Raw genomic sequence first — 57,671 nt, forward strand, 5'->3', positions numbered from 1 at the left:
CGCCGGGCCGGCGTGCCCGCCGTGCGCGGCCGGACCCGCCGCGCCGGGCGCCGCCGGCAGCAGGGCGAGCGTCGGGGCCCGGCGCGGACCGGTGGCGTCCGCCCACCGGACCACAGTGCCGTCGGCGTACGTCTGGACCACCTCGAAGGTGAGCCGCTCGGCCTGCGGCATCGGCCCCATGGAGAGCGCCAGCCGAGCCGGCCCGGGGTCACTCTCACCGACCCGGACCCAGGTCACAGCGGTCGTCACAGTGCTCACCCCGGAGGAGTGGATACCGGCCACCGGCTTGTCCAGGGTGCGGGAGCTGATCCGGGGCGCCCAGCCGTTCACCGACATGGGGTAGACCTCGGCGATCGGCGCGTCGGCCGGCAGCCGGACCTCGATCTGGTTGGTCTTCGTACCGGCCCGTTCCTCCGGAACGCTGAACTCCAGCCGTACCGCCTCGCCCTGCCGGGCCTCGGTCGGGGTGGTCGTCACGTCCGCCGCGTACGCCGTGCCCGGCCAGAGCAGCAGCCCAGCGGCGGTCACCGCGGTCGCCGCCACGATCCGCCGCCGACGGCCACCGCCGTACGTGCTCGCCATCTCGTGCCCCCATCCGTGTCGACGCGGCCGGCACCGGTTTCCGGCCACACCTTCTAGTTCGGCTGCGAGGCGCGAAAGGTTCAACGTCGGCGGTAAGGAGGTGCCCTTCCCGGTCGCGGGCGGGTCGACCGATAGCATCGGCAGGAGCCGAGGATCGGCACCGTTTCGTACCACTTGGAGGAGTCACCGTGTCCGCACCCCGTACCCCCGCCGTGGCCGACCCCGTCGTCGTCGCCGCCGGGACCACGGCGGCCGACGCGGTGGCCGCGGCCGGACTGCCCGCGAACGGCCCCAAGGCGATCGTCGTGGTCCGCGACCCCGAGGGTCAGCTGCGCGACCTGGACTGGGCGCCGGCCGAGGAGACCGTCGTCGAGCCGGTGACCCTGGAGTCGCCCGACGGGCTCAACGTGCTGCGCCACTCCACCGCGCACGTCCTCGCCCAGGCCGTGCAGGACATCTTCCCCGAGGCCAAGCTGGGCATCGGCCCGCCCATCGAGAACGGCTTCTACTACGACTTCGACGTCGAGAAGCCGTTCCAGCCAGATGACCTCAGCAAGCTCGAGAAGCGCATGCAGGAGATCATCAAGTCCGGGCAGCGGTTCCGTCGTCGCCGCTTCGGCAGCCTGGACGAGGCGCGCTCGGAGCTGGCCGACGAGCCGTTCAAGCTGGAGTTGATCGAGGCCAAGGGCGAGGGCCTGGACACCGACGAGGTGATGGAGGTGGGCGGCGGCGAGCTGACCATCTACGACAACCTCGACGCCAAGGAGGACAAGGTCTGCTGGTCGGACCTGTGCCGGGGTCCGCACCTGCCGACCACCCGACTGATCGGCGCGTTCAAGCTGATGCGCTCCGCCGCCGCGTACTGGCGGGGGTCGGAGAAGAACCCCCAACTACAGCGGGTGTACGGCACCGCGTGGCCGACCCGCGACGAGCTCAAGGCGTACCTGAAGCTGTTGGAGGAGGCCGCCCGGCGCGACCACCGCAAGCTCGGCGCGGACCTCGACCTGTTCAGTTTCCCCGACGAGATCGGCTCCGGCCTGGCGGTCTTCCACCCCAAGGGCGGCATCATCCGCCGGGAGATGGAGCACTACTCGCGGCGGCGGCACGAGGAGGCGGGGTACGAGTTCGTCAACACCCCGCACATCACCAAGGCGCAGCTGTTCCAGACCTCCGGTCACCTGCCGTACTACGCGGACACCATGTTCCCGCCCATGCAACTGGAGGGCGCGGACTACTACCTCAAGGCGATGAACTGCCCGATGCACAACCTGATCTTCAGGTCGCGCGGGCGGTCGTACCGGGAGCTGCCGCTGCGGATGTTCGAGTTCGGCACCGTCTACCGGTACGAGAAGTCCGGCGTCGTGCACGGTCTCACCCGGGTCCGTGGCCTGACCCAGGACGACTCGCACATCTACTGCACCCGTGAGCAGATGGCCGGCGAGCTGTCCACGCTGCTCAGCTTCGTGCTCGACCTGCTGCGCGACTACGGCCTGGACGACTTCTACCTGGAGCTGTCGACCCGGGACGACTCGCCCAAGTTCATCGGGGCCGACGAGGACTGGGCCGAGGCCACCGAGGCGCTGCGCACCGCCGCCGCGACCTCCGGCCTGGACCTGGTCCCCGACCCGGGCGGCGCGGCGTTCTACGGGCCGAAGATCTCCGTACAGGCCCGGGACGCCATCGGCCGGACCTGGCAGATGTCCACCATCCAGGTCGACTTCAACCAGCCGGAGCGGTTCGCGTTGGAGTACCAGGCCGCCGACGGTAGCCGGCAGCGGCCCGTGATGATCCACCGTGCGCTGTTCGGGTCGATCGAGCGGTTCTTCGGGGTGCTCACCGAGCACTACGCGGGTGCCTTTCCGGCCTGGCTCGCGCCGGTGCAGGTGGTGGGCATCCCGATCCGCGAGGACCACACCGACTACCTGCACGGCTTCGTCGCGGCGCTGCGCGCCGAGGGCATCCGGGCGCAGGTGGACGCGGGTGACGACCGGATGCAGAAGAAGATCCGGACGGCGCAGCAGCAGAAGATCCCGTTCATGGTGATCGCCGGTGACGACGACGTGGCCGCCGGTACGGTCTCCTTCCGCTACCGCGACGGCTCCCAGCGCAACGGGGTGCCGGTCGCCGAGGCGGTGACCCACGTGCTGGACGTGGTCAGCTCGCGGACCAACATCGGCCCGTCCGCCGCCGCGGAGTAACGAGACCACCGCACGGCCCGCTCGCACGGCCCCCGCGCCCATGACCGTGCTCGATCCAGGAAGTAGTGGCCTCCCCGGTGGGGAAGGCCACTACTTCCATGTTCGAGCGCGATCTTCGCCGGGAGGCGGCGGGGGTCAGATGCCGCAGTTGGGCGCTGACCAGCCTCCGACCGCTGCCACGTGGGTGTGGTCGTTGTGGTCGGGGTAGCCGGGGCCGAGGATCTGCCCGAAGCCGTGGTTGCGGGCCTGCTGCGCCAGCCGGCAGAACGACGGGGAGCCGACCAGGTCGACCCCGTCGCCGTACAGGTGTCGGCTGTTCGACGCTCCGCCGACCGCGCTGTTGCAGGCGTAGCTGCGGAAGCTGCTGCTGATCGCGATGGACACGTCGCCGAGGGCGTGGCGCATGGCCTGGAGCTTCCACATCGAGACGAGTGCGTTGAACCGGGCGGTGCTCGCCGAGACCGCGCCGCCGGACCAGTCACTGTTGCACTTGTTCAGCTCGGGGTAGCTGAAGTTGGCCGGGGTGCAGTCGTTGTCCTGGAGGGCGTAGAGCCGGTTGAACGTCTGTGGGCCGGCGATGCCGTCGGCCGGCAGCCCGTACGCCTGCTGGAAGCGGATCACCGCCGATCGGGTGGCCGGGCCGTACGCGCCGTCGAGGGTGAGCACCGCGCCGTAGCCGGGGTAGCCGGCGACCCGGATCTGGAGTTGCCGGACATCCTCGCCGGACGCCCCCTGGGCCAGGGTGCGCCCCCAGGTGTAGCAGCCGTCCGCCTGGGCCGCGCCGGCGGTGAGGGTGACGCCGGCCACTGTGGTGGCGGCGGTCAACGCCAGTGCCGCGAGGAACCTGCCGAGCCGTCGGAACATGTAACCCTCCATCGATTCATGGAAGTGCGTGGATGCATGGAAGTTTCAGGCTTCCGCCTTGATCCGTCAAGAACTTGCAGTCCCGGGTTTCCCGAAGGCAGGTGTCGCGGCGTGCCCGCGGGGCTCCGTAGGATCGGCTCGTGACAGGGGCGGAACGGCACACGGACAGTGACGGCATGGCGGACGGCCTGGAGCGGCTCTGGACGCCGCACCGGATGACCTACATCTCCGGCGAGGACCGCCCGGCCGAGGGCTACGAGAAGCCCACCGGCTGCCCCTTCTGTCGGGGGCCGAAGCTGCCCCCGCAGGAGAGCCTGGTGGTGGCCCGCGGCGAGCACGTCTTCGTGGTGCTCAACCTCTACCCGTACAACCCAGGGCACCTGCTGGTCTGCCCCTACCGGCACGTCGCCGACTACACCGACCTGGACGTGTCGGAGACCACCGAGCTGGCGTCGTACACCCAGACCGCCATGCGGGTGATCCGCAAGGTCAGCAACGCTCACGGCTTCAACCTGGGCATGAACCAGGGCGGGGTGGCCGGCGCCGGCATCGCCGCGCACCTGCACCAGCACGTGGTGCCGCGCTGGGGCGGCGACGCGAACTTCATGCCCGTGATCGGCCGTACCAAAGTCCTGCCGCAGCTGCTCGGCGACACCCGCGACCTGCTCGCCCGCGCCTGGCCGTCCTGACCGCCGCCGGTCGCGCAACGCCGGTCGCGCGACCTCCGCACCGGTCCGGCTAGTCGGCGCGCAGCAGCGAGGTCAGCTCCGACCAGCTCTCCACCCGGCGTACGTGGGGCAGCAGTGCGGCGTGTGCGGCGACCTCGGCCCTTCGGGGCCGGAACAGGAAGCGGTGCGGCACCGAGGCGAGATAGCCGAGCACCTCCAGCTTGTCGTCCACGAAGTGGGTCAGGTCGAGGCGTCTGGCGATCGGCGCCTTGTCCGGTCGGGTGCGGCAGAAGTGCACCCGCTCGACCGGGACGCCGGTGCGGGCCGGAAAGTCGTGGTGGGCCAGCCACTCCCGGGTGCGCCGTTCGGTGGCCTCCCCGCACTTGGACACCAGGTGCACCTCGTCGAACGCCGGGCCGAGCGCCGCGAGCGCGTCGAACGCCCCGACGACGGCCGGGGTACGCAGGTAGTGCGCGCCGAAGAACGAGGTGTCCGCGTCGTCGTCGGCCGGCTCGATGATCACACCGCCGATGTCCACCCCGAGCCGTCGCATGGCGCTGATCATGCCGCACCGTGACCGTCTCCGTGCACCCGCGTGTCCGCCAGCGGATCTGCTACGCCCCGGCCCGCCGAAGGTGGCACGATCGGCCGATGGCAGTCACGACACGGGTGTTGGGGCGCAGCGGCATCGAGGTCAGCGCCCTCGGCATGGGGTGCTGGGCGATCGGCGGGCCCTGGGCGGAGGGCACCCAGCCACTGGGCTGGGGCGCGGTGGACGACGACGAGTCGGTGCGCGCCGTACGCCGGGCACTCGATCTGGGCATCACCCTCTTCGACACTGCCGACACGTACGGTGCCGGGCACGGTGAGCGGGTGCTCGGTCGCGCGCTCGCCGGTCGCCGCGACGACGCCGTGATCGCCACCAAGTGGGGTTACACCTTCGACGAGGCCGCCCGGCAGGCCACCGGCGAGGACGCGTCGCCCGGGTACCTGCGCACTGCCGTGACCGCCTCGCTGCGCCGGCTGGACACCGACCGGATCGACCTCTATCAGCTGCACCTGGCCGACCTGTCGGTGCCGAGGGCGCAGGCGCTCATCGGGACCTGCGAGGACCTGGTGGCCGAGGGCCTGATCCGCGCGTACGGGTGGAGCACCGACCGCACCGACCGGGCCGCCGCGTTCGGGCACGCCGCCGCCGGTGCCACCGCCGTGCAACACGCCCTGTCAGTGCTGCGCGACGCCCCCGAGCTGCTCGCCGTCTGCGACAAGTACGACCTGGCCAGCGTCAACCGGGGCCCGCTCGGGATGGGGCTGCTCACCGGCAAGTACACGGCCGGGTCGACGCTTCCCCGCGACGACGTGCGCGGGCTGGCCCCGGGCTGGTTGGAGTGGTTCCGGGGTGGCCGGCCGGCACCGGAGTGGCTGCGCCGGGTCGGCGCGGTCCGTGCCGCGCTCACCGCCGACGGGCGCACCCTCGCCCAGGGCGCATTGGGCTGGATCTGGGCGCGCAGCGGTCGCACCATCCCGATCCCGGGCTGCCGTACGGTCGCCCAGGTCGAGGAGAACGCCGCCGCGCTGCACCGGGGCCCGCTGCCGGCGGACCAGTTCGTCGAGGTGGAGCGTCAGCTCGCCGCCGTCCGCACCGCGGCCCTGCGCGACGCCGACCGCCCACACTGGCCCCGTCCGACCCACCCCACCGTCCACCCCTGAGAGCTGTGCGGGCCGGCGAGCTCTGCGGGCGCCGCAAAGGCCGGACGGCAGCCGGGAACTGGCCGCGAACTCTGGCCGTCCCGGCCATCGGACACAAGCGCAGGAAATTAGACCCCATCGGTCATTCCCGATCGACCATCGGGCATCCATGACCTTGACGCAACCCTGCATCTACCAGGAATCGGCAAGGATGCATGTCACGTCTAGAGAACTGGAGCATGCGTGTCTTCGATGAACAGAAGGAAGCTGATCGCGCTCGGCGCCGGCGCGGTCGCCGCAGTGGCGACCGGCACCGCGGCACAGGCCGCACCGTCCACCGACGGAGCGCTGGCCGCCGCCCCGGCCGCCGCCGACCTCGCAGCCACCCTTCCGGGGGGGTTCACGAGCAGGTACGCGGAGGTCAACGGAGTCCGGCTGCACTACGTCGCCGGTGGGCGCGGGGCGCCCTTGATCCTGCTGCACGGCTGGCCGCAGACCTGGTGGGAGTACCACAAGGTGATGCCGGCGCTGGCCACCCGATACCGCGTGATCGCCGTGGACCTGCGCGGTGCCGGCGGCTCCAGCAAGCCGGCGTCCGGGTACGACAAGAAGACCTTGGCGGCGGACATCGCGGCGCTGGCCGGGGCGCTGGGCTACACCAAGGTGAACGTCGTGGGTCACGACATGGGGTCGATGGTCGCCTACAGCATGGCGGCGAACCACCCCGCGGTCGTCAACAAGATCGCCATGCTGGACGTGGAACACCCGAACAGCAACTACTACGAGTTCCGGATGCTGCCGGCGCCGGGTGCCCCGTTCCACCCCTGGTGGTTCGCCTTCAATCAGGTGTCACAGCTGCCGGAGCAGCTCATCACGGGCCGGTCCCGCTTCCTCGTCGACTGGATGTTCGACAACCTCCTGGTCAACAAGCAAGCCATAAGCGATTTCGACAGGGCCGTCTACGCCCAGGCATATTCAACTCCGGACGCCATCCGGGGCGGCAACGGCTGGTACAAGGCGCTGGGCCAGGACATCGTTGACAACGGGACGTACGCGCCGGTGACCGTCCCGGTCCTAGGTATCGCCCACGACATCTTCTACCCGAGCTTTGCCGCGACGCTCACCCAGCAGGCCACCAACGTGCAGCTGGTACAGATCGCCAACACCGGGCACTACTTCGTGGAGGAGCAGCCCCAGGTGCTCGTCCAGCACCTGAGGTCGTTCTTCGGCTGAGCGGGCCGAACTGAGGCACCGGGCGGGCCGGGTGGGCGATGGCCGATCGAGCCGTCGCCCACCCGGCCCGCACTCCGCCGAATGCTGTTCGGGCACGGCGTGGGGGTCAGGGGGTGTGTTCCTTGCGGGTCTGGTCGGCCACGTGGGCGGGCATGGGGTCGTGGCGGACGAAGTGGCGGCGGAAGGTGCCGGTGCCGGCCGTCATGGAACGCAGCTCGACGGCGTACCGGAGCAGCTCGGTGGCCGGCACTTCGGCGCGGACGAGGGTGCGGCCCTCGGTGTCCGGGTCCGGTTCGGTGCCGAGCACCCGGCCGCGTCGGCCGGACAGGTCGCCCATCACCGTGCCCACCGAGCCGTCCGGAACCCGGACAGTGACCTCGTCGATCGGCTCCAGCAGGGCCGGCTGGCCACGCTCGGCGGCGTCGCGCAGCGCCAGCGCGCCGGCGGTCTGGAAGGCCGCGTCGGAGGAGTCGACGCTGTGCGACTTGCCGTCGACCAGGGTCACCCGCAGGTCCACCACGGGGTGCCCGGCGACCAGGCCGCGCTCCAGTTGGGCGCGGACGCCCTTCTCCACGGACGGGATGTAGTTGTGCGGCACCGCGCCGCCGACCACCCGGTCGACGAACTCGAAGCCACTGCCGCGGGGCAGCGGCTCGACCTCGATGTCGCAGACCGCGTACTGGCCGTGGCCGCCGGACTGCTTGACGTGGCGGCCGTGTCCCTTCGCGGGCACGGTCAGCGTCTCGCGCAGTGACACCTTGACCGGTTCGGTGTCCAGTTCGACGCCGCCGGCGCGCAGCCGGTCGAGCACCACGTCCGCGTGTGCCTCGCCCATGCACCAGAGCACCAGTTGGTGGGTCTCCGGGTTGCGCTCCAGACGCAGCGTGGGGTCGCCGGCGACCAGGCGGGAGAGGTTGCGGGCCAGGGCGTCCTCGTCGGCGCGGCTCCGGGCGGCGATCGCCACCGGCAGCAGCGGCTCCGGCATCTCCCAGGGGGCGATCAGCAGCGGGTCGTCAGTGGTCGAGATGGTGTCGCCGGTCTCGGCGCTGCCCGACTTGGTGATCGCGCAGATGTCACCGGCCACGCAGAGCGACACCTCCCGCACCGTGGCGCCCAGCGGGGTGTAGATGTGCCCGACCCGCTCGTCGGCGTCGTGGTCGGGGTGCCCACGTTCGGCCATGCCGTGCCCGGAGACGTGCACCCTCTGGTCGGGGCGCAGCGTGCCGGAGAAGACCCGTACCAGCGAGACCCGACCGACGTGGCGGTCGATGGTGGTCTTGACGACCTCGGCGACCAGCGGCCCGGCCGGGTCGCAGCTCAGCGGCGGACGCGGTGAGCCGTCCACGCCGGTCACCGCCGGCAGCTCGTGCTCCAGCGGCGAGGGGAACGCGGCGGTCAGCACCTCCAGCAGCACGTCCAGCCCGACACCGGTCTCGGCGCAGACCGGCACCACCGGGTAGAAGTGGCCCCGGGCGACGGCCTTCTCCAGGTCGTCGATGAGCACCTCGTCGCCGATCTCCTCGCCGTCGAGGTAGCGGTCCATGAGGGTCTCGTCCTCGCTCTCGGCGATGATCCCCTCGATCAGCTCGTCGCGGGACTCGTCGATGGCCCGCTGGTGCTCCGGGTCCGGGTCGCGGACGTCGGCGGGCAGCCCGGCACTGTAGTCGAAGACCCGACGGGTGATCAGGCCGAGCAGCCCCTCGGTGGACACCCCGTCGTCGCCGAGCATCGGCAGGTAGAGGGGCATCACGTTGTCGCCGAAGAGACGCTGGCAGAGCGCCACCGTCTCGTCGACGTCGGCGCGGGGTTGGTCCAGTCGGGCCACCGCGACCGCGCGGGGCATGTCGACGGCGGCGCACTCCTCCCAGAGCGCGACGGTCGCCGCGTCCATGCCGCCCGCGGCGGAGACCACGAAGAGCGCGGCGTCGGCGGCCCGCAGCCCGGCGCGCAACTCGCCGACGAAGTCGGCGTACCCGGGGGTGTCCAGCAGATTGACCTTGATGCCGTTGTGCAGCAGTGGCGCGCAGGACAGGCTGACCGAGCGCTGCTGGCGTACGGCGGCGGGGTCGTGGTCGCCGACAGTGGTGCCGTCGGCGACGGTGCCGACCCTGCCGATCGTGCCGGTCGCGGCGAGCAGGGCCTCGACCAGTGTGGTCTTGCCCGCCCCGGAGTGCCCGACGAGCACCACGTTGCGAACCCGCTCGGGCTCGGTCACCACCGGCGTGCCGCCGGTGGAACCCTTCTCGTGACTCTTCTGCGCCATGGGGCGCACCTCCCTCAGCCGGTGGTGGTGGCGACCGCCGCGCGACGGGTAGCGGCCCGGGGCGAGTGCGCGGCGATATCCTCCGGTGGTCTGCTGCACAGCGGGAACGGGACGGGCGGACGGGTGAGCTGGCTCACCTCCCGGCTCGATCTCACACCCGTTGCCGGGTAGGCACAAGCCTCCCCCGGGCGGGTCGGCGGTACCGTCCGTATCGCCGGAGCTGGGCGGACCGTTATCGTGGGGACCGCCATGGCGAAGATCTTCCAAGTGTCGGCCCGCGCGGGGATGACCCGCGTCGTCGAGCCGATTGCCCGCGCCCTGCTGCGCGCGGGCGTCACCCCCAATGCCGTCACCGTCGCGGGCACCGTTGGTGTGCTCGTCGGCGCGCTCGGCTTCGGTGCCCGCGGCCACCTGGTCGCGGGCGCATTGATCGTCACCCTGTTCGCGCTCACCGACCTGCTCGACGGGACGATGGCCCGGATGAGCGGCGGCTCCACCAAATTCGGCGCGTTCCTCGACTCAAGCATGGACCGGGTAGCCGACAGCGCCGTCTTCGGTGCCGTCGCGTACTGGCTGGCCACAGAGAACGACTACTCCGGGGTGGCCGCCGCGTTGGTCTGCCTGGCCGCCGGCAGCCTGGTCTCCTATGTCAAGGCTCGCGCCGAAGGGCTCGGCATGACCTGCAACGTGGGCATCGCCGAACGCACCGAGCGGCTGCTGATCGTCGGGGTCGGCGGGATCCTCACCGGCGTCGGTGTCGATCCGGCCCTGGAGATCGCGCTCTGGCTGCTCGCCGCCGTGTCGATCTTCACGGTGGGGCAGCGGATGACGCACGTCTACCGCCAGGCCCAGCAGCTCCAGCCGAACGGCCAGGCATGAGTGGCGTGCCGGCGACTCGGACGACCGGCGGCCGAGTCGCGTGAACCTCACCGAGCTGGGCTACATCGCCGGGTGGCGGGTGGTCCGCGCGCTACCCCGGCCGTTGGTGGCGGCGGCGTTCCAGGCGGGCGCGGACCGCGCCCACCGCGCCGGCGGCGGGGGTACGGCCCGACTGCGCGCGAACCTGCGCCGGGTGGTCGGCCCGGAGCTGCCCGACGCCGAGTTGGACGATCTCGTCAAGCGCGGATTGCGCTCGTACGCCCGGTACTGGATGGAGGCGTTCCGGCTGCCCGCACTGAGCCGGTCGCAGATCCTGTCCGGTTTCCGGCTCGACGGCGCCGAGCTGCTCGCCGCCGACGTGGCCGCCGGTCGGGGCGCGGTGGTGGCCCTGCCGCACGCCGGCAACTGGGATGCCGCTGGCGCCTGGGTGGCGGCCACCGGTTGGCCGATCACCACCGTCATGGAGCGGCTCAAGCCGGAGGGCGTGTACAAGCGTTTCCTGGCCTTCCGGGCGAGTCTGGGGATGGAGATCCTGCCGACCCACGGAGGGCCGCGTCCGGCGTTCGACGTGCTGCTGGACCGGCTGCGGGCCGGTGCGGTGGTGCCGTTGCTGGCCGACCGGGACCTCTCCGCCCGGGGGGTGGAGGTGGACTTCTTCGGCGGGAAGACCCGGATGCCCGCCGGGCCGGCGCTGCTCGCGCTGCACACCGGCGCGCCGCTCTACGTGGCCTCGCTGTGGTACGAAGCGGATGCCGCCCGCGCGTCGCTGGCTGGTCCGCTGCCGGTGCCGGGCCCCGAGGCGGGGCCGCTGGACCAGCGGGTCCGGTCGCTGACCCAGCTGATCGCCGACGGTCTGGCGGCGGGTATCGCCCGCCATCCGGAAGACTGGCACATGTTGCAGCGGATGTGGCTGGACCAGGCGAGGTCGGGGGAGGGCGCGGCGCTGCCCTCGTCGGCCTCCGGCCCGGCCTGAGGAGGTGGGCTGACGGATGCGGATCGGCATCGTGTGCCCGTACTCCTTCGACGTGCCCGGTGGGGTGCAGAACCACGTCGTGGACCTCGCCGAGGCGCTGATCGCGCTGGGCCACGAGGTCAGTGTGCTCGCGCCGGCCGACGAGGATTCGCCGCTGCCGGAGTACGTGGTGTCCGCCGGGCGGGCCGTTCCGCTGCCGTACAACGGTTCGGTGGCCCGGATCGCGTTCGGCCCGGTGTCGACCGCCCGGGTGCGGCGATGGATCACCAACGGCGACTTCGACGTGCTGCACGTGCACGAGCCGCTCACGCTGAGTCTGTCGCTGCTGGCCGTGCTCTCCGCCCGTGGCCCGGTGGTGGCCACGTTCCACACCGCGATGACCCGTTCGCGGGTCCTCGCCGCCGCGCAGGGTGTGCTCCAGATCGTGTTGGAGCGGATCACGGCCCGGATCGCGGTGAGCGCGCTGGCCCGCAAGGTGCAGGTCGAACACATGGACGGCGGGGCGGTGGAGATCCCCAACGGGGTGGCGGTGGCCAAGTTCGCCGACGCCGAGCCGTTGCCGGGCTGGCCGGGGGAGTGCGCGACCGGCACCGGCGGCACGCTCGGCTTCCTGGGCCGGTTCACCGAGGCACGCAAGGGCTTCCCGGTGCTGCGGGACGCGTTCGTGGCGCTGGCCGAGACCCGGCCCGGTCTGCGGTTGCTCGTCGCCGGCCCGGGTGACCCCGACGACCTGTACGACCAGTTCCCCGCCGAACTGCACGAGCGGATCACGTTCCTCGGCCTGGTCAGCGAAGCGGACAAGGCGCGCATGCTGCGCAGTGTGCACCTCTACGTCGCACCGAACACCGGCGGTGAGTCGTTCGGCATGATCCTCACCGAGGCCCTCGCCGCGGGTACGACGGTCATCGCCAGCGATCTGGACGCGTTCCGGCGGGTCCTCGACGGTGGGCGGGCCGGTCGGCTCTTCCCCACGGGCGACCCGGTGGGGCTGCGTGACGTGCTGGCCGAGCTGCTTGACGACCCGGCCGCGCGGGCCGCGCTGAGTGCCTGCGGCGATCAGGTGGTCGCGAATTTCGACTGGCCGGTGGTTGCTCGCCGCGTTCTGGAGGTATACGCAGCGGCGATCGAGGCAACCGACGGGCGGGTCATCGACCAGGAATGGGTGGGGCTGAGCTGAGCCGGTGTGACGGGTGGTGCGGCGGTGACCGGCGGGACCGGTCCGGCCGCGCCCAATCGGACGAAACGGAGCAGCACTACGATGCCGCACATGTGGTGGGTGGTGGCCGCGAGCGTGGTCGTGGGGCTGGTCGCGGCGTACCTCATCTGGACCGCCGGCCGGGTGGAGCGGCTCCAGGGCCGCGCGGAGCTGGCGGCCCGGGCCCTCGACGCCCACCTGCTGCGCCGCGCGGCGGCAGCCGCGGTCCTGGCTGAGCGGCGTTTCGGCGTCGAGCTGTACGCGGCGGCCCGGATCGCCCTGGACGCCAGCCCGGACGAGCGGGAGGCGGCGGAGAACGACCTCACCCGGCAGTTGCGCGGCGTCCAGTTGGACCCGGGCGACCCGGACTGCGCGGCGGTCATCGCCGCGAGTCGTCGGCTCGCGTTGTCCCGGCAGGTGCACACCGACCTCGTGCGGGACGCCCGCTCGGCGCGCAGCCGGCCGCTGGTGCGCCTGTTGCGGATGGGGCGGGGCCGGGAGTGGCCGCGCTACTTCGACATCGACGACCCGACCCTCGTCGTGCCGGCGGACGTCCCCGCCGCCTGACCCGCTGCTCCAAGTGGGCGCGGGCGGGGACGGTGACCACTGCCACAGTGCAGGCCACCGGGGGTCTGATTGGCTGTCGGTACGGCGTTGGACCGCGCGTAGCATTTTCGCTGCCACCCCCAGAGCATGTCCAAGGAGCGATGACCCGTGCCCGAAAACACCGCCTCGAACACCGGTACCGCCCCCGTCGTCGGCACCGCCCGCGTGAAGCGTGGCATGGCCGAGATGCTCAAGGGCGGCGTGATCATGGACGTCGTCAACGCCGAGCAGGCCAAGATCGCTGAGGACGCCGGCGCCGTCGCGGTGATGGCCCTGGAGCGGGTGCCCGCCGACATCCGCGCGCAGGGTGGCGTGTCCCGGATGAGCGACCCCGACATGATCGACGGGATCATCGAGGCGGTCTCCATCCCGGTGATGGCCAAGGCCCGCATCGGCCACTTCGTGGAGGCGCGGATCCTCCAGTCGCTCGGCGTGGACTACGTCGACGAGTCCGAGGTGCTGACCCCGGCCGACTACGCGAACCACATCGACAAGTGGGCGTTCACAGTTCCGTTCGTCTGTGGCGCGACCAACCTGGGCGAGGCGCTGCGCCGCATCACCGAGGGCGCGGCGATGATCCGCTCCAAGGGCGAGGCGGGCACCGGTGACGTCTCCAACGCCACCACCCACATGCGGAAGATCCGCCAGGAGATCCGCCGGCTGGCCTCGCTGCCGACCGATGAGCTGTACGTCGCGGCCAAGGAGTTGCAGGCCCCGTACGAGCTGGTCAAGGAGGTCGCCGAGAGCGGCAAGCTGCCGGTGGTGCTGTTCACCGCGGGCGGGATCGCCACGCCGGCCGACGCGGCGATGATGATGCAGCTCGGCGCGGAGGGCGTCTTCGTGGGTTCCGGCATCTTCAAGGCGGGCAACCCGGCGCAGCGGGCCGCCGCGATCGTCAAGGCGACCACCTTCCACGACGACCCGGACGTGCTGGCCAAGGTTTCCCGGGGTCTCGGCGAGGCGATGGTCGGCATCAACGTCGACGAGATCCCGCAGCCGCACCGCCTGGCCGAGCGCGGTTGGTGAGCGTGAGGAGTGAGCCGCTCGTGCGAGCCCCGCAGTCGCGAGCGAAAGACGGGTTGGTGAGCGTTCTTTCCGGGCGGCGGACGCGGAGAGGACCGGTGCGACCATGACGGCACCCGTGATCGGTGTGCTGGCGCTCCAGGGCGACGTCCGCGAGCACGTGGCGGCGCTGGCCGCGGCGGGCGCGGACGCCCGCCCGGTCCGCCGTCCGGCGGAGCTGGACGCGGTCGACGGCCTGGTCATCCCCGGCGGCGAGTCCACCACCATGAGCAAGCTCGCCGACATCTTCGAGATGCGCGAGCCGATCGACAAGCGGATCGCCGACGGCATGCCGGTCTACGGCTCCTGCGCCGGGATGATCATGTTGGCGACCGAGGTGCTCGACGGTCGACCCGATCAGCGGGGTTTCGCCGGCATCGACATGACCGTCCGGCGCAACGCGTTCGGCCGGCAGGTCGACTCGTTCGAGGCGCCGGTGACCGTCGTCGGGGTGCCGGGCGAGCCGTTCCACGCGGTGTTCATTCGCGCGCCGTGGGTCGAGCGGGTCGGTGCCGGCGTCGAGGTCATCGGGGTGGTGTCCGACGGTCCGGCCGCCGACCGGATCGTGGCGGTGCGACAGGGCAACCTGGTGGCCACCTCGTTCCACCCGGAACTCACCGGTGACCTGCGGGTGCACGCGTACTTCGTGGACCTGGTCCGCGCCGTCCGCTGAACGGCGGGCGACCGCGCCGGGCTGTCCATGATGCTCGCCGCGGTCGTGGCCGGACCCGAGGGGTTTTTGTCCTGTCTGCCCTTGTCCGTCGAGGCCGGGCGGTACTGCCGTGCGCGGTGCATGACAGGGACCCGGGGGACGTCGGTAGGATTGCGGAGATTCGGCAGGGCCATCTGCCCGCCACGGCTTCCACCAGAGCTGACCGGCACCTCCGCGTGCGCCGGCGGGAGCGGGGCGTGAGCGGTGCGGTCGATGCAGACGGCGGGTAGCAACGGAGGTAGAAGATGTCCGGCCACTCAAAGTGGGCGACGACCAAGCACAAGAAGGCCGTCATCGACGCCAAGCGCGGCAAGATGTTCGCCAAGCTGATCAAGAACGTCGAGGTGGCCGCGCGGATCGGCGGCGGCGACCCCACCGGCAATCCGACGCTCTTCGACGCCATCCAGAAGGCGAAGAAGAGTTCGGTGCCGAACGACAACATCGACCGCGCCGTCAAGCGTGGCTCCGGCCTGGAGGCCGGCGGCGCCGACTGGCAGACGATCATGTATGAGGGGTACGGCCCGAGCGGCGTGGCCATGCTCATCGAGTGCCTCACCGACAACCGCAACCGCGCGGCGACCGAGGTACGGACCGCGCTGACCCGCAACGGCGGCTCGCTCGCCGACGCCGGCTCGGTGTCGTACATGTTCTCCCGCAAGGGCGTGGTGATCGTCCCCAAGGAGGGCACCAGCGAGGACGACGTGATGCTGGCCGTCCTCGACGCCGGCGCCGAAGAGGTCAACGACCTCGGCGAGGCGTACGAGGTGGTCTCCGAGCCGACCGACCTCATCCCGGTGCGCACGGCGTTGCAGGACGCCGGCATCGAGTACGAGTCGGCCGAGTCCTCCCTGATCCCCAGCGTCAACGTGCCGCTGGACGAAGAGGGCGCGCGCAAGATCTTCAAGCTGATCGACGTCCTGGAGGACTGCGACGACGTCCAGAACGTCTACGCCAACTTCGACGTCAGCGACGACGTGATGGCGGCGGTCGACGCCTGACCCTGTCCCCGCCCCAACCCCAACAGCAAGTGCAAGATCGCGGCGGGGTTGGGGTTGGGCGGCGAGCGAGGGGGTGCGGGGTGGTGGAGCGGTTTGCGCCTGGCGACACAGTGGTACGGCGTGAGGTGCTGCGGGGTGAGGTCTGGTTCGGCTGTCCGACGATCTGCGTCGAGGACTCGCCCGACCTGCTCGCCCTCTACCTCCCACCGGGGGCCGAGTTCGGCTTCCCGGACACCGGCGACTTCCCCTGCGGGCGGCACCCGTGGGAGGCGGCCGGGCACCGCTCCTGGTCCGGGCACGGCAAGCTGATGCTGCAACGTCCCGGTGAGGCGCACTCGATCGACGTGTTCTGGACCGGGCCGGGGCGCGACTTCGCCGGCTGGTACTTCAACCTTCAGGACCCGGCGCGGCGTACCCCGATCGGGGTGGACACCCTTGACCACGAGCTGGACCTGTGGTGGGCCGCGGACGCCGACCGGTACGTCTGGAAGGACGTGGAGATGTTCGCCCAGCGCCTCGTCGAGGGGCGCTACCCGGGCATGGGAGACGCCATCCAGGCCGAGGGTGACCGGATCGCCGCCCTGCTCGACGGGGGTGAGCGCTGGTGGGACCCGGCGTGGGCCACCTGGCAGCCCGACCCCGCCTGGACGGCGCCCCCGCTGCCCGCCGGCTGGGATCGGGTGCCACCCGCGCGCTGAGCGGCGCCGACGTCAGTTCCCGGGCAGCGCGTTGACCAGGAACACCTGATCCGGGCCGCCGGTGCACGGCTCGACCAGCGCCGCGTCGGACACGGCGCTGTCGTCGTCGCGCAGGCCGACGCACAGCTCGCTGCGGTCGGGCCGGATGCGGTACGCGCCGGGTGTCGCCCCGGCCGGTTCGAAGTGGAACACCTGCTTCGACCTGTTCGCGCTGCAATCCTTTTCGTTCCAGGGTTCGAGCAGGTCCCGGCCGGGATCCTCCTCGCGGATGGTGAGGCAGCCCTTCCCGAGCACCGGGTGGACCCAGTGGATGAAGAACATGCCGTCGGCCACCGGTTCCAGCGAGGTGTCCGGTGGGGTGGCCTCCGTGCAGGGCCGCTGGACCGCTATCTCCTTGGTGTACTGGCCGGTGCGATCGCGACCCTCGGTGAGGCAGAGGTGCGCGCTGCGGACGGGGCGGATCTCGCTGCGCCCGGCGCTCGGGAAACGGGCACCGCCGGCCGCCGACGCGGTCGGCTCGGTGGATCGCGCTTGTTCGTCGTAGCGGCGCTCGACCCAGAAGCCCGCGCCGAGCGTGGCCAGCAGGGCGGCGACGACGAGCAGCGCCAGCGGCGCGGGCCGCGCGAACCAGCGCGGGCGGGCCGGGTCGGAGTGCTCCGGGGCCACTGTCGTGACCGGGTCGACCGGCGGTGAATCCGCTGCCGGGGACAGCGGGGCCAACTGACCCGCCGCGAGGCGGTGCCGGGCCCGTAGCCACGTCTCGACCTGATCTCCCGCACCGCACGCGCGCACGAACGCGGCCACCACCTCGGGGCGCGGCAGTGTGGACCGGCGCAGGATGTCCGCCGCGGTGCTGCGGGCCAGCACGTCACCCGTCGACGCGGCACGCTGCTCCAGTTGCCGGTAGGTGAGCCCCGACCGGTCCTTGAGCTGGCGCAGCATCTCGACGAACCCGGCCGGGTCGGACGCGTCGTCCGGGCGTAGCTCCCCCGTGGTCATCGCTCGATTCTCCAGACACCGCGGACATGAGGGCAACGGGGGTCCCGGTGACTGTCCGAGATGGTCGGACAAGACCCGGACATGATGCCCTGAGCTGCCCGGACAGCCCAACGCGGCGACCAGGGCATTGTCCTGGCCGACCGGGTTACCTAGCGTCATTTCTCGATGGCCGCGCCGCTGACCGGTCTACGGGCCGACGGGCTCGCGCCGGCACGGGTTCGGGCTCGACCACACCAACGACACGGGGAGATTCGATGGATGACGCTGTCCGAGATCCGGTCCCGCAGGCGGCCACGGCGGGGGAGTACGTGGCGTTGCTCAGGGAGGTGCGGCGGCGTTCCGGTCTGACCTATCGGGAGCTCGCCCGGCGAGCCTCGGCGGCCGGACACTGGCTGCCGCCGAGCACCCTCGCGACGATGCTGGGGCGGACGACCCTGCCCCGGGAACGCACAGTCGTCGCGCTGCTGGCCGCCTGCGGCACCCCGACGGTCGAGGTCGACAGGTGGCTGGAGACACGGCGGGACCTCGAGGCCCGCCTCGGCGAGCAGGGTCGAGGGGACAGTGCGGCGGCACCGACCCCTGCCGGCCCGTCCACTACCGTCTCGGCGACCATCCGCCCCAGCGTCGGCTCGGTTCCGCCGCTACCCGAAGCGCCCTGGCCGGCCCGTCGCTGGCTTCGGCTGGCGCTGCTGGCGGTGCTCGGCGTCCTGACGGTCGGGGCGACCGGTGCGCTGCGACCTCTCGCCCCTCCCACAGTGGACGGCTCGCCGACAGTCGGCTGCCCGGAGGTGCTGCGCCAGGGCATGTACGGCCCCTGCGTGCTGAGCCTCCAGGAGCACCTGGTGGCCGACGGACTCACAGTGCCGGTCGACGGCTGGTTCGGCCCGGACACCACCAGCCGGGTGATGGTGTTCCAGGCGTTTGGCGGCCTGCCGGTCAGTGGCACCGCGGACGAGCGGTTGCTCGACGAGTTGGCGGGCGATCGCAAGGTGCCCGCCACCTGGTCGGAGGACCGGATCGGCAAACATCTGCGGCGCACGTTCCCGGAGGACCCGGCCGGGGCGGTGCAGGTGGCGCGCTGCCTGTCCGGGCTGGACCCGTACCGGGTGGAGGTCGTCGAGGACGGATCGCGGCGCTGGGGGTTGTTCCAGTTCAGCGACATGGAGGTGTCCCGGTTCGGCGTCGACCGCCAGACGGCGCTGGACGCGGCCTGGAACATCAGGGCGGCGCGGGAGGTCTGGTCTCGTACCGGCGACTTCGGCCACTGGAACTGCGCGGCGTAGCGCGGGAGACCGAGACGCGCAGGGAACGGCTGACGTCGGCCGCGGCGTCGAACTGCAACCGGTACGGCTGCGCGGCCGTCACCCCGAACTCGAAGTGACCGACCAGGTCCTCCCAGACGGGCTTGCCCACCGTGGCGCTGGTGCGGACGCGCAGTTGCCCGGCGTTGACAGTGGTGCTGGTCGAGGCGAGCCGCGTCCACCAGGGCTGGCTGCTGCCGTTGTCGAACGTGCCGTTGAGGATGAGGTCGCCCGGGGCAGCGGCGGCCGGCGCGGGGCGGACGAGGGCGGTGAGGGTGCTGGCGAGGGCGACCGCGAGCACGACGCTGAGCAGACGGCGCAGTTGCCGTGCGTTGATCGGTGGGGACATCGAGAGCCTTTCCGGTCCGGGAACCGGCGACGACCAGGTCGTCGCCGTGAGGATCGGCTCAACGTAGGAGTGTTCGCGCTGTTCACGGCCACCGAACAGCGCTCGGAACCGTGCCGTACGGCAGCGGGCGCCGGCATCCGATCAGGACACCGACGCCCGCGCGGGCGGACCGCTGACTCAGCCGATGGTCTCCCGCTCCCGCCAGGCGGTGCGCAGCGAGGTCCGGCCGTTGGTGCGCAGGAGCGACCCCTCGTACACCCGGGCACCGGCGAGGAGGAACGCGCCGGCGGCGAGCACCAGGAGGACCAGTGAGACGATCGGCTCCCAGCCGGCCGCGTCGCCGGTGAAGAGCCGCAACGGCATGGCCGTGGGCGACGAGAACGGCAGGTAGGACAGCACCCGCATCGCTGTGGCGTTGTCGTTCAGGAAGATCACCGCGAAGAACGGCAGCATGACGGCGAGCTGCACCGGCGTCGAGACGGCGGCGATGTCCTCCTGCCGGTTGGCCAGCGCGCCGGCCGCGGCCCACATGGCGGCGAGCAGCACGAAACCGATCAGGAAGAACGGTACGAACCAGCCGATCGCCGGGGCGAGCAGGCTGAGCAGACCTCCGCTGTCACCGAGTTGCAGCCCGAGCACCGCCACCACCGCGATCAGGGCGATCTGCGCGAACGCCAGGATTGCCCCGGCCACCACCTTTCCGGCCAGCAGGGCCCGAACCGGCACGGCGGCGACCAGGATCTCCACGATCCGGGTCTGCTTCTCCTCGATGACGCTCTGCGCGATCTGCACACCGAACGTCTGCGAGGTGATGAAGAAGACGAACGCGAAGACGAACGGCACCAGGAACGCCACCACCGGGTCCACCGCGTCCGGGTCGAGCAGGCGGACGGTCGGTTGGGTGCTCAGGGCCTTCACCACGTCGTCGGGGGCGTCGTCCATGGCCAGGACGGCCGGTCCGGTGACCACCGCGGCGTCCACGTCGTCGTCGCGGACGGCCCGTTCGGCGGCCCGGTCGTCGGGGACGACCCGGACTTCCAGCCCGGCGGCGCGCAGCGGCGCGGCCAAGCTCTCGGTTACGGCCACTGTGGACGGCCCGCCGGAGAACAGTGGCGGCAGGATGGTGCCGGCCGCGGCGATCAACAGGAAGAACAGCGTGCCGAACAGGAAGGTGCGGTCGCGCAGCTTGACCCGGATCTCGCGTTCGGCGACCAGCCGGGTGGCCTGGGTGACGTTCACTGGGTGACCTCTCGGAAGATCTCGGTGAGCGAGGGGCTGACCGGGCGGAAGGCGCGGACCGGGCCGCGCGCGAGGGCGGCCCGCAGCACTGGCTGTTCGTCGGTGCCGGCCGGCAGGTCGAAGACCACCCGCGCGCCGTCCAACTCGACAAGTGTCACCCCGGGGTGGTCGCGTACCCAGCCGGCGTCGTGCTCGACGACCAGCTCGAAGCGGGGCACCGTGTACGAGTCACGCAGCTGCTGCCGGCTGCCGGCGGCCCGGATCACCCCGTCCCCGATGATCACCAGGTCGTCGCAGAGGCGCTCCACGACGTCGAGCTGGTGACTGGAGAAGAGCACCGGCGCCCCGGCCGAGGCACGTTCCCGCAGCACTGCCACGACGGTCTCCACGGCGAGCGGGTCGAGGCCGGAGAACGGCTCGTCGAGCACCAGCACCTCAGGGTCGTGCACCAGCGCGGCGGCGATCTGGGCGCGCTGCTGATTGCCCAGCGACAGCGTCTCCAGCAGGTCGTCGCCGCGCTCGCCGAGCCCGACCCGGTCCAGCAGCGCGTCGGTGGAACGTCGTGCCGCGGCGGCGTCCAGCCCGTGCAGCCGGCCCAGGTAGGTCACCTGCTCGCGGGTGGTCATCTTGGGGTAGAGGCCCCGCTCCTCCGGCATGTAGCCGAAGCGCCGACGGTCCTGCCGGGTCAGCGTGGTGCCGCCCCAGCTCACCTCGCCGGCGTCGGGGGCGAGCACACCCAGGATGATCCGCATGGTGGTGGTCTTGCCGGCGCCGTTGGCGCCCACGAAACCGGTCATCCGGCCGGCGGACACCTCGAAGGACACGTTCCTGAGCACCTGACGGTCGCCGAAGCTGCGGTCGACGCCGTCGAGGCGAAGCGTTCTGGTCACGCACTCACGCTAGATGGATGATGCCGCCGCGCCGTCCGCCCGGCGGGTGAGCGGGCGGGTCCACCTCGCGGCGGACGCCGTCACCCGCCGGGGCGGACCACCCCGTTCTCGTACGCGAACACCACGGCCTGTACCCGGTCGCGCAGGCCGAGCTTGGCCAGTACCCGACTCACGTGCGTCTTCACCGTCGCCTCGCCCAGGTGGATGGCCGAGGCGATCTCCGCGTTGCTCGACCCGGCGGCGAGCAGCATCAGCACCTCCCGTTCGCGCGGGGTCAGCTCGGCCAGCGCGGCCTCGGCGTCCGGGCCCCGGTGGGCGGTGCCCGACGGGTCGCCGGGGCGGGCGAAGGAGGAGATCACTCGGCGGGTGATCTCCGGGGCAAGTAGACCGTCGCCCCTGGCCAGCACCCGGATCGCCTCGATCAGTTCCTCCGGCGTGCCGTTCTTGAGCAGGAAGCCGCTGGCCCCGGCCCGCAGTGCGGCGAACAGGTAGTCGTCGCGGTCGAAGGTGGTGAGGATCAGCACCGCGGGCGCCCCGGGGCCGTCGGCGACGATCTGCCGGGTGGCCTCCAGGCCGTCCATCCCGGGCATCTCCACATCCATGAGTACGACGTCGGGGCGGGTGGCCCGGGTCATGGTGACGGCCCGTTCGCCGTCGGCGGCCTCACCGACCACCTCGATGTCGTCCTCCACCTCCAGGATGACCCGGAAGCCGGTACGGACGAGGTGCTGGTCGTCGGCGAGCAGCACCCGCACCGTCGGCCCGGTGTCGGGTGCCTGCTGGGCTGCCGCGCTCATGCCGACGGCTCCGCGCCGGTCGCCGCCTGCTGCCTGCCGCTCGGCTTCCGCTGTGCGCCCACCGGTCGGTCCGCCGACGCCGCGAGGGGGAAGCGGACGCGCACCCGCCAGCCGCCGCCGGCCCGCGGCCCGGCCTCCAGGTCGCCGTCGTGGGCGGTGACCCGTTCGCGCATGCCGATCAGGCCCAACCCGACGGTGTCGGCCCGGCCGCCGCCGCGCCCGTCGTCGGTCACGTCGACCTCCACCTCCCGGGCCAGGTACCGGACCCGCACGTCCAGCAGGGCCGCCTCGGCGTGCTTGAGGGTGTTGGTCACCGCCTCCTGCGTCACCCGGTAGGCCGTCTGGGACACCGATTCGGGCAACGCGACCGGGTCGCCGTACACCCCGAGGGTGGCCGTCAGCCCGGCGGCCCGAGCCCGTTCGACCAGCTCGTCGATCCGTTCGACGCCGCCGGCCGTCGGCGGCGCGGCGTCGGTGCCGGCGGAGGTCCGCAGCACGCCGAGCATCCGACGCAGCTCGTCGACGGCGGTGCGGGCGCTCTGCTCGATGGCGGTCAGCGCCGTGCGGGCCTTGCCCGGGTCGCGGTCGAACACCCGGCGGCAGGCGGATGCCTGCACGCCCATCACCGACACGTGGTGGGCGACCACGTCGTGCAGCTCGCGGGCGATCCGGACCCGTTCGCCGAGCACCGCCCGTTCCCGGGCCTCGGCCTGCGACCGGCGCAGGTCCTCGGCCTGGGCGCGCAGCTCGTGCTCGCGGCGCGCGGCCACCCACGCGGTCTCGCCGAAGAAGTACGCGAAACCGAAGACCAGCACGTTGAGCAGCACACCGTTGACCATCGCGGCGAGCACCGGTGGCACCGGCCCGACCGCGTCGGCGAAGGTGTCCGCCGGAATGTGGTCGATCATCACCGCGTAGTAGAGCCCGAGCCAGGCGAACATCGTGGCGATCACGCCGATCCGCAGCCGGCGGGACAGCTGGCGGTCCTGCCCCCAGGCGCCGACGGTGTAGAGGGCGCAGAACAGGGCCCAGGAGGAGAACTGGCTCTCCGGGGCCGAGCGGGCCTGCGCGGCGATGAACGCCACCGCGACGACCAGCACTGTCGCGGTCGGCCGGCGTCGTCGCCAGATGAGCGGGAGGGTCACCGCGACGGTCCAGAACAGCTGCTCCGGCCCGGACGGCGGTGGGCCCAGCAGGAACGCGCCGGTGCTGCGGGCCAGGGTCAGACTGACCAACGCCAGCCCGGTCATCCCCAAGCCGATCCAGAGGTCGTTTCGGCGCTGCTCGGCCGTTGGACCCGGACGACGCCATTCCGGTCGCGGTGCCACTGTCATCCGGGAACGATGCCACGCCGCCCACCAGGCCCTCCAACCGGGCGGGCCGCCGCGGTCACCACGACGGGCGACGGCCCGGCGCGGGGTACGCGCCGGGCCGTCGGGTCGGGGATCACTCACGCGGTCTGCCGCCGGGTCTTCACTGCGGTGTCGACCAGGTCCCAGACCACGATCGCGGCGGCGCCCACCGCGATGGCCAGGCCGAGGGAGTCCCGGTTGTCCGCCTCCGCCAGCCAGCTGAACCGCTCGCCGAGGGCCGGGTTGAGCAGTCGGTCGGAGAGCGCCAACCACATCAGCGGCACCGCGAACGCCAGGCTGAGCACCGCCCTGATGCCGAAGATCGTCCAGGTCCAGTGCGCGATCCGATACTTGACGATCTCGACCACAGCGCTGGCGGCGAGGACCACGATCAACGCCGGCAGCCAGAACGACCAGAGCGCCGGGTCGAGGATCGGAATGTTCTCGCCGTCGGTGCCACGCACCCAGGAGTGGTAGTGCTGGAGCGGCAGGTACGCGATGGTCAGCACCAGCATGATCACCGATGCGATGGTGTCGGCGAGGGGGATGCCTCGTCGCACCGGTGCGTCGGGCAGCTGGTCCACCGTCCACTCCGGCACGTCCACGGCCGTCTGGGTGCGCTCGAGAATGGCGAACGTCAGGGTGAGCCAGAAGGCGATCTGCACGGCCACCTGCATGGCCGTGACGACGCCCGGCCCGATGGCCCCGAAACCCTTTCCTTCGGCCGCCTCGACCACGGTGACGACCGTGCCGACCAGCGCCGGGATGAAGCTGAGCAGCAGCTTCAGCAGTCGCAGCCAGAGCAGGTAGTAGGTCGGGCCGATGAGCTGCAGCCGGCGGTCGGCGTACCGGGCGGCCAGCACGTCCGGATTGCCCAGCTCGGTGAGCACCTCCCGCTCGGCCACTGCCGGGTCCGCGCCGCCGCCGGTGCGGTCGTCGATCATGTCTTCGATGGAGGCCCGCAGCTCGTTGGCGATCTCGTCTCGGCGCTGGGTGGGCACCGATCGCAGGGTGGCGGCGAGGTAGCGGTCGGTCAGGGTGTTCATCGGTCCACTCCTTGGATCAGCCCGGTGATGGAGGTCTGCACGGCGGCGAGGTCGTCGAGGAGCCGGTTCAGCATCGACTCGCCCTCGTCGCTGGTCCGGTAGAACTTGCGCGGTCGGCTCTCTTCGGTGTTCCACTCGCTGGTCAGCAGCCCCTGGTCCTCCAGGCGGCGCAGCAGCGGGTAGAGGGTGTTGGCGTCGACCGGGAAGCCGTGGTCGCTGAGCCGTTGCAGCAGTGCGTAGCCGTAGTCCGGTCGGCGTAGCGCGACCAGGCTGGCCACCACGACGGTGCCTCGACGCAACTCCTGCAGGTGCGTCCGTAGAACGTCCTCGCTAACCATGTGTCACACCATACTGTGTGGCACACAGTGTTGTCTACGCCGACATCATCGTGTCCGCCCAACCTCCGTTCGGGCCGACACGACGGACGGGGCGCCCGGCCGACACCGGACGCCCCGCACCTGGGAAAAGTCAGCAGGACACGCCCTGCCGGAAGTTCCGCTCGAGGAAGCTTGCCGGGCCGACCTGGAAGTAGCCGACCCCCGGCCGGATCGGGTGACCGGTGAACAGCTCCACCCGCGACCCCGCCCGGACCAGGTACGCCTCGGCGTCCCCCGCGTCGTTGCGGATCAGCGACCCCCGCCAGCCGTAGATCGCCTCCAGCTCGTCGAAGGACATGCCGACAGTGGCACCGGCGGGGGACCGTGGCGGCACCGTCGCCGTACCGACCTCCACCAGTCGCCCGTCGCGGAAGGCCAGCAGGATCACGCCCGCCCAGGATCCGGCCGCGCCGGCGTGCACCACCCCGCCGCAGGTCGGCACGGTCCAGTCGAGGTGCCCGTTCGTGGTGAGCGACGCCAGGCTGGCACCGATGCGGTACACGCCGACGCCACCGACGCTGAGCACCTGCGGGTGGGTGTGCCCGGCGGCGACGGCGAGCGGACCGCGGGCCGAGGCGGACGCGACGCCGCCGGCCACTGGCGCTGCCGCCGCCGGGCCGGCGACGGTCGCCGGTACGAGCGTGCCGAGCGCCAACGCGGCGGTGGTGAGGAGGATCGCGGGACGGTTCATGGTGGCTCCTTCGGTGATGGGTCTCCTGCCCTCTTAGTCACCGCGCCAGGGCCAACGGTTCGTCGGAATTCCGACCGGCCGGGTCTACTGTGCAGACGAACGCCGACCGACCGTGCTGGCCGGGGGTGACATGGTGACGGCTCCACTGCGGATCGGGCCCTACGCCGTCGAGCGACTGCTCGGCGTCGGTTCGTTCGCGACGGTCTGGCTGGGCTACGATCGGGCGCTCGACGCGCACGTGGCGATCAAGGTGCTGGCCGAGAACTGGAGCCACGACCTGCGGGTGCGGGAACGCTTCCTGGACGAGGCCCGGTTGCTGCGCCGGTTGGAGCACGAGCGGCTGATCCGGGTGCACGCCGTCGGTGAGCTGCCCGACGGCCGCCCGTACGCGGTCCTGGCCTGGGCGGACGGGGGCAGCCTGCGGGACCGGTTGGCTACTGGCGAGATCCCCGCGCCGACGGCGTTGCGGCTGCTCGGCGAGGTCTGCGCCGGGGTGGCCGTGCTGCACCGCCACGGCGTCGTGCACCGTGATCTCACCCCGGGCAACATCCTGTTCCGCTCCGCCGCCCCCGGCGGCGCGGAACAGGTGCTGATCGCCGACCTCGGCCTCGCCAAGGCGCTCGCCGCGGCCTCGGGGCTGACCGCTCGGGCCGGCACCCCGGGCTACATGGCCCCCGAGCAGGATGATCCGGGCGCGGTGGTCGACACCCGCGCCGACGTGTACGGGCTCGGCCGGCTCGGCATCCGACTGTTGGCCGCCGACCCGTCGGGCGCGAACCGGACCAGACCCGACCCGCCTCGGCATCCCCCGGAGATCCGACTTCGGGACGACGTGCCTGCGGCGGTCGCGGCGGTGCTCGTTCGGGCCACCGCCCACCGTCCGGCCGACCGCTACCCCGACGCCGCGACCCTGCACGCCGCCTTGAATCGCGCGAGTGGCCCGGCGGGTCGGCCGGTCGCGTCGACCGGCGGGAGTGGCCCGACGGGGCCGGCGACGGCCGCCGGTCCGGTGCGGCGCCAACCTCGGCCGGGCCGCCCGTACCGGTTGCGGCGCGTCGCGGCCGCTGTGGTGGCTGTCGCCGCGGTGGGTGTGGCGGGCGCCGAGCCGGATGGTGCCGGGTCGGCCCGGCCGGTCGGCGGCACGTACACGACCGGGCCGCTGACCGTGACGCTGCCGCCCGGCTGGTCCGCCACGGGTGCCACCTGGGCCGGTCAGTACGGTGCCGACGGCGAACCCGAACCGGCGCTGGTGATGTCGCCGCAACCCCGCCGCTGGGCGGCCGACCCTCGCCTGCCCGGGGCTTTCGTGGGTCTCTCCGCCAGCACGGCGGCCCGTGCCACGCCCGCCGGGTTCCTGGCCGAGCGCACGCACGGCGACTGCACGCCCGCGCCGGCCCGGGTCACCCGGCAGGCCGGCGTCGAGTGGACAGTGGTGGCGTACCGCTGCGAGCGGGGTCGGCCGCAGATCACCGAGTCGGCCGCTCTGCACCCCGGCCGGCCCGCCCTGGTGTACGCGCAGATCGTCCCGCCAGCGGACAGCGGGCCCGCCTTCGTGGACACCCTGCTCGCCGGGGTGCGCCTGCGCTAGGCGCGGCTAGCGGACCACAACGGTGATGGTGTGCTCCCGGCCGTCCTTGGGGATCGTCACGGCGACCGTGCCGGGCCGGACGAAGCGGATGTCCACCACGCCCGCCTCGTAGTGCTGCGACACCAGGTCGGGGCGGTCCACTGTGACGAGCCCCGGCCCGATGCCCTGGATGCGCAGCACCGCACCGGTGGCGAAGCAGAGCGATTTCAGCAGCTCCATCTCGGTCTCGGCGAGCGGCAGGTCGTAGCGCACCGCGCCCTGACAGGCCGGCGTGGCGTCGGTCGGCGGGGGAGTCGGTCGGGGCGTACCCCTTGTCCTGGTGGGTGCGGGCGGTGGCGCGGCCGGGCGCGCGCTGGTCGGTGGCGGTCGGGACGGCGACGCGGAGGGCGTGCCGGGCGCGGGGATCGTGGCGATCGTGGAGGTTGTCGGGGTCGAGAGGCTCGGGCCGGGCGGTTGGACGGGCAGGGGCGAGACGGCGTCGGCGCCGCAGGCGGCGACGCCCACGGTGGCCGCGAGGACGACGACGACCCGGCGGAACGACGGGCGGCTCATTCCGCCCCGAGCCGTTGCCGGACCTGCCGCCGGGCCAGGTGCAACCGGGACTTCACAGTGCCCAGCGGCACGTCGAGCAGGGCGGCGATCTCCGGGTAGCTCAGCCCCAGGACGTCGCGCAGGGCGACCACCTCGGCGAGGTCGGGGTGGACCGAGTCGAAGGCGTCGAGCAGGTCGAGGCGGGTGCCGGCGACCACGCTGGTCCGTCGGGGGTCGGCCTGGTCGGGCAGCGGTACGCCCTCGGCCTCCAGCCGGCAGCGGCGGCGCAGCGTGCGGTACGTGGAACGGGCCCGGTTGGCGGTCAGCCGGTGCAGCCAGGTGCGGAACGAGGAACGCCCCTCGAACCGGGTGATGCCGCCGGCCAGCGCCAGCAAGGTGTCCTGGCAGGCTTCTTCGGCGTCCTCCCGGCTAGGCAGGAATCGGGCGCACAGTCGCAGCACCTCCGGGCGCACCGCGACCAGCAGGGAGTTCAGCGCGGCCGGGTCGCCGTGCGCGGCGGACCGGGCCAGGGCGTCGATGTCGTCCGCGTCGGGCATGCCGGATGTCCAATGCTCGCCGGTGCCGATCCCTGAGCGTACGACCGGTGGGGCCCGCGTGCCCCCGTACGGTCCGGCACCCGACCCGCTAGTCGAAGCGGGACACGTCCCCGGCGCCCCGGCGCAGGATCTCCGGTTCGGGCCCGGACAGGTCGATCACGGTCGTCGGCTCCTTGCCGCAGTCGCCGGCGTCGAGCACCGCGTCGAGCTGGTGGTCGAGCCGTTCCTTGATCTCCCAGCCCTGGGTCATCGGCTCCTCGTCGCCGGGTAGGACCAGCGTGCTGGACACCAGCGGCTCGGCCAGCTCGGCCAGCAGCGCCTGGGTGACTGTGTGCCGGGGCACCCGCACGCCGACGGTCCGCTTCTTCGGGTGCAGCATCCGGCGGGGCACCTCCTTGGTGGCCGGCAGGATGAACGTGTAGCTGCCCGGAGTGGACGCCTTGACCAGGCGGAAGACGGAGTTGCTGATCTGCACGAACTGGCCGAGCTGGGCGAAGTCGTGGCAGACCAGCGTGAAGTGGTGCCGATCGTCGAGATGTCGGATCTGCCGGATCCGGTCCAGCCCGTCCTGGTTGCCCAGTTGGGTGCCGAGCGCATAGCAGGAGTCCGTCGGGTAGGCGACCAGCCCACCGCTGCGGATCAGGTCGGCGACCTGCCCGATGACCCGGGGCTGTGGGTTCTCCGGGTGTACGTCGTAGTACCTCGCCATCCTCCGAGACTAGGCGCACGCGGGGAGGATCAGGAGACGAGGGCCACCCTCGGCGCGGACGGTGGAGCGCCGGAGATCACCTCGGTAGGGTAGGTCCCGGTCGGCTCCGACCAACAAGATCCACACCGCCGGGGGGCGCCACGCATGGCTGATTCGTTCGCGCATCTGCACGTGCACACCGAGTACTCGATGCTCGACGGAGCGGCCCGACTGAAGGACCTGTTCGCCGAGGCCAAGCGGCTGGGCATGTCCGCTGTGGCGATCACCGACCACGGCAACATGCACGGCGCGAACGACTTCTACAACCAGGCGATGGCCGCCGGGATCACCCCGATCCTGGGCGTCGAGGCGTACGTGGCGCCGGAGTCGCGCTATCACAAGGCACGGGTCAAGTGGGGTCGCCCGGAGCAGAAGAGCGACGACATCTCCGGTAACGGTGCGATCACCCACAAGACCATGTGGGCGAAGAACGCGCAGGGCCTGAAGAACCTCTTCACCCTCAACTCGCGCGCCTCCATGGAGGGGCACTACGTCAAGTGGCCCCGGATGGACATGGAGCTGATCGCCGAGCACGCCGAGGGGATCATGGCCACCACCGGCTGCCCGTCCGGCGCGGTGCAGACCCGGCTACGGCTGGGCCAGTTCGACGAGGCCCTCAAGGTCGCCGCCAGCTACCAGGACATCTTCGGCAAGGACAACTACTTCCTGGAGATCATGGATCACGGCCTCTCCATCGAGAGCCGGGTCCGTGAGGGGCTCACCGAGATCGCCCGCAAGCTGGACATCCCGCCGGTGGTCACAAACGACTCCCACTACACCCACGAGGCGCAGGCCACCGCCCACGACGTGCTGCTCTGCGTGCAGACCGGCAGCAACATCGACGACCCCAACCGGTTCCGGTTCGAGGGCGGCGGCTACTTCATCAAGAGCGCCGACCAGATGCGCGCCGTGGACTCGTCCGAGCTGTGGCAGGAAGGCTGCCGCAACACCCTGCTGGTGGCCGAGAAGGTCGACCCGAAGGGCATGTTCGAGTTCCACAACCTGATGCCGCGCTTCCCGGTGCCCGAGGGGGAGACCGAGGAGTCCTGGTTCCGCAAGGAGACCTTCGCCGGCCTGGCCCGCCGCTATCCGAACGGCATCCCGGAGGGGCACGTCGTCCAGGCCGAGTACGAGCTGGGCGTCATCAACCAGATGGGCTTCCCGTCCTACTTCCTCGTGGTCGCCGACTTCATCCAGTGGGCGAAGAACCAGGGCATCGCCGTGGGTCCGGGCCGTGGTTCGGCCGCCGGGTCGCTCGTCGCGTACGCGCTGGGCATCACCGACCTGGACCCGATCCAGCACGGTCTGATCTTCGAGCGGTTCCTCAACCCCGAGCGGGTCTCGATGCCGGATGTCGACATCGACTTCGACGAGCGTCGGCGCGGCGAGGTGATCAAGTACGTCACCGACAAGTGGGGCGAGGACAAGGTCGCCCAGATCGCCACCTTCGGCACGATCAAGGCGAAGGCCGCGATCAAGGACTCGGCCCGGGTCCTCGGCTTCCCGTACGCGGTCGGCGACCGGATCACCAAGGCCATGCCGCCGGCGGTGATGGGCAAGGACATCCCGCTCACCGGCATCTTCGACAACAAGCACCCCCGCTACGCCGAGGCGGGCGAGATCCGCGGCCTGTACGACTCCGACCCGGACGTCCGCAAGGTGATCGACACGGCCAAGGGCATCGAGGGGCTGATCCGGCAGACCGGTGTGCACGCCGCCGGCGTCATCATGTCCGCCGAGCCGATCATCGAGCACATCCCGTTGACGCGCCGCGACGCCGACGGGGCGATCATCACACAGTTCGACTATCCGACCTGCGAGTCGCTCGGGCTGCTGAAGATGGACTTCCTCGGCCTGCGCAACCTGACGATCATCGACGACGCGGTCAAGAACATCGAGCTGAACCACGGCCGGAAGCTCGACCTGCTGGGCCTGCCGCTGAACGACAAGGCCGCGTACGAACTGCTGGCCCGCGGTGACACCCTGGGCGTGTTCCAGCTCGACGGTGGGCCGATGCGGTCCCTGCTGCGGTTGATGAAGCCGGACAACTTCGAGGACATCTCCGCCGTCCTGGCCCTGTACCGACCCGGCCCGATGGGCGTCGACTCGCACACCAACTACGCGCTGCGCAAGAACGGCCTCCAGGAGATCACGCCGATCCACCCGGAGCTGGAGGAGCCGCTGCGGGAGATCCTGGCGCCCACCCACGGCCTGATCGTCTACCAGGAGCAGGTGCAGCGGGCCGCGCAGATCCTCGCCGGCTACACCCTCGGTCAGGCGGACCTGCTGCGCCGGGCCATGGGTAAGAAGAAGAAGGAGATCCTCGACAAGGAGTTCATCCCGTTCCGGGACGGCTGCCGCGAGCGCGGCTACTCCGACGAGGCGATCCAGGCGGTGTGGGACGTCCTGGTGCCGTTCGCCGGGTACGCCTTCAACAAGGCGCACTCCGCCGCGTACGGCCTGGTCTCCTACTGGACGGCGTACCTGAAGGCGCACTACCCGGCCGAGTACATGGCCGGGTTGCTGACCAGCGTCGGCGACGACAAGGACAAGATGGCGCTCTACCTGGCCGAGTGTCGCCGGATGCGCATCCAGGTGCTGCCGCCGGACGTGAACACCTCGGCCGGGCCGTTCACCCCGGTCGGCAAGGACATCCGCTTCGGCCTCGCCGCCGTCCGCAACGTCGGGGCGAACGTGGTCGCCTCGATCATGCGCTGCCGGGAGGAGAAGGGCGAGTACGCCGACTTCTACGACTTCCTGTCCAAGGTGGACGCCGTGGTCTGCAACAAGAAGACCATCGAATCGCTGATCAAGGCGGGTGCGTTCGACTCCCTGGACCACCCCCGCAAGGGCCTGCTCGCGGTGCACGCCGACGCGATCGACGCGTACGCCGACGTCAAGCGCAAGGAGGCCGTCGGCCAGTACGACCTGTTCGGCGCCGGCTTCGGTGACGCCGACACCGGCAGCACCACTGTGATGCCGACCATCGGCGACAGCGAGTGGGACAAGCGCGACAAGCTGGCCTTCGAGCGGGAGATGCTCGGCCTGTACGTCTCCGACCACCCGCTCTTCGGCTTGGAGCACATCCTCAACGCGGCAGCCGACACCACCATCGCGTCCCTGGCCGAGGAGGGCGGGGTGCCCGACGGGGCGATCGTCACCCTCGCCGGCATCCTGTCCGGGGTGCAGCGCCGGGTCACCAAGCAGGGCCGGGCCTGGGCGTCGGCCACCCTGGAGGACCTGGCCGGTGGGGTGGAGACGCTGTTCTTCCCCAACACCTACGAGGTGATCGGGCAGTACATCGCCGAGGACGCCATCGTGGTGGTCAAGGGTCGCGTGGACCGCCGCGACGACACCCCGCGGATCATGGCGATGGACATGTCCATGCCGGACGTCAGCACCAGCGCCACCAACAAGCCGGTCACCCTGACCATCCCGGTGCACCGCTGCACACCACCGCTGGTGGAGAAACTCAAGGAAACCCTGGTGCTGCACCCCGGCGACACCGAGGTGCACGTCAAACTCCAGAACGGCGGGCGCACCACCACCCTGCGGCTGGGCCCGTTCCGGGTGGCGGCCACGACCGCGCTGATGGGTGACCTGAAGAGCGTCCTCGGCCCGGCCAACGTGAGCTGAGCCGGCATCGGTCCGGCCGGCCGGCGCCGGCCGGACCGCCGGGCTCAGACCCGCTCGGGGGCGCTGATCTCCCGCAACTGGCCGTCGGCCAACCGCAACCAACGCTGCACGCCGATCTCGGCGAGGAACCGTTCGTCGTGGCTGACCACCACGAACGCCCCCTGGTACGCCGACAGCGCGCTCTCCAGCTGACCCACGCTGACCAGGTCCAGGTTGTTCGTCGGCTCGTCGAGCAGCAGCAGTTGCGGCGCCGGCTCGGCGCAGAGCACACAGGCGAGGGTGGCGCGCAGGCGTTCACCGCCGGAGAGCACCCCGACCGGCAGGTTCACCCGGGCGCCCCGGAACAGGAACCGGGCGAGCAGGTTCATCCGCTTGGCGTCCGGCAGGCTCGGCGCGTAGGCGGCGAAGTTCTCCGCCACCGTGCGGTCGAGGTCCAGCAGGTCCAGCCGTTGCGACAGGTACGCGATCCGCCCCTCGCCGCGCTTCAGCTCACCGCCGGACGGTTGCAGGTCACCGTTGACCAGGCGCAGCAGGGTCGACTTGCCGACGCCGTTCGCCCCGGTCAGGGCGATCCGTTCCGGCCCCCTGATCACCAGGTCGGCGCCGTCGCCGCCGAACAGCTCCCGGTCGTCGAAGCGGGCCCGCATCCCGTGGCCGGAGAAGACCGTGCGCCCGCCCGGGACGGTGGTGTCGGGCAGGTCCACGACGATCCGGTCCTCGTCGCGTACCGCCCGGCCGGCCTCGTCGAGTCGGGCCTTGGCCTGACCGAGCCGGGACGAGTGCGTCTCCTGCGCCTTGCCCGCCGACTCCTGCGCGCTGCGCTTGAGCCCACCGGCGACGATCCGGGCCAGGCCGGCGTTCTTCAGGTTCTTGGAGGCGTTGCTGGCCCGCCGGTCGGCCCGCTCCCGGGCCTGCTGCATCTCCCGTTTCTCCCGCTTGACCTCCTGCTCGGCGTTGCGCAGGTTGCTCTCGGCCACCTCCCGCGCCGCCTGCACCGCCTCGGTGTACGCGGTGAAGTTGCCCCCGTACCAGCGGATCTCGCCCTGGTCCAGCTCGGCGATGCGGTCCATCCGGTCGAGCAGTTCCCGGTCGTGGCTGACCAGCAGCAGACATCCGGACCACTCGGTGAGCACGTCGTAGAGCTTGTGCCGGGCCTCCAGGTCCAGGTTGTTCGTCGGCTCGTCGAGCAGCAGCACGTCCGGGCGGCGCAGCAGTTGTGCCGCCAGGCCGAGGGAGACCACCTGGCCGCCGCTGAGGGTGTGCAGCCGGCGGTCGAGCGACAGCTCACCCAGGCCGAGCCGGTCCAGCTCCGAGCGGGTGCGCTCCTCGATGTCCCAGTCGTCGCCGATGGTGGCGAAGTGCTCCTCGCTGGCGTCGCCGGCCTCGATGGCGTGCAGTGCCGCGATCCGCTCAGCCACGCCCAGCACCTGCGCCACGCTCAGGTCGCCGGCCAGCGGCAGCGTCTGCGGGAGGTAGCCGAGCACACCGTCGACTGTGACGCTGCCGCCGCTGGGTCGCAGCTCTCCGGCGATCAGCCGCAGCAGGGTGCTCTTGCCGGCGCCGTTGGGCGCGACCAGGCCGGTGCGACCGCCGGGAACGGTGAAGGACAGCTCCGAGAAGACCGGGGTGTCGTCCGGCCAGGAGAAGGACAGGTTCGAGCAGACAATGAACGCATCAGACATGCGAGTGACCTCAAAGGGTGGGGTGGGCGCGCCTCAGCCGCCCGACGACAACGGGAACCGGTGGAACGACAAAATGGCCACGGCGGCTGCGCAGGAGGCGCGCCGAACCAATGGCCGAACACATCCGGTCTCACCCGGAGATGTCGTCGTCACCCGCCATGTCTGGTCTCCCTGGAAGTATCGCCAACCCAACTCCGCCGAGTCTAACAACGGATCTCCGCGCCGCCACCGCGTTCCCGGCCGGCCACCGTTTCGCAGTATCGGGCAGCCACACACGGAGCTGCCAAAGCTAGGAGACGTCGAAGAGACGTAGCCCGTCGTACTCGGCGAAGTCGGCGAAATCTTTGCCGTTGAAAGTCGCCAGCGGCAGCCGGTCGACCAGGCAGCAAGCTGCGATCCAGGAGTCGTTGGTCGGTCGGGGGCGTCCCCGGTGCTGAGCCCGCGCCTGGAGGTGCCCCCAGGTCACCGCCACCGCCTCGTCGAAGGGAAGCAGCACGATCCCCGAGCGCCACTGCGCGAGGTCGGCCAGCTTGCGCGGCCCCCAGCTTCGAAGCGCTGTCCACTTGGTCAGCTCTCCGAGCGTCACGACGGTGATGCAGAGGGTCTTACCGGCCAGGCGGGCACGGAGACGTATCGGGTCGCCGTCGATTCTCCCACTTCCTGCATCGATGAGTGGCACCTCTCGGCTGGTTTCGGGGCGGAGTTACGCCCCGCTCAGCGGGGGCGGTACTCGACCTCGGGGCGGCCGGGGGTGCCGTAGCGCGGGGTGCGGGCGGCCCGGTCGACAGTCACCAGGTACTCCAGGTAGCGGCGGGCGGTCACCCGGGAGATGCCGGTCAGCGCGCTCACCTCGGTCGCGGACAGCCCGACCTCCGCGCGGGTGCCGTCGGTGAGCGCGGCGCGTACCCGATCGAGGGTCTGCGCGTCGAGTCCCTTGGGCAGGCTGTGCCCGGCGGTGCCGCGCAGAGTGGCGAACATCTGGTCCACCTCGTGCTGGGCGGCGACCTCGCCGTCGGCGAGCGCCTGGGCGCGGTAGTCGGCGTACCGCTCCAGCTTGTCGCGGAACGCGGCGAACGTGAACGGCTTGAGCAGGTAGTGGGTCACCCCGAGAGACACCGCGGTGCGCACCACCGCCAGGTCCCGCGCGGACGTCACCGCGAGCACGTCGACGCTGCTGCCGGCCGCGCGCAGCGCCCGGCAGACGTCCAGGCCGTGCAGGTCGGGCAGCCGAAAATCAAGGAGTACGAGGTCCACGTCGCCGCCGTCGTTGGCGCGCAGGGCCGCCATCGCCGCCCGCGCGGTGTGCGCCACCCCGACCACCACGAAGCCGGGAACCCGCTCGGTGTACGCGCTGTGCGCCTCGGCCAGTAGCGGCTCGTCCTCGACGACCAGCACCCGGATGGCGGTCATGACCGCTCGATCCTGCCCGGCAGCCGGACGGTGAACAGGCTGCCGCCGTCGTCCGAGCGACAGACCTCGGCGCTGCCGCCGTGCCGGCGTACCACCTGCCCGACCAGCGCCAAGCCGAGGCCCCGGCCGGTGCTCTTGGTGGACCAGCCGCGCCGGAACGCGTCGGCGACCCGCTCCGGTGCCAGCCCGGGGCCGCTGTCTGCCACCTGGACCACCAGTTCGTCGTCGGTAGCGCCGACGAAGACCCGCACCCGGCGCGGCGCCGGCGTACCGGCCACCGCCTCCAGGGCGTTGTCGACCAGGTTGCCGACCACTGTGAGCAGGTCGCCGGTCGGCAGCGGACTGTCGTCGAGGCGGCAGTCCGGTTCGATGACCAGATCCACCCCGCGCTCACCGGCCTGTGCGGACTTGCCGAGCAGCAGTGCGGCCAACGCCGGCTCGGTCACCGCGCCGACCACCCGGTCGGTCAGCTGTTGGGCGAGGGCCAGGTCCCGGGTGCCGAGCCGGACGGCCTCGTCGGCGCGGCCCAACTCGACAAGGGTCAGCACTGTGTGCAACCGGTTGGCCGACTCGTGGGTCTGCGCCTGCAACGCCTCGGTCAACGCGCGCACCGAATCCAGCTCGCTGGCCAGGGTGCGCAGCTCGGTCTGGTCGCGCAGGGTCAGCACGGTGCCGAGCACCGCGCCCTCGAAGCGGGTGGTCCGCTGGTTGGCGACGAGCACCCGGTCACCGGCGACGATCGGCTCGTCGCGGGCGTCGCGCCCGGAGTCGAGCAACTCGGCCGCCGCGGGCGGCAGGTCGATCCCGGCCACCGGCTGGTCGATCACCGGCGCGTCCGCGTCGAGCCCCAACAGCCGGCGGCCCTCGTCGTTCACCAACGCCACCCGACGATCGGTGGTCAGCACGACGAGACCTTCACGCACCGAGTGCAGGACGGCGTCGTAGTACTCGTACATCCGGGTCATCTGGGCCGGCCCCAGACCGTGCGTCTGGCGACGGAGCCGGCGGCTGAGCAGCCAGGAGCCCGTCGCGGCGAGCGCCAGAGCCGGCGCGACCACACCGAACAGCACCGGCAACTGGCCGAGCAGCTTCTTGTCGATCTCGCGGGTGGTGATGCCCACCGAGACCAGACCGACGAGGTGTCGCTGCTCGTCGTACACCGGAACGACAGCGCGCACCGACTCGCCGAGCGTCCCGACATTGGTGGTGGTGAACGCGCGGCCCGTCAGAGCGGGCCCGATCTCGCCGACGAACGGTTCGCCGATCCGGTCCTGGGTCGGATGCGAGAAACGGGTGCGGTCGGGGGCCATCACCACCACGAAGTCGGTGCCCGTGGCCTTCCGGGTCGACTCGGCGTACGGCTGGAGGACCCTCGCGGGGTCGGCGGTCGCGAGGGCCGCGCGGACGTCGGGGGAGCCCGCCACGGTCTGCGCCACCGCGAGCACCTCCTCCTGCGCGGCCTGGCGGGAGTCGCTGCGGGCCAGCCAGACGGCGCCCGCCGCGCCGGCCAGCACGAGCAGCGTCACCACCATCGCCTGGAGGGCGAAGAGTTGCCCCGCGATGCTCCACTGGCGTCGGGCCACCTCCACCACCTCCCTCCTCGCGCCGCCGTTTCGCCATCGCGGTGAACAGAATGACCGCAAGGCTGTCAACGGGTGAGACGCGGTTCACATTGTCGACATGGACACCACCGCATCCGCCACCACCCCGGCACCGGCGGTCCGCCGGGACCGTACCCGTTACCTGTATGTGGCCGTCATCGTGGCCGTGGTCGCCGGCATCGTGGTCGGCCTGGTCGCCCCCGATTTCGGCAAGGAACTGAAGCCGATCGGCACCGGCTTCGTCAACCTGATCAAGATGATGATCAGCCCGGTCATCTTCTGCACCATCGTGCTCGGCGTCGGCTCCGTCCGGCAGGCCGCGAAGGTCGGCAAGGTCGGCGGCCTGGCCCTCGGCTACTTCCTGACCATGTCGACAGTCGCGCTCGCCATCGGCCTGGTCGTCGGCAACCTCATCCACCCCGGCTCGGGCCTGAACCTCGGCCCGGACCTCGTCGGCTCCGGCAAGGCCGCCGCCGGTGACGAGGCCGCCGGGACGGCCGACTTCCTGCTCGGGATCATCCCGACGACGCTGCTCTCCTCGCTCACCGAGGGCAAGGTGCTCCAGACGCTGCTGGTCGCCCTGCTGGTCGGCTTCGCCGTCCAGGCCATGGGCCGGCGGGGTGAGCCGGTGCTCAGCGCCATCACCGTCATCCAGCGGGTCGTCTTCAAGGTCCTCGCCATGATCATGTGGCTGGCGCCGATCGGTGCGTTCGGCGCGATGGCCGCCGTGGTCGGCGCGACCGGCGTGGACGCCCTCAAGAGCCTCGCCCAGATCATGGTGGGCTTCTACGCCACCTGCCTGATCTTCGTGCTGGTGTTCCTGGGCGCGCTGCTGTGGTTCGTGGCCCGGATCTCGATCTTCTCGCTGCTGCGTTACCTGGGCCGGGAGTTCCTGCTGATCCTGTCGACCTCGTCGTCGGAGTCGGCGCTGCCACGGCTGATTGCCAAGATGGAGCACTTCGGTGTGAGCAAGCCGGTCGTCGGCATCACTGTGCCGACCGGCTACTCGTTCAACCTGGACGGTACGGCGATCTACCTGACCATGGCGTCGCTGTTCATCGCCGACGCGCTGGGCAAGCCGCTGGCCATCGGCGAGCAGATCTCGCTGCTGCTGTTCATGATCATCGCGTCGAAGGGTGCCGCCGGGGTCACCGGTGCCGGGCTGGCCACGCTGGCCGGTGGCCTCCAGTCGCACCGGCCGGACCTCGTCGACGGGGTCGGGCTGATCGTCGGCATCGACAGGTTCATGTCGGAGGCACGGGCGCTGACCAACTTCGCCGGCAACGCGGTGGCGACAGTGCTGGTGGGAACCTGGACCGGCGAGTTCGACCGGGAGCGGGCGACCGCGGTGCTGAGCGGCAACGACCCGTTCGACGAGGCCACCATGGTCGACGAGCACGACGACGAGGCGGCGTCCCGCCCCGACGAGAAGGAGGCCACGCTGGCCGGAGCCCCGGCCTGAGTCACGGCGTGAACCGGGGTCGCGGCGGCCGCGCCGCCGCGACCCCGCTCCACGATGTGATGCGCTCGGCTTCCTGGACATCGGAGCATCCGAGCCGCCCGGCCACCGCGACTTCCTGAGAATCGAGGTGATCAGTGGGCGGTGGCCGTGCGTCCAGGCGTCAGCGTCGGCGTGCTCGCCACATCGTGTGCTCCCGGGAGATCGCCGTCTCCGTGTCGTTCACGAATCGCGACAGGTCGGCTTCCGAACTGATCCGGGTACCGAGGGACCCGATGGCGGCGAGTTCCTGACTTGCCAGGGCATAGGCGGTGGCCACCGCACCGTGCTGCCGTGTCTGCGTCCAGGCCGCGCCGGCCGCGACCGCCGCGGCGGCCACTCCGAGCAGGTCGAGGTCGGTCAGCCCGGCGGCCCTCGACACGGCCAGGGTCACCCCGACTATCTCCATCACGAGCATGCTGACCGACCAGCGGGTCGCCTGCGCCCGATTCGACAGTGATCGTTCGGCGTACCAGGCTCGTTGCGCCTCAAGACGGCCGGTCAGGTACGCGGCGCGGCGCTCGTCGAGGGAGGCGGCCCGTAGTGTCCGCATTCCTTCCGTGATTTGTTGCCCAGCCACCGCTGGGGCCGCCAACGAGGCGGCCGACATGTCTCGGGTCAGGCCCAACAGTCGGTTGGTGAATTCCTCGGCGCTGTCGGATTCGCTTCGCGCTCGGGGAAAAGGGTCAGCCGCGATGGCGAATCGCCATGTGAGCGACTTGATGGATTCGGAGAGGGCTCTGCCGACGTACCACCGTTCATTGGGGCGATTGGTGAGGAGGAAGACCTCGACGATCGAGGTGGCGGCGAAGGCGCCCGCCGCGAGCGCCGGGCCCGGGGCGAAATTGTCGAGTTTCCACGTGGCGACTCCCGCGATCGCGGCCACCAGGAGCAGGGACAGCCGCAGCGCGATCAGGGTTGCGTACACGCGTTGGCCGCGCTGCGACTCGTAGGACACGGCGCGCTGAAACGGGGGGAGATCCTCGGCCTTCAGCATGTCGTTGACCTCTCGACAGAACGTCCAGGGCGTCGGCGGGGGTGAACAGCGATCCCGACGAACAGTCGGTACGTAGGCGGTGTAGACAGTAGACCCAGCCGTCCACCCGGACCGCCCGCAGCGACGCCCGTCCCAACCAACGCCGTCCCCCACCGCTATCCCCGTTGAGCAAGGGGTTTGCGGCAGGACACCCGGGTTGGATGGCGCAAAGCTCTTGATCAACCGTGCTGGGGGTGGACGTGGGGGGCTACGGCTCGGTGGTCTTGTCGCAGGGGAGGCCGATGCCGAGGGTGACGCTGTCGTTCTGGCCGTTCGACGTCACGATGAGCGGTACGCAGGCGGCCTGTGCGACCCAGGTGCCGCCGACAAAGGCCATCCACTGACCCTGCCCACTCTCCGGCGCGCAGGCGTGCACCGTGACGGTCGACGCGGGGGTGCCGGTGCCGCCCCAGCCGAGCCGGGCCTTGTCCTGCCAGCCCGGTGCCACCCGCAGGTCGACGACCGTGCCGGCGCGGACGACGAGCCCCCATTTGGCGAACAGCCGTGCCGCCGGATCGGCCTCCCCGGAATCTTCCGCCGACAGCACAGGAGTGGTGGGCACCGCCACGTCTTCGCCCACCGACCGGTAGCCCGCCGGCGGTGCTGGCAGCGTGTCGACCGATGGCGTGCACGGCGGCCCACCAGCGCTGGCGCTCGAAGACGGCGCCGCGCGGTTGGCCGGCGGCGTGGTGTGTTGGCGCGAGTCACCTGCCGGCGTGCAGGCGGACAGGGCCACCGCCAGGTACAGGAATCCCCACCGGGCCGTGGCGCGGCCGATCCGGTGTCCGGTGGAATTCGAATTCATTCGATATTCATAGCAGATTACCGATGTACGCGTTGGTAACATTGCGGTGGGCGACCGTGCTCGCGCCGATGGTGGAGTTATGTCTAAATGAACGATCGCTCAGCAGTCGATCTTGCGTGTGACATATCCGACTGCCGCCTTTTCCAGCCGCCACAGGAATTGGGCGGGTAAACCTCGCCGGGTACGTTCCTGTCGTGCCAGACGCCTCTCGACAGTTGATTGCCGATCGCTATCGGCTGGTCCGTCCGCTCGGCCAGGGCGGGATGGGCCGCGTGTGGCAGGCCCGCGACGAGATGCTCCAGCGCGACGTCGCCATTAAGGAGTTGGTGGCGCCGCCCGGCCTGCGTGACGACGAACGCCGGGAGATGCGCGAACGGTCCATGCGCGAGGCGCGGGCCGTCGCCCGACTGGGCCACCCCAACGTGGTACGCGTCTTCGACGTGCTGCACGCGGGCGATGATCCCTGGATCGTGATGGAACTCGTGCCGTCCCGGTCCCTGCAACAGGTGCTCGAAGCCGAGGGGTCGATGCCGGCGGAGCGCGCCGCGCGGATCGGGCTCGGCATTCTGGGTGCGCTGCGCGCCGCACACCGGGCCGGCGTGCTGCACCGGGACGTCAAGCCGGCCAACGTGCTGCTCGGCGACGACGGCAGGGTGGTGCTGACCGACTTTGGTCTGGCCACCCTCCCCGGCGACCCACGGATGACCCAGACCGGGATGGTGCTCGGCTCGCCGGCGTTCCTCGCGCCCGAGCGGGCCACCGACGGCGACGTGGGACCGGCGGCCGACCTGTGGTCGCTCGGCGCCACCCTCTTCGCGGCGGTCGAGGGACGCACCCCGTACCACCGCTCGTCTCCGATCGCCACGTTGGCAGCCCTCGCCACCGAGCCACCACCGTCGGCACAACGAGCAGGTCGGCTGACCCCGCTCCTGGCGGGACTGCTGCGCCGCGAGCCGGACCAGCGGATCAGCGCCGATGAGGCGGATCGTCTCCTGCGGCAGGCCGCCACCCCGGACGTGCCGGCCGCCGAGGTGAGCACCGCCGGCGGCGGGCCGCTGACCCGGATCACCGCCACGACCGCCACCGCCGTCGGCGATGGGCCCCGTCCGACGATCGTGCCCGAGTTCGTCACCGTCGAGCCCGACCCGCCCGCCGTGCCGGCTGTTCCTGCCGCGCCGGCTGTCCCCGCGTCGGGGTCCGGGGCGGGCCGCAGGCGTCGGGCCCGGCTGATCGGGTCGATCGGTGCCGCCGCCCTGCTGGTCGTCCTGCTGGTCACCGCGTCCCTGCTGAATGGTGGGCTGTTCGGTGGCGCGGGTGACGGCGGAGTGGCGGCGCCGGCAGTGAACCCGTCGCCGATCGCCGAGACGCCGGTGTCCAGGGTGCTGCCACCGGCGCCCGCGGGTTGGCGCTACTACCGTGACGATCCCCGCTTCCTCGTACCGGTGCCGGACGGCTGGCAGGCGCGACGCGACGGTGCGCGCGCCGTGTTCCGCGAGCCGGACGGCAGCCGCGTGCTCGTCGTCGACGAGCTGCCGGCCGTCCCGGCGGACCTGGTCGCCGAGTTGCGGGAGCGGGAGGAGGCGCAACGCGGGCGCTACGCCGACTACCGGCAGATACGGCTCGACGCGCTGCGCTACCAGCTGCGGGCCGCCGAGTGGGAGTGGGCGTACACCGACGAGGACGGCACTCCGATGCACACGCTGAGCCGTGCCTTCGTCGGTCACAACGGGCACGCGTACTCGATCGACTGGACCACCTCCGCCGCCGAATGGTCCGCGAGCGCGGCGGTCTTCGCGCTGATCGCGGATGGTTTCCAAGGCCTGCCGGTCGCCGGTGTCCCGCCGTCCCGACCCGCCGGTCCGCCACCGTCGGCGAGCGTGGGGCCGCCGTCGCCCGGGACTGGTAGCGGCACGACGACCGGCCCGGGGGATCCGACGCAGCAATCGGCTGCTCCGCCGCCGTCCCCCACGCAGGGCAGCACGCCAGCCGGCAAGCAGATCTCCAGTTTCGCCAGTGACCGCTGCATCGACATCCCGGACGGCAACGCCGTCGCCGGTGCGCGGCTGCAGATCTGGGACTGTCGGCGGACCGCGAAGCAGCTGTGGACCTTCCCGGCGGACGGCACGGTCCGTTCGATGGGCAAGTGCCTGGATGTCGCAGGGCACTCCACCGAGGACGGCGCAGCAGTGCAACTCGCCGAGTGTTCCGGCGCGGCATCGCAGAGGTTCACCCTCAACAAGGCGTACGACCTGGTGAACACCAGGGCGGACAGGTGCGTCGACGTGCTCGACTCGAACCCGGACAACGGCGCCCGGCTGCAGATCTGGCAGTGCAGCGGCAACGCCAACCAGAAGTGGCGGGCCAATTGAGCCCTGACGGCAGGGGCTGGGGTGGTTACGGTCGTGGATGCCGAGGTTCCCGACCGTTCGAGGAGTGATCGCATGGCCCCCTCTCCGTCCCGGCTCTTCGCCGAGATAGCGACGGCCGAACCACCCGCCGAGACCAGAGTGGTCATGCGGCGTGCGGTGGTGCTCGGTGGCAGCATGGCCGGGTTGCTGGCGGCCCGGGTGTTGAGCGACCACGCCGAGGAAGTGCTGATCATCGAGCGGGATCCGTCCGATGTCGACGCCGGTCCACGGCCGGGTGTGCCCCAGGGCAGTCAGGTGCACGCGCTGCTGCCCGCCGGTCAGGTCCAGTTGGAGCGCTGGTTTCCCGGCATCGCCGACGAGGCGCTCGCGCTCGGCGCCCCGCCGCCACCGCGCGACCCGGGCACGGCGAAGGTCTTCGTGAACGGCATGTTGGGTCTGCCGCCCGCGGCGACCGGCACCGGACCGGCGCTGATCACCACGCGTCCGTTCCTGGAGGCGCTGGTCCGCCGACGCACCCTCGCCATCGACAACATCCGGATGGTGTACGGCCGGGCGGAGGGTCTGCTCTTCGACGAGCGGCGGGTCAACGGCGCCCGGTACGTGCCCGAGGGTGGCACCGAGCCCGTCGTCGAAGCGGCGGACCTGGTGGTCGACGCGATGGGGCGGTCCAGCCGGTTGAGCGACTGGCTGGCCGAGCACGGGTGGCCGCGCCCGCCGCTGCACCGCATGCCGATCAAGCTGAACTACGCCACGGCGCTCTTCAAACGCGACGAGTTGGTCAGCGATGCCTGGGTGGCGGTCTTCCACACCATGGCGGGCAAGGGGCGTACCGCCCGGATCGGTGGGATCAACTCGGTCGAGGGGGACCGCTGGATCATGCTGGTGGCCGGCTACGACGGGGACCGCCCCAGCCGCGACGTCGCCGACTTCACCGCCCGTTGCCGGGAGCACTACCCGCAGATGTTCGGTGACATCGCCGAACACGGGGAGATGCTCGGCGGGGTGGTCACCTACCACCAGGCGGACAGCCGACGCCGCGACTTCCACAAGCTCGACCGCCTGCCCGCCGGGTTGGTCGCCGCCGGTGACGCGGTCGCGTCCTTCAACCCGGTGTACGGCCAGGGCATGACCTCCGCGACACTGCACGCCTCCTGCCTGTCGAAGTACCTGCGCTCCGGTCCGAAGCCGCACGACGAGCCCGCGCACGCGTACTTCGACCAGGTCCGCGTGGTGGTCGACGCCGCCTGGCAGATCTCCACCACCGCCGACATCGAGCTGCCGCACGTCGACGGGCCGTACCCGCCCGGCTACAAGGTCACCAAGTGGTTCGGGGACCTGCTCTTCCGGGCGTCGCTGACCGACCCGGTGCTCAACGCCCGGCTGGGCCGGGTCACCACAATGCTCGACCACCCGGCCGCCCTGAGCCGCCCCGGCACCCTCTTCCGGGCCCTGCGGCTCGGCCTGCTCGGCGGCTCCCGGCGGTGATTCGTCGCCAAACCCGCCGCCCACCGCCGGGCGCGGTGGAGAATGGTGGGCCGGGGAGGGGTGCCGCGACGAACCGGGGGAGCGGTAGTGCTCGGAACCAGCCTCCTTGGCCGGCTTCGCCGCCGTGACCCGGGTGACGCCATCCTGCGACGTGCGGCCCGGCTGACGCTCGTCGCGTCCGTCGTCTTCTACGGCTGCCGGTACGGCGCGGACAACTCGACGCTCGCCACGTACGGGTTGTTCGGCACGATCGCCGCCGGGTCGTTCGCTCAGCTACCTGGTCCGGCGCCGCAACGGGCGCGGATCCTCGTGCTGTCGCTGCCGGTGGTGTGGGCGCTGATCGCGGCGGGCTCGCTGTTGGCGTGGGGCACCTGGGCGGCAGCCGGTGGCATGCTGGTCGTCGGGTTCGTGGTGGCGTTCGCCGGGGTCGGCAACCCGCGCCTGGTGGGGTTGGCCAGCGCCTTCCAGCTCTTCTACATCCTGGCGTCGTTCCCGCCGTACCAACCGGGCACCCTCCCGGAGCGACTCGGCGGGGTCACGCTCGCCATCGTGCTGCTCGCCGCGGCCGAGGTGTTTCTCTGGCCCGACCCGGTGCCGGTCTCCTACCGGCAGCGCCTGGCCGCGGCGGCGGACGGCGTCGCCGCCTTCCTCGACGTCACCGCCGAGCGGTTGACCTACCCGCACGCCGCCGCTGGTGATCGGGACGCGCGGCGCGAGCGGGCGTACGACGTGGTGGCGGCGATCGAGCTGAACCGCAGCCCTCCGGCGTGGGCGCCCACCGCGGCGGGCGCCCAGGATCGGGCGTTGCGGATCTGCGCGGCCGCGTTACGGGAGGTGCTCGCCGAGGCGGACCGGTTGGCGGCGGACGCCCCGCCGCAGCCGATCCCGGACCTGGCGGCGGCGCGTCTGCTGCGCTCGTGTGCGGACACCACCCGCGCGGCCGGTCGGAGCCTGTCGCCGGGTGCCCCGGCGGTGGCACCGGCCGACCTGGACGTGGCGGTCGGACGAGCCGAGACGGCGTACCCGGTGGGAGACGGCCAGGTCCGCGACTCGCCGGACGTACCCCGGTTGTGCCGGGACGCGACCGCCGTGGCCCTCGCGGACCAGGTACGGGTCTTCGTCGTCGGTTCCCGGGTGGCCACCGGGGCGCGGCTCGGCGGCGACGACGCCTCCTCGGCGCTGTTCGAGTACGCCCGGCGCAGCCCGTGGACGCTGTACTGGTGGCAGTTCCGCTCCCACCTGGCGCCGCGCTCGGTCCACCTGCACAGCTCGCTGCGGCTGGCCGTGGCGCTCGCCATCGCCCGGGTGGCCGCCGGGGTGTTGCAGCTGACCCACGGCTTCTGGGTGCTGCTGGCCACCCTCACGGTTCTGCGCACGTCGGCCGCCGACACCCGCACCGCCCTGCGGCCGGCCGTGCTGGGCACGATCATCGGTGCGGTCGTCAGCGGCGGGGTGATGCTCGTCGTCGACGAGCCGATCGTGTACGCCGTCGTCCTGCCGGTCACCCTGCTGCTGGCCTTCGGCGTCGGCCGCCTGCTCGGCCCGGTGTGGCAGCAGGCGCTGTTCACAGTGCTGCTGACCGTCGTCTTCGCCCAACTCAGCCCGGAAGGGTGGCGGATCGCCGAGGCCCGCCTCGTCGACGTGCTGCTCGGCGCGGTGATCGGCGTGCTCGCCGGGGTGGCGATCTGGCCGCGCGGCGCGGGCCACGACCTGCGGCACAACGCCACCCGCTACCTGGCGGCCAGCGCGGACGCTGTCGAACAGACGGTCCAGGCGGTGCTCGGCGATGCTCCGCCACCCGCGCGTGCCCTCAACCGGGTCCGTCGCCGGATGGTCCTGATCGACTCGTCGTACTGCCAGTACCACTCCGAGCGGCACGATCCGCACCGTCAACAGGTGAACTGGGACGCGGTGCTGAGCGCCGGGCACCACGTCGTGCCCGGCGCGGAGTCGCTGCTGCGCCGCAACCCACCCGGCTGCCTCGCCGGTTGGCCCGGTGCGGCGGCGCTGCTGCGGGACTCCGCCGGGCGCCTGCGATCGGCGTACGACGCCCTCGCCGACGAGGTCGCCCACGGCCGGACATCGGAGCGGGCGCCAGTCTCAAGCACCTGCGTCGACCACCTGGACCGGATCCGTCCGCTCCTCGGCGAGGCCGACCATCAGTCGGTCCGGCACCTGGTGGAGGTCGACCGGTGGCTCGCCGGCCTCGCCGACAGTCTCGCCCGGATCCACCCGCCGCCCGGTTCCGCAGGGCGACCGTGAGCCAGTCCGGGTCAGGGGATGACGGGTAGGCCGCTGTGGTAGAGGTGCTCGAACTGACGGTGGACCCAGAGGATGCGGCCGTCGGGGCGTACCACCTTGCGGAGGTCGGCGATGGTGACGTCCTGGGCGCGGAGCGCGACGTGCAGCATCCGGAGGGTGGCGCCCTCGGCGTGGACGGGAGCCGTTGGTGCGGTGGGGGCCTGTTCCGCGAGCCCGGCGCTGTGGTCGTCCGCGGTGAGGTGGTTCGCGGCCTCCGCCGCGGCGTTCAGCGTCTCGTTCGCCAGGGAGACCTGCTCTTCGATGGCTTTCCACTGCTCGTCGCTGAAATCGAGTTTGAGCTCGGCCAGCCCCACGCCCAGGAGAGGCTTGAGGAGCATTGTGGTGGCCTTCAGGAGTGGGACAGCTCTGGTCCACCACTCGCGGGAAACGTCCGTGTCGTAGACCCCGGCATCGTGCCGCGCAGGCTCGAGGACGTGCACAGGCTGAAGCGAGTGCTCGCAGTACAACGTCAGCCGCATCCGCTTGGTGGTCCACTGCGGGTTGCGAACGGACGCCTCGACGGGGGTGAGGGTGAAGAGGCGCGGTCCGTCCGCGGCCTCGTCGTTGAGCTGCCACATCAACGCGGTCAGCTGTGCGTTCACGCCCGCAAGATTGGCCTTGACGGTGTCGTTGAGCTCGGTCACCCGCTGACTCAGCCCGCGGACATGGTTGTCCATCAGCGCCACGCCGTCCTGCAGAACGGCGAGCGCGTCCTGGGTCGCGCCCGAACCGCCCAGCAGCGAGTTGATGGCGGGGAAGGCGTCGCAGCCGGATATCGGGCACTGCGCGATGCTCTGCCCGTGCCGGTCGCGCAGTTTGATGAGCTTGTCGACGTCGAACAAGCCCGCACCCGGCGTGGGCAGGCCGCACCCGTCCCGGCAGGCGACGAGGGCGACGGTGCTCAGGCCGGGCCAGAACCGCTCGATGCAGTAGCGGATCTCGTCGGTGACCTGGCGTAGGTAGGTGACGGCGTCCGGGCCGCGCACCTGGACCTGGACACCGACCCCGGTACGTACCGTGAGGAGCGCGCGGGCACCGTACCGGCTCTGCAGGACCATGCCCTGCTGCCAGTGCACACCCTGCAGGGAATCGGGCTCCGTGTAGCGCTGGTGGTGGAGTCGAACGATGAGCCGGTACATCAGGGAGTCGGGAATGACCACGCTACCTGCGGGACCTTCCGAGATCCGGCACACCTCCAGGTACTCGCGGTCGCCGGGGCGGAACTCGACCCATGCCATCCGCAGGTCCGGCTGTGCGGCAGGGACGAGTTGCGCGATGAGACTCACCGGCTCGGGTGCGGCGTCGAGTGAGACCTGGTAGGTCAGCTCGAAGCGCCCCATGAGTGCCAGGAACAGTCGCTGCTGTTCCCTCGTGTAGAGCGTGCTGTCGGGAGCCTGGGCGGCACTCCACAGACTGCCGAGCATGCGGTGTGAGACGAGACCGAGGGCGTCGACGGCGTCTCGACTGTCGAGGACGGCGGCGATCGCGACGTTGAGCCAGTCCGGTTGAAGAATCACGAACGCGGCCAACGCGTCATCGTCCGCGTAGTAGATCCACTTTCCCAGGTGGTGGGCATTACTGGCCAGTGTTCGTGCCTGGAAGTCGTTCAGGCCCTGCGCTGCGGCTACCGCTTCGTAGCTGCGGTAGTCGACCGCCTGCTGACCGCCGGCCGTGACTGCCTCGATCGTCCGCTGCCAGTTGGCCGGGTAGTTACGGTGTACGTGCGGGAGCGTGCCGGCGGTCATCGCGATCGCCTCCCGCAGCGCCTCCAGCCGATCGTCCGGGACGGCGCTGTCGACCTCGTGAAAACCAACGATCAGATTGCCGAAGCGCTGTTTCAGGTGAGCTTCGTCGATGGCATCGGCGCGAGAGGACGGCCCGCCGTGGGACGCGACCACGAGGACCCGGGCGTCCGGGGCCCGATGGGCGATCATGGCGATCCACGATTCCACCATGCCGGCCGCGACACCCGGACGGGGTTTCCAGACAACGACGTAGACGGCCGGCGCACTGAAGAACAACTGGTGCGCCGGCTGGTACGCCTGTTGGCCGCCAAAATCCCACCCGTTGAGGGTGATCTCATGGCCGGCGTGGCTCACCACCAGTGGCTTGATCTCCATGCCCTGTGTCTGGTGACGATCTTGCCAGGGCTCGCCGCGCAACGCCCCCAGCAGGGAACTCTTTCCAGCCTCGCCAGCGCCCACGAAAAGCAGCTTCGCCTCCGAGATCGAGATCCCGTCGGTGGCGACATCCCTGAGGAACGTCAGCAGCGCCTTCGTACCCTCCACCTCGGCGGCCAGCACCTCAGGCGGCAGTGGATTGCCCTCCACGACAAGCATCCGAAGCTCTGCGAGCCGACCAATGGCGTTGGGCAGGGTGGCGAGGCGATTGTCCACGAGGTGCAGTTCGGTGAGGGATGTCCAGGCGGCGATGGCGTCGGGCAGGGTCGTGAGCTGGTTGTCGTCCAGGTCCAGGAATGCGAGGGATGTCCAGGCGGCGACGGCGTCGGGCAGGGCAGTGAGTTGATTGCCGTCCAGGTGCAGTTCGGTGAGGGATGTCCAGGCGGCGATGGCGTCGGGCAAGGTGGTGAGCTGGTTGCCGTCCAGGTACAGAAGATTGAGATGGGTCCAGGTCGCGACCGCGCTTGGCAGGGCCGTGAGCTGGTTGTAGTCCATATCGAGCCGTGTCAGGGCAGTCCAGGAGGCGACTGCGTCCGGTAGCGCGCTGAGCTGGTTGCGGTCCAGGTTGAGCCGTGTCAGGGCAGTCCAGGAGGCGACTGCGTCTGGTAGCGCGCTGAGCTGGTTTCGTTGCGCGTGCAGCAGGGTTAGGCCCGTCCAGGCGGCGACTGCGTTGGGCAGGGTGGTGAGTCGATTGCCTACGAGGTGCAGCTCGGTGAGGGAGGTCCAGGCGGCGACTGCGTCGGGTAGGGCGGTGAGCTGGTTGTCTCTCAGGTGCAGGTTTGTGAGGGAGGTCCAGGCAGCGACTGCGTCGGGTAGGGCGGTGAGCCGGTTGTCATTCAGGTCCAGGGTTTCTAGGCAGGTCCAGGCAGCGACTGCCTCCGGCAGGGTGTCCAGGTCGTTCCCGGCGAGATCGAGACTGGTCACATTGGCGAGGGTCGGGGTGTCGCGCAGAAGCTCGGCAAGGTCGCCAGCGGTAAGGCCGAGACCGCTGAGGTCGACATCCCCGCCGGTAGCGAAAGCTATGCGGTGCTTGGCCTCGCCAATCGCGCCGTCATCCATGCCGAAGCAGCGTAGTCCCCCATGCACAATCAGTATTGCCGGCTGGGTCGACTCTCGGCGCGATCAGGTCGACGTACGGATCCGACAGGCCGCCGATCGCCGATTGGCCGTGCCCGTTCGACGTCGCCCCGCCTAGCGTCGACGGTATGGAGATCGAGCAGGCGCAGAAGCTGTGGCAGCCGGAGCCAGGCTGGTTGAACACCGCCAGCTACGGGTTGCCGCCGGAGCCGGCGTGGGCGGCGTTGCAGGAGGCTCTCGCGGTCTGGCGGGTTGGTCGTACGTCGTGGGAAGGCTGGGGCGAGTCGACGCACCGGGCTCGTGCCATCCTCGCCGACCTCATCGGGGTGCCGGTCGGTGACGTGGCGGTCGGCGTGGCGGTGTCGCAGCTCCTCGCGCCGGTCGCGGCGGCGCTGCCGGCCGGTGCCACGGTGGTGGTCCCCGAGGTCGAGTTCACCTCGAATCTCTTCCCCTGGCTGGTTCAGGAGGAACGTGGCGTCACGGTTCGCACGGTGCCGCTGGAATCTCTGGTCGACGCCATCGACGCCGATACCGACCTGGTGGCGTTCAGCCTGGTGCAGTCGGCCGACGGGGCGGTCGCGGCGTACGACGAGATCGTGGCCGCGGCCCGCGCGCACGACGCGCTGGTGGTGGTGGACGCGACCCAGGCGTGCGGCTGGCTGCCGTTCGACGGCAGTCGGGCCGACGCGGTGGCGGTGGGCGGCTACAAGTGGCTGATGAATCCGCGCGGGACCGCGTACGCCTATCTGGCCCCCGGGTTGCGTGAGCTGCTGCGCCCCGACGCGGCCGGCTGGTACGCGGGCCGCGACCCGCACGCCTCCTACTACGGCCCGCCGCTGCGGCTGGCCGACGACGCCCGCCGGTTCGACATCTCACCGGCCTGGTTCAGCTGGGTCGGGGCGGCGCCCGCCCTGGACGTGGTCGCCGAGATCGGCGTGTCGGCGATCGGGGCGCACAACGTGGCGCTGGCCAACCGGTTCCTGACCGGGCTGGGCCGGGCGCCGGGGGAGAGCGCCATCGTCAGCGTGGACGTGCCGGACGCGGAGCAGCGCCTCGCGGCGGCCGGCATCCGGGCGGCGGTGCGCGCCGGACGGGTCCGGGCCTCGTTCCACATCTATTCCACCGAGGCCGACGTGGACGCCGCGCTCACGGCGTTGACCGGCTGAACCCGGCGCCGAGGACGGCCGGGCGCGCGGCCGGCCGTCCTCAGCGGCATCAGAGATGCGGCTCAGGCCAGGTGGCCACCGATCTTCGTGTAGCCGCGCAGCAGGTCCCGCGAGATGATCAGCCGCTGCATCTCGTCGGTGCCCTCGAAGATCCGGTAGAGCCGGACCTGCCGGTACCAGCGTTCGATCGGCAACTCTCGGGTGTAGCCCATGCCGCCGTGGATCTGGAGCACCCGGTCGACCACCCGGTTGACCATGCCGGCCCCGTAGAGCTTGCCCATCGACGAGGCGTGCCGAGGGTCCAGGCCCGCGTCGACGGTCCACGCCGAGCGCAGCACCAGCCAGCGGGCCGCCTCCAGCTCCGTCTCGGAGTCGGCGATCATCCACTGGATGGCCTGGTTGGCGCCGATCTTCGTGCCGAAGGTCTCCCGGGTGTTGGCGTACTCGATGGCCATCTGCAACACCCGCTCGGCGATGCCGATGGCGTGCGACGGGATGGTGTAGCGCCCCTTGCCGATCCACTCCATGCCGAGCGTGAAGCCCTGCCCGATCTCACCGAGGATGTTGCGGTGCGGCACGCGTACGCCGTCGAAGATGAGCGACGCGGGCCCGCCCTCGCCCATCGTCTGGATGAACTCCGAACGCCAGCCCATCGACCGGTCCACCAGGAACGCGGTGGCGCCGCCGTTGCGGGCGCCCTTCTCCCGGTCGGTCACGGCGACCACGATGGCGAAGTCGGCGTCGTGGCCGCCGGTGATGAAGGTCTTCTCGCCGTCGAGGATCCAGTCGTCGCCGTCGCGGCGGGCGGACAGCCGGATGTTCGCCGCGTCGGATCCGGCGCCCGGCTCGGTGATCGCGAAGCAGGAGCGTCGCTCGCCCTCGATGGTCGGGATGAGGAACTCCCGCTTCTGCTCCTCGGTGGCGTGGAACAGGATGTTGTCGGCCTCCCCGCCGAAGCGGAACGGCACGAACGTGCGGCCCAGCTCGGTCCAGATCAACGACTGGAGTACGGCTGGCAGGTTCATCCCGCCGTACTCCTCCGGGGTGGCCAGGCCCCAGAAGCCGAACTTGCGCGCCTTGAGTTGCAGTTCGCGCACCTCGGAGTGGTCGAGGCCCGGCTGGTGCGCCCGTTCCCGGCGGAGCACCTCCGCTTCCAGGGGCATCACCTCGCGGGTGATGAACGCGCGCACCGTGTCTCGGACGGCGCGTTCCTCGTCGGACAGTGCGAAGTCCACGGTTCCCCCTCGGTCGGCGTGGTGGTGCGCCGCCACGGGCCGTGGCGGTCCCTCATAAACTAGCGGTGTAAGTTTTCATTCGTCCAGACCCCTTCTCCGGCCGACGTGGTGACGCCTGCCCGCAGGCGGTCCCCGATAGGGTGCGTGAACAGGTGGTTCCCACGGGGAGGGACACCGCAGACCGAGGAGTTCTGACGTGCCCCGACCTCGACGGCCTCTGCTCACCCGCGACCGGATCGTCGAGACGGCGCTCGCGCTGATCGACGCCGACGGGCTCGGCGCGCTCTCCACCCGCCGACTCGCCGCCGCGCTCGGCGTACAGGGCCCCTCGCTCTACAACCACTTCGCCACCAAGGACGAAATCCTCGACGCGGTCGCCGACACTGTCACCGGTGCCGTCGACACCAGCGGCTTCGCCAGCCGGGACTGGCTCGCCGCGCTGCGGGACTGGGCCTGGTCGTACCGGCGTGCCCTCACCGCGCACCCGAACATCGTGCCGTACCTGGCGCAGGGGCCGGGTCGTCGACCGGCAGCCCTCGCCATGGCCGACGCGGTCTACGGCGGGCTGGTCCGCGCCGGCTGGCCGCCGGCCCGCGCCACCCACATCGGCGCGGCGCTGCGTTACTTCGTGGCCGGGTCGGCGCTCGGCTCGTTCGCCCGTGGTTTCGTCGAGGACCCGGAGCTGTACGCGGCGCACTACCCACACCTGCGCCAGGCCCACCGGCTCGCCGAGCATCAGCAGAGCGTGGACGAGGGCGCCTTCGCCCTCGGCCTGGACGCCCTGCTGCACGGTCTGGCCGCCGAGTACACCCGCACCGTCGAGACGGTGGAGTCCGCCCGGCCCAACGGGTAGCGTCCAAACTCCCAGCGCTAGTTTCATCGCCCGTCGCGACCCCCGTCGCCATCGCCCATCGCCCACCCTCGAAGGGACGACATGGACCTCGCCGCCCCGCCGTCGCTGTTGCCCGACTCCCTGCGCTTCCGGCGCCACCTGCACCTCGGCGGGGAGTGGACGCCTCCCGCCGATACCGGTCTCATCGACGTGGAGAACCCGAGCACCGGGGAACCGATCGGGCAGGTGCCGGCCGGCAGCCCGGCCGACGTGGATCGCGCCGTGGCCGCGGCCCGCGCCGCGTTTCCCGGCTGGTCGGCCGCCACCCCCGCCGAGCGCTCCGCCCACCTCGACCGGCTGCACGCGGCGCTCACCGCCCGCGCCGACGACCTCGCCCGCACCATCGCCGTCGAGCTGGGCTCGCCGCTCAAGCTCGCCACCCGGGTGCAGGTCGGGCTCCCGCTGACGGTGCTGCGCGACCACGTCGCGCTCGCCGCCCGCGCGCCGGTCGAGGAGAGCATCGGCAACTCCCTCGTCGTCCGCGAGCCGATCGGCGTGGTCGGCGCGATCACCCCGTGGAACTACCCACTGCACCAGGTGATGGCGAAGCTCGCACCCGCCCTGGCCGCCGGCTGCACCGTGGTGCTCAAACCCAGCGAGCTGACCCCGTTGACCGCGTACCTGCTCTTCGACGCGGTCACCGAAGCCGGCCTGCCGCCGGGCGTGCTGAACCTGGTCCCCGGCACCGGGCCGGTGGTGGGTGAGGCGCTCGCCGGGCACCCCGACGTCGACCTGGTCTCGTTCACCGGCTCCACCGCCACCGGCGCGCGGATCATGCGGCTCGCCGCCGACCGCATCGCCCGGGTCGCGCTGGAGCTGGGCGGCAAGTCCGCCAACGTGATCCTCCCCGACGCCGACCTGGCCACCGCCGTCAAGGTGGGCGTCGGCAACGCTCTGCTCAACTCCGGGCAGACCTGTACCGCCTGGACCCGGATGCTGGTGCACCGCGACCGGTACGACGAAGCCCTCCACCTGATCGCCACGGCGGTAGCCGGCTACCGCCTCGGTGATCCGTTCGACCCGGTGACCCGGCTCGGCCCGCTGGTCTCCGCCGCTCAGGCCGGGCGGGTGCGTGGCCACATCGACCGGGCCCTGGCCGACGGCGCCCGGCTGGTCGCCGGCGGGCCCGACGCCCCGGTGCCGACCCGGGGGCACTTCGTCGCCCCGACCGTCTTCGCCGACGTGCATCCCGACAGCGCGCTCGCCCAGGAGGAGGTCTTCGGCCCGGTGCTCGCCGTCATCCCGTTCGCCGACACCGACGAGGCGGTCGCCATCGCCAACAACTCGAAGTACGGGCTGGCCGGCGCGGTCTGGTCCGCCGACACCGACGCGGCGCTCGCGGTGGCCCGGCGGCTGCGCACCGGCGCCGTCGACATCAACGGTGCCCCGTTCAACCCGCTCGCCCCGTTCGGCGGCTACAAGCAGTCCGGCCTGGGCCGGGAGTTGGGCGTGCACGGGCTGGCCGAGTTCTGCGAGCTGAAGGCGATCCAGCGATGACCGACCCCGAGCTGTCCCCGGCCGCGCCCGCGGGCCGCATCGAACCGTCGCCGGCCGCGCCGGGTGGCGGCACCGAGCCGGCGTCCGCGCCGGTCGTTGTTCGCGCGCTGGTCGCGCGCGGGTCCGGCGCCGAGCTGCGGGTCGAGCGGGTACGCCTGCCCGCGCCCGGCCCCGGCGAGGTGCGGGTGACGATCAGGGCGGCCGGTGTCTGCCACTCCGACCTGTCCATGGTCAACGGCACCCTCGCCGCGAGGTTCCCGCTGGTGCTCGGGCACGAGGCGACCGGCGTGGTGGCCGAGGTCGGGCCGGGCGGCCAACTGACGGTCGGCACCCCGGTGGTGCTCAACTGGGCGCCGGCCTGCCGGGCCTGCTGGTGGTGTCGGCGCGGCGAGCCGTGGCTCTGCGCCGACACCACCGCCCCGACCGTGGCGCGCGGCGAGACCGACGACGGGGTTCCGCTGCACCTGACCCTCGGCCTCGGCGCGCTCGCCGAGGCTGTGGTGGTACCCGAACGGGCCGTCATCCCGATCCCCGCCGGGCTGCCGCCCGAGCAGGCCGCACTGCTCGGCTGCGCGGTGCTCACCGGCGTCGGCGCGGTCCGGAACACCGCCCGGGTGGCGCCCGGCGAGTCGGTCGCTGTCGTCGGGCTCGGTGGGGTCGGGCTCGCCGTGCTCAGCGCGGCCCGCCGGGCCGGTGCCACGCCGATCCTGGCCATCGACGTCGCCGAGGCGAAACGGGACCTGGCGCTCGCCGCCGGGGCGACCGACTTCCTGCTCTCCGACGACCGGCTCTCCAAGGAGGTACGGGCGCGCACCGAGAGCCGGGGCGTCGACCACGCCTTCGAGTGCGTCGGTCGGGCCGCCACCATCCGCGCCGCCTGGCGGCTGACCCGGCGTGGGGGAGCGGTGACGGTGGTGGGCATGGGCGCGAAGGACGACATGGTCAGCCTGGGCGCGCTGGACATCTTCCACTCCGCGCGCACGCTGCGCTCCTCGGTGTACGGCTCGTCCGACCCGGACCGGGAGGTGCCGGTGCTGGCCGCCGAACTGGCCGACAGCGCACTGGATCTGGGTGTGCTGGTCAGCGGGACGGTTCCGTTGGACGAGGCGCCTGCGGCGTTCGACCGGTTGGCGCGGGGAGAGGGCGCTCGCTGGGTGGTCACCCTGGACTGACGCTCGTCACAGCTGTCGGGCGACTGACGTGGTTGGCCAGGTGCCCTGGGTCGACCCCGGAAGGGCCAACCCTGGGCACCCGGGCAACGAGGCCGGGGGACTGGTCAGAAGGGTGGGGCGTCCTCGCCCATCAGCGCCAGCACGACGCCGCCCTTGCCGCTCTTGAGGCCCTGGACGACGACCTTGCCGGTGCTGCCGTCGGGCAGCTCCAAGGTGAAGGTCTTGCCGACCGCGTTCTTGGGGCCGTTGCCGGCGCTGTTGGCGGGCCGGAAGTCGCCTGCCCAGGGCGGAATCCCGCCCCTACGGGCCGGCTCGGCGAAGAGCGCGGCGGTGCCGGGGGTCCTGGTGCCGTCTGAGGAAAGGAGCACTGAGGCGCTGCGAAAGGTAGCCATATGCGCCAAGGCTAACCCGGACCAAGCCGTTCGCGGCACCACCGCCGCCCGGAAAGGCGATTCGGTCGACCTCTCGTCCCGGTGTGTTGCGCCGGGAGTCATACCTAGCAGTACTATGCATCGTACTTCTAGGTTTGGGAGTGGGGGGTTCCGTGAAGGTCGCCAAGGATCTGGTCGCCGCCTCGGCGACGCCGATGGTGCTCGGCATCCTGGCTGAGGGTGAGAGCTACGGGTACGCCATCCTCAGGCGGATCAACGAACTGTCCGGGGGTGAGCTGGACTGGACCGAAGGGCTGCTCTATCCGTTGCTGCACCGGCTCGAGCGCCTCGGTCACCTGGAGTCGAGCTGGCAGGCGGTCGCCGGCGAGCGGAAGCGCAAGTACTACCGCGTCACCGACCGGGGTCTGGCCGAACTGGCCGAGCAGCGTCGGCAGTGGGACACAGTGGTGGGCGCGCTCAAGGAGATCTGGCACGACCGCGCGCCGCTGACGGTGCGCCCGTTGGAGGGCCTGGCATGACGGCGCACGAGGGGCCGCAGGAGTTGGAAGCGCAGTTCGAGCAGTGGCGTCAGTACGTGCTGCGCCGCCGGGAACTGCAACCGGTGGACGCCGACGAACTGGAAGACCACCTTCGTGGCTCCGTCGACGAGCTCGTGGCCGCCGGCCTGAGCCCGGACGAGGCGTTCCTGGTCGCTGTGAAACGAATGGGCAGCCTCGACGACCTGTCCCGCGAGTTCGCCCGGGAACATTCCGAACGGTTGTGGAAGCAGTTGGTGCTGACCGGCGACTCCGGCAGCCCGGTCGGCGGCACGCGCTCCCGCCGGGACCTGTGGGTCATGCTCGGCTGTGCGGCGGGTGCGGTGGCGTCCGTCAAGGTGCCGGCGCTGTTCGGGCTGAGTTTCGCCGACGACGGCTCGTTCTACGCGCGGAACTTCACACTGTTCGCGCTGCCCTGGCTGGCGGCGTACCTGGCCTGGCGCCGGGGGGCCGGACGGACGGTGATCGCGGCACTGGCGGTGCTCTTCGTCCTCGGCGCCGTGGCGGCCAACGCCTACCCCCTGGCGGACGATTCGCAGTCCGTTGTCGTCACCAGCATCCATCTGCCCATCGCCCTGTGGCTGGTGGTCGGCCTGGCCTATGTCGCCGACGACTG

At 71.4% G+C, this 57,671-nt stretch carries 50 protein-coding genes (1 of these 50 running past the window's edge); 25 read left to right on the top strand and 25 right to left on the bottom strand.

Features of this window, described 5'->3' with window-relative positions; genetic code table 11:
- The coding region (locus PSH03_RS07345; protein WP_238688627.1) for a DUF1775 domain-containing protein at window positions 1–582 on the bottom strand (582 nt) is incomplete at its 3' end.
- Window positions 583–770: 188 nt separating this feature from the next.
- On the opposite strand from PSH03_RS07345, the gene thrS reads away from it, so the two are divergent.
- The gene (thrS, locus tag PSH03_RS07350) at window positions 771–2,780 is read left to right on the top strand and encodes a threonine--tRNA ligase (protein WP_238688628.1); all 2,010 of its coding nucleotides are present in this window, start codon (window positions 771–773) and stop codon (window positions 2,778–2,780) included.
- A gap of 135 nt (window positions 2,781–2,915) precedes the next feature.
- Here thrS and PSH03_RS07355 read toward each other — a convergent pair whose 3' ends face one another.
- Complete coding sequence (locus PSH03_RS07355) at window positions 2,916–3,644, bottom strand: D-Ala-D-Ala carboxypeptidase family metallohydrolase (protein ID WP_210785203.1); 729 nt, start codon at window positions 3,642–3,644, stop codon at window positions 2,916–2,918.
- Between the two features lie 176 nt (window positions 3,645–3,820).
- On the opposite strand from PSH03_RS07355, the gene PSH03_RS07360 reads away from it, so the two are divergent.
- Window positions 3,821–4,333, top strand: coding sequence for an HIT family protein (locus PSH03_RS07360; protein ID WP_238688677.1), 513 nt, complete (start codon window positions 3,821–3,823; stop codon window positions 4,331–4,333).
- A gap of 49 nt (window positions 4,334–4,382) precedes the next feature.
- On the opposite strand, the gene PSH03_RS07365 is transcribed toward PSH03_RS07360, so the two are convergent.
- On the bottom strand, window positions 4,383–4,877 hold the full coding sequence (locus PSH03_RS07365) for a hypothetical protein (RefSeq protein ID WP_238688629.1): 495 nt from the start codon (window positions 4,875–4,877) through the stop codon (window positions 4,383–4,385).
- Window positions 4,878–4,963: 86 nt separating this feature from the next.
- On the opposite strand from PSH03_RS07365, the gene PSH03_RS07370 reads away from it, so the two are divergent.
- Entirely contained in the window at window positions 4,964–6,022 is a 1,059-nt protein-coding gene (locus PSH03_RS07370; protein ID WP_238688630.1) for an aldo/keto reductase, read from the top strand.
- Between the two features lie 231 nt (window positions 6,023–6,253).
- Window positions 6,254–7,234, top strand: a complete 981-nt coding sequence (locus PSH03_RS07375; protein WP_238688631.1) for an alpha/beta fold hydrolase — start codon at window positions 6,254–6,256, stop codon at window positions 7,232–7,234.
- Between the two features lie 106 nt (window positions 7,235–7,340).
- Here the strand turns inward: PSH03_RS07375 and PSH03_RS07380 are convergent, their stop codons facing one another.
- Window positions 7,341–9,497: an elongation factor G-like protein EF-G2 gene (locus PSH03_RS07380; RefSeq protein WP_238688632.1), complete on the bottom strand. Its 2,157-nt coding sequence runs from the start codon at window positions 9,495–9,497 to the stop codon at window positions 7,341–7,343.
- A gap of 249 nt (window positions 9,498–9,746) precedes the next feature.
- Between PSH03_RS07380 and pgsA the strand changes: the two genes are divergently transcribed.
- From pgsA to PSH03_RS07420, 8 genes are all read left to right on the top strand, one after another.
- Entirely contained in the window at window positions 9,747–10,376 is a 630-nt protein-coding gene (gene pgsA / locus PSH03_RS07385; RefSeq protein ID WP_238688633.1) for a phosphatidylinositol phosphate synthase, read from the top strand.
- 40 nt (window positions 10,377–10,416) lie between these two features.
- The gene (locus tag PSH03_RS07390) at window positions 10,417–11,349 is read left to right on the top strand and encodes a phosphatidylinositol mannoside acyltransferase (RefSeq protein WP_238688634.1); all 933 of its coding nucleotides are present in this window, start codon (window positions 10,417–10,419) and stop codon (window positions 11,347–11,349) included.
- 16 nt (window positions 11,350–11,365) lie between these two features.
- On the top strand, window positions 11,366–12,526 hold the full coding sequence (locus PSH03_RS07395) for a glycosyltransferase family 4 protein (RefSeq protein ID WP_238688635.1): 1,161 nt from the start codon (window positions 11,366–11,368) through the stop codon (window positions 12,524–12,526).
- A gap of 81 nt (window positions 12,527–12,607) precedes the next feature.
- Window positions 12,608–13,111 carry a hypothetical protein gene (locus PSH03_RS07400; protein WP_112583378.1) on the top strand — a complete coding sequence of 168 codons (504 nt, stop codon included), beginning with the start codon at window positions 12,608–12,610 and terminating at the stop codon, window positions 13,109–13,111.
- Window positions 13,112–13,258: 147 nt separating this feature from the next.
- Entirely contained in the window at window positions 13,259–14,176 is a 918-nt protein-coding gene (gene pdxS, locus PSH03_RS07405) for a pyridoxal 5'-phosphate synthase lyase subunit PdxS (protein WP_210785196.1), read from the top strand.
- A gap of 103 nt (window positions 14,177–14,279) precedes the next feature.
- Entirely contained in the window at window positions 14,280–14,885 is a 606-nt protein-coding gene (pdxT, locus tag PSH03_RS07410; RefSeq protein WP_238688636.1) for a pyridoxal 5'-phosphate synthase glutaminase subunit PdxT, read from the top strand.
- 284 nt (window positions 14,886–15,169) lie between these two features.
- Entirely contained in the window at window positions 15,170–15,922 is a 753-nt protein-coding gene (locus PSH03_RS07415; protein WP_112583375.1) for a YebC/PmpR family DNA-binding transcriptional regulator, read from the top strand.
- An 80-nt stretch (window positions 15,923–16,002) separates the two neighbouring features.
- Window positions 16,003–16,620, top strand: coding sequence for a ribonuclease FAU-1 family protein (locus PSH03_RS07420; protein ID WP_238688637.1), 618 nt, complete (start codon window positions 16,003–16,005; stop codon window positions 16,618–16,620).
- Window positions 16,621–16,632: 12 nt separating this feature from the next.
- Here the strand turns inward: PSH03_RS07420 and PSH03_RS07425 are convergent, their stop codons facing one another.
- Complete coding sequence (locus PSH03_RS07425; protein WP_238688638.1) at window positions 16,633–17,619, bottom strand: helix-turn-helix domain-containing protein; 987 nt, start codon at window positions 17,617–17,619, stop codon at window positions 16,633–16,635.
- 254 nt (window positions 17,620–17,873) lie between these two features.
- Between PSH03_RS07425 and PSH03_RS07430 the strand changes: the two genes are divergently transcribed.
- Entirely contained in the window at window positions 17,874–18,902 is a 1,029-nt protein-coding gene (locus PSH03_RS07430; protein WP_238688639.1) for a peptidoglycan-binding protein, read from the top strand.
- On the opposite strand, the gene PSH03_RS07435 is transcribed toward PSH03_RS07430, so the two are convergent.
- The 8 genes from PSH03_RS07435 to PSH03_RS07470 form a co-directional block, all read right to left on the bottom strand.
- Complete coding sequence (locus PSH03_RS07435) at window positions 18,838–19,269, bottom strand: carbohydrate binding domain-containing protein (RefSeq protein WP_238688640.1); 432 nt, start codon at window positions 19,267–19,269, stop codon at window positions 18,838–18,840. The two genes, PSH03_RS07430 and PSH03_RS07435, sit on opposite strands and share 65 nt — an antisense overlap.
- A 177-nt stretch (window positions 19,270–19,446) precedes the next feature.
- Window positions 19,447–20,508: an ABC transporter permease gene (locus PSH03_RS07440; protein ID WP_238688641.1), complete on the bottom strand. Its 1,062-nt coding sequence runs from the start codon at window positions 20,506–20,508 to the stop codon at window positions 19,447–19,449.
- A complete protein-coding gene (locus PSH03_RS07445) occupies window positions 20,505–21,398 on the bottom strand; it encodes an ABC transporter ATP-binding protein (RefSeq protein ID WP_238688642.1) in 894 nt (297 codons plus the stop codon). Before PSH03_RS07445 ends, PSH03_RS07440 begins: the two co-directional genes overlap by 4 nt.
- Window positions 21,399–21,478: 80 nt before the next feature.
- Window positions 21,479–22,195 (bottom strand): response regulator, encoded by a 717-nt coding sequence (locus tag PSH03_RS07450; protein ID WP_238688643.1) that lies wholly within the window; start codon window positions 22,193–22,195, stop codon window positions 21,479–21,481.
- Window positions 22,192–23,529, bottom strand: coding sequence for a sensor histidine kinase (locus tag PSH03_RS07455; protein WP_238688644.1), 1,338 nt, complete (start codon window positions 23,527–23,529; stop codon window positions 22,192–22,194). Before PSH03_RS07455 ends, PSH03_RS07450 begins: the two co-directional genes overlap by 4 nt.
- A 116-nt stretch (window positions 23,530–23,645) precedes the next feature.
- On the bottom strand, window positions 23,646–24,593 hold the full coding sequence (locus PSH03_RS07460; protein WP_238688645.1) for a permease prefix domain 1-containing protein: 948 nt from the start codon (window positions 24,591–24,593) through the stop codon (window positions 23,646–23,648).
- Window positions 24,590–24,931, bottom strand: coding sequence for a PadR family transcriptional regulator (locus PSH03_RS07465; protein ID WP_091401756.1), 342 nt, complete (start codon window positions 24,929–24,931; stop codon window positions 24,590–24,592). The genes PSH03_RS07460 and PSH03_RS07465 overlap by 4 nt, the downstream gene beginning before the upstream one ends.
- A gap of 130 nt (window positions 24,932–25,061) precedes the next feature.
- Window positions 25,062–25,661 carry a hypothetical protein gene (locus PSH03_RS07470; protein WP_238688646.1) on the bottom strand — a complete coding sequence of 200 codons (600 nt, stop codon included), beginning with the start codon at window positions 25,659–25,661 and terminating at the stop codon, window positions 25,062–25,064.
- A 130-nt stretch (window positions 25,662–25,791) separates the two neighbouring features.
- Here PSH03_RS07470 and PSH03_RS07475 point away from each other — a divergent pair, with 130 nt between their 5' ends.
- Entirely contained in the window at window positions 25,792–27,249 is a 1,458-nt protein-coding gene (locus PSH03_RS07475; RefSeq protein WP_238688647.1) for a serine/threonine-protein kinase, read from the top strand.
- 6 nt (window positions 27,250–27,255) lie between these two features.
- On the opposite strand, the gene PSH03_RS07480 is transcribed toward PSH03_RS07475, so the two are convergent.
- The 3 genes from PSH03_RS07480 to PSH03_RS07490 all read right to left on the bottom strand — a co-directional run bounded on the left by PSH03_RS07480 (window position 27,256) and on the right by PSH03_RS07490 (window position 29,046).
- Window positions 27,256–27,801 carry a hypothetical protein gene (locus PSH03_RS07480; RefSeq protein WP_238688648.1) on the bottom strand — a complete coding sequence of 182 codons (546 nt, stop codon included), beginning with the start codon at window positions 27,799–27,801 and terminating at the stop codon, window positions 27,256–27,258.
- Entirely contained in the window at window positions 27,798–28,337 is a 540-nt protein-coding gene (locus PSH03_RS07485; protein ID WP_210786443.1) for an RNA polymerase sigma factor, read from the bottom strand. The genes PSH03_RS07480 and PSH03_RS07485 overlap by 4 nt, the downstream gene beginning before the upstream one ends.
- A gap of 88 nt (window positions 28,338–28,425) precedes the next feature.
- Complete coding sequence (locus PSH03_RS07490) at window positions 28,426–29,046, bottom strand: L-threonylcarbamoyladenylate synthase (protein ID WP_210786442.1); 621 nt, start codon at window positions 29,044–29,046, stop codon at window positions 28,426–28,428.
- 144 nt (window positions 29,047–29,190) lie between these two features.
- On the opposite strand from PSH03_RS07490, the gene dnaE reads away from it, so the two are divergent.
- Entirely contained in the window at window positions 29,191–32,721 is a 3,531-nt protein-coding gene (dnaE, locus tag PSH03_RS07495; RefSeq protein WP_238688649.1) for a DNA polymerase III subunit alpha, read from the top strand.
- Between the two features lie 44 nt (window positions 32,722–32,765).
- Here dnaE and abc-f read toward each other — a convergent pair whose 3' ends face one another.
- From abc-f to PSH03_RS07515, 4 genes are all read right to left on the bottom strand, one after another.
- On the bottom strand, window positions 32,766–34,403 hold the full coding sequence (gene abc-f, locus PSH03_RS07500; protein WP_238688650.1) for a ribosomal protection-like ABC-F family protein: 1,638 nt from the start codon (window positions 34,401–34,403) through the stop codon (window positions 32,766–32,768).
- A gap of 289 nt (window positions 34,404–34,692) precedes the next feature.
- Window positions 34,693–35,082 carry a type II toxin-antitoxin system VapC family toxin gene (locus PSH03_RS07505; protein WP_308194358.1) on the bottom strand — a complete coding sequence of 130 codons (390 nt, stop codon included), beginning with the start codon at window positions 35,080–35,082 and terminating at the stop codon, window positions 34,693–34,695.
- 35 nt (window positions 35,083–35,117) lie between these two features.
- A complete protein-coding gene (locus PSH03_RS07510) occupies window positions 35,118–35,813 on the bottom strand; it encodes a response regulator (protein ID WP_210786439.1) in 696 nt (231 codons plus the stop codon).
- Entirely contained in the window at window positions 35,810–37,402 is a 1,593-nt protein-coding gene (locus PSH03_RS07515; RefSeq protein ID WP_238688652.1) for an ATP-binding protein, read from the bottom strand. Before PSH03_RS07515 ends, PSH03_RS07510 begins: the two co-directional genes overlap by 4 nt.
- Before the next feature lie 91 nt (window positions 37,403–37,493).
- Here PSH03_RS07515 and PSH03_RS07520 point away from each other — a divergent pair, with 91 nt between their 5' ends.
- On the top strand, window positions 37,494–38,876 hold the full coding sequence (locus PSH03_RS07520; protein ID WP_238688653.1) for a cation:dicarboxylate symporter family transporter: 1,383 nt from the start codon (window positions 37,494–37,496) through the stop codon (window positions 38,874–38,876).
- Window positions 38,877–39,036: 160 nt separating this feature from the next.
- On the opposite strand, the gene PSH03_RS07525 is transcribed toward PSH03_RS07520, so the two are convergent.
- Window positions 39,037–39,909: a DUF4231 domain-containing protein gene (locus PSH03_RS07525; protein WP_238688654.1), complete on the bottom strand. Its 873-nt coding sequence runs from the start codon at window positions 39,907–39,909 to the stop codon at window positions 39,037–39,039.
- Window positions 39,910–40,156: 247 nt separating this feature from the next.
- Window positions 40,157–40,753 (bottom strand): hypothetical protein, encoded by a 597-nt coding sequence (locus PSH03_RS07530; RefSeq protein ID WP_238688655.1) that lies wholly within the window; start codon window positions 40,751–40,753, stop codon window positions 40,157–40,159.
- 194 nt (window positions 40,754–40,947) lie between these two features.
- Between PSH03_RS07530 and PSH03_RS07535 the strand changes: the two genes are divergently transcribed.
- From PSH03_RS07535 to PSH03_RS07550, 3 genes are all read left to right on the top strand, one after another.
- Complete coding sequence (locus tag PSH03_RS07535; RefSeq protein ID WP_441005695.1) at window positions 40,948–43,122, top strand: protein kinase domain-containing protein; 2,175 nt, start codon at window positions 40,948–40,950, stop codon at window positions 43,120–43,122.
- 72 nt (window positions 43,123–43,194) lie between these two features.
- A complete protein-coding gene (locus PSH03_RS07545; protein ID WP_238688656.1) occupies window positions 43,195–44,607 on the top strand; it encodes an FAD-dependent oxidoreductase in 1,413 nt (470 codons plus the stop codon).
- 87 nt (window positions 44,608–44,694) lie between these two features.
- Window positions 44,695–46,869 carry an FUSC family protein gene (locus tag PSH03_RS07550; RefSeq protein WP_238688657.1) on the top strand — a complete coding sequence of 725 codons (2,175 nt, stop codon included), beginning with the start codon at window positions 44,695–44,697 and terminating at the stop codon, window positions 46,867–46,869.
- A gap of 11 nt (window positions 46,870–46,880) precedes the next feature.
- On the opposite strand, the gene PSH03_RS07555 is transcribed toward PSH03_RS07550, so the two are convergent.
- Window positions 46,881–50,147 (bottom strand): COR domain-containing protein, encoded by a 3,267-nt coding sequence (locus tag PSH03_RS07555; protein WP_238688658.1) that lies wholly within the window; start codon window positions 50,145–50,147, stop codon window positions 46,881–46,883.
- Window positions 50,148–50,293: 146 nt separating this feature from the next.
- Here PSH03_RS07555 and PSH03_RS07560 point away from each other — a divergent pair, with 146 nt between their 5' ends.
- Window positions 50,294–51,331, top strand: coding sequence for an aminotransferase class V-fold PLP-dependent enzyme (locus tag PSH03_RS07560; protein ID WP_238688659.1), 1,038 nt, complete (start codon window positions 50,294–50,296; stop codon window positions 51,329–51,331).
- 62 nt (window positions 51,332–51,393) lie between these two features.
- On the opposite strand, the gene PSH03_RS07565 is transcribed toward PSH03_RS07560, so the two are convergent.
- A complete protein-coding gene (locus PSH03_RS07565; protein WP_210784959.1) occupies window positions 51,394–52,566 on the bottom strand; it encodes an acyl-CoA dehydrogenase family protein in 1,173 nt (390 codons plus the stop codon).
- A gap of 196 nt (window positions 52,567–52,762) precedes the next feature.
- On the opposite strand from PSH03_RS07565, the gene PSH03_RS07570 reads away from it, so the two are divergent.
- The 3 genes from PSH03_RS07570 (at window position 52,763) to PSH03_RS07580 (ending at window position 56,127) form a co-directional block, all read left to right on the top strand.
- Window positions 52,763–53,419 (top strand): TetR/AcrR family transcriptional regulator C-terminal domain-containing protein, encoded by a 657-nt coding sequence (locus PSH03_RS07570; protein ID WP_210784958.1) that lies wholly within the window; start codon window positions 52,763–52,765, stop codon window positions 53,417–53,419.
- 81 nt (window positions 53,420–53,500) lie between these two features.
- Window positions 53,501–54,955, top strand: coding sequence for an aldehyde dehydrogenase family protein (locus PSH03_RS07575; protein ID WP_238688660.1), 1,455 nt, complete (start codon window positions 53,501–53,503; stop codon window positions 54,953–54,955).
- Window positions 54,952–56,127, top strand: coding sequence for an alcohol dehydrogenase catalytic domain-containing protein (locus PSH03_RS07580; protein ID WP_238688661.1), 1,176 nt, complete (start codon window positions 54,952–54,954; stop codon window positions 56,125–56,127). Before PSH03_RS07575 ends, PSH03_RS07580 begins: the two co-directional genes overlap by 4 nt.
- A gap of 104 nt (window positions 56,128–56,231) precedes the next feature.
- Here the strand turns inward: PSH03_RS07580 and PSH03_RS07585 are convergent, their stop codons facing one another.
- Window positions 56,232–56,495: a hypothetical protein gene (locus PSH03_RS07585; protein ID WP_091402229.1), complete on the bottom strand. Its 264-nt coding sequence runs from the start codon at window positions 56,493–56,495 to the stop codon at window positions 56,232–56,234.
- Window positions 56,496–56,713: 218 nt separating this feature from the next.
- Here PSH03_RS07585 and PSH03_RS07590 point away from each other — a divergent pair, with 218 nt between their 5' ends.
- Window positions 56,714–57,037, top strand: coding sequence for a PadR family transcriptional regulator (locus tag PSH03_RS07590; RefSeq protein ID WP_255750225.1), 324 nt, complete (start codon window positions 56,714–56,716; stop codon window positions 57,035–57,037).
- Window positions 57,034–57,671, top strand: the 5' portion of a protein-coding gene (locus PSH03_RS07595; protein WP_238688663.1) for a permease prefix domain 1-containing protein. The gene runs 739 nt beyond the window's last position; only the first 638 of its 1,377 coding nucleotides appear in the window; its start codon is at window positions 57,034–57,036; the stop codon falls past the right edge of the window. Before PSH03_RS07590 ends, PSH03_RS07595 begins: the two co-directional genes overlap by 4 nt.

This window comes from Micromonospora salmantinae (genome assembly GCF_022230905.1).
In the GTDB taxonomy this organism is placed as follows: domain Bacteria; phylum Actinomycetota; class Actinomycetes; order Mycobacteriales; family Micromonosporaceae; genus Micromonospora; species Micromonospora salmantinae.

Coding starts and splice junctions, on each gene's coding strand:
- PSH03_RS07355 (WP_210785203.1), bottom strand. CDS start 3,644: ATGTTCCGACGGCTCGGCAGGTTCCTCGCGGCACTGGCGTTGACCGCC.
- PSH03_RS07360 (WP_238688677.1), top strand. CDS start 3,821: ATGGCGGACGGCCTGGAGCGGCTCTGGACGCCGCACCGGATGACCTAC.
- PSH03_RS07365 (WP_238688629.1), bottom strand. CDS start 4,877: ATGATCAGCGCCATGCGACGGCTCGGGGTGGACATCGGCGGTGTGATC.
- PSH03_RS07370 (WP_238688630.1), top strand. CDS start 4,964: ATGGCAGTCACGACACGGGTGTTGGGGCGCAGCGGCATCGAGGTCAGC.
- PSH03_RS07375 (WP_238688631.1), top strand. CDS start 6,254: ATGAACAGAAGGAAGCTGATCGCGCTCGGCGCCGGCGCGGTCGCCGCA.
- PSH03_RS07380 (WP_238688632.1), bottom strand. CDS start 9,497: ATGGCGCAGAAGAGTCACGAGAAGGGTTCCACCGGCGGCACGCCGGTG.
- pgsA (WP_238688633.1), top strand. CDS start 9,747: ATGGCGAAGATCTTCCAAGTGTCGGCCCGCGCGGGGATGACCCGCGTC.
- PSH03_RS07395 (WP_238688635.1), top strand. CDS start 11,366: ATGCGGATCGGCATCGTGTGCCCGTACTCCTTCGACGTGCCCGGTGGG.
- PSH03_RS07400 (WP_112583378.1), top strand. CDS start 12,608: ATGCCGCACATGTGGTGGGTGGTGGCCGCGAGCGTGGTCGTGGGGCTG.
- pdxT (WP_238688636.1), top strand. CDS start 14,280: ATGACGGCACCCGTGATCGGTGTGCTGGCGCTCCAGGGCGACGTCCGC.
- PSH03_RS07415 (WP_112583375.1), top strand. CDS start 15,170: ATGTCCGGCCACTCAAAGTGGGCGACGACCAAGCACAAGAAGGCCGTC.
- PSH03_RS07425 (WP_238688638.1), bottom strand. CDS start 17,619: ATGACCACGGGGGAGCTACGCCCGGACGACGCGTCCGACCCGGCCGGG.
- PSH03_RS07430 (WP_238688639.1), top strand. CDS start 17,874: ATGGATGACGCTGTCCGAGATCCGGTCCCGCAGGCGGCCACGGCGGGG.
- PSH03_RS07435 (WP_238688640.1), bottom strand. CDS start 19,269: ATGTCCCCACCGATCAACGCACGGCAACTGCGCCGTCTGCTCAGCGTC.
- PSH03_RS07450 (WP_238688643.1), bottom strand. CDS start 22,195: ATGAGCGCGGCAGCCCAGCAGGCACCCGACACCGGGCCGACGGTGCGG.
- PSH03_RS07455 (WP_238688644.1), bottom strand. CDS start 23,529: ATGACAGTGGCACCGCGACCGGAATGGCGTCGTCCGGGTCCAACGGCC.
- PSH03_RS07460 (WP_238688645.1), bottom strand. CDS start 24,593: ATGAACACCCTGACCGACCGCTACCTCGCCGCCACCCTGCGATCGGTG.
- PSH03_RS07465 (WP_091401756.1), bottom strand. CDS start 24,931: ATGGTTAGCGAGGACGTTCTACGGACGCACCTGCAGGAGTTGCGTCGA.
- PSH03_RS07470 (WP_238688646.1), bottom strand. CDS start 25,661: ATGAACCGTCCCGCGATCCTCCTCACCACCGCCGCGTTGGCGCTCGGC.
- PSH03_RS07475 (WP_238688647.1), top strand. CDS start 25,792: ATGGTGACGGCTCCACTGCGGATCGGGCCCTACGCCGTCGAGCGACTG.
- PSH03_RS07480 (WP_238688648.1), bottom strand. CDS start 27,801: ATGAGCCGCCCGTCGTTCCGCCGGGTCGTCGTCGTCCTCGCGGCCACC.
- PSH03_RS07485 (WP_210786443.1), bottom strand. CDS start 28,337: ATGCCCGACGCGGACGACATCGACGCCCTGGCCCGGTCCGCCGCGCAC.
- PSH03_RS07490 (WP_210786442.1), bottom strand. CDS start 29,046: ATGGCGAGGTACTACGACGTACACCCGGAGAACCCACAGCCCCGGGTC.
- dnaE (WP_238688649.1), top strand. CDS start 29,191: ATGGCTGATTCGTTCGCGCATCTGCACGTGCACACCGAGTACTCGATG.
- abc-f (WP_238688650.1), bottom strand. CDS start 34,403: ATGTCTGATGCGTTCATTGTCTGCTCGAACCTGTCCTTCTCCTGGCCG.
- PSH03_RS07510 (WP_210786439.1), bottom strand. CDS start 35,813: ATGACCGCCATCCGGGTGCTGGTCGTCGAGGACGAGCCGCTACTGGCC.
- PSH03_RS07520 (WP_238688653.1), top strand. CDS start 37,494: ATGGACACCACCGCATCCGCCACCACCCCGGCACCGGCGGTCCGCCGG.
- PSH03_RS07525 (WP_238688654.1), bottom strand. CDS start 39,909: ATGCTGAAGGCCGAGGATCTCCCCCCGTTTCAGCGCGCCGTGTCCTAC.
- PSH03_RS07530 (WP_238688655.1), bottom strand. CDS start 40,753: ATGAATTCGAATTCCACCGGACACCGGATCGGCCGCGCCACGGCCCGG.
- PSH03_RS07545 (WP_238688656.1), top strand. CDS start 43,195: ATGGCCCCCTCTCCGTCCCGGCTCTTCGCCGAGATAGCGACGGCCGAA.
- PSH03_RS07555 (WP_238688658.1), bottom strand. CDS start 50,147: ATGGATGACGGCGCGATTGGCGAGGCCAAGCACCGCATAGCTTTCGCT.
- PSH03_RS07560 (WP_238688659.1), top strand. CDS start 50,294: ATGGAGATCGAGCAGGCGCAGAAGCTGTGGCAGCCGGAGCCAGGCTGG.
- PSH03_RS07575 (WP_238688660.1), top strand. CDS start 53,501: ATGGACCTCGCCGCCCCGCCGTCGCTGTTGCCCGACTCCCTGCGCTTC.
- PSH03_RS07580 (WP_238688661.1), top strand. CDS start 54,952: ATGACCGACCCCGAGCTGTCCCCGGCCGCGCCCGCGGGCCGCATCGAA.
- PSH03_RS07590 (WP_255750225.1), top strand. CDS start 56,714: ATGGTGCTCGGCATCCTGGCTGAGGGTGAGAGCTACGGGTACGCCATC.